Annotated in this window: 43 protein-coding genes, 1 tRNA gene and 1 pseudogene; 27 read left to right on the top strand and 18 right to left on the bottom strand. The window is 64.0% G+C overall.

The window, feature by feature from the left end; genetic code table 11:
• A partial coding sequence (locus NEI07_RS05705) for an SPOR domain-containing protein (RefSeq protein ID WP_256033294.1) occupies positions 1 to 437 on the top strand: 437 nt, incomplete at its 5' end.
• A gap of 9 nt (positions 438 to 446) precedes the next feature.
• Positions 447 to 1,454 (top strand): beta-N-acetylhexosaminidase, encoded by a 1,008-nt coding sequence (nagZ, locus tag NEI07_RS05700; RefSeq protein WP_256033293.1) that lies wholly within the window; start codon positions 447 to 449, stop codon positions 1,452 to 1,454.
• A gap of 15 nt (positions 1,455 to 1,469) precedes the next feature.
• Here nagZ and NEI07_RS05695 read toward each other — a convergent pair whose 3' ends face one another.
• Both NEI07_RS05695 and NEI07_RS05690 read right to left on the bottom strand, forming a co-directional pair.
• A complete protein-coding gene (locus tag NEI07_RS05695; protein ID WP_256033301.1) occupies positions 1,470 to 1,775 on the bottom strand; it encodes a HepT-like ribonuclease domain-containing protein in 306 nt (101 codons plus the stop codon).
• 57 nt (positions 1,776 to 1,832) lie between these two features.
• The gene (locus tag NEI07_RS05690; RefSeq protein ID WP_256033292.1) at positions 1,833 to 2,126 is read right to left on the bottom strand and encodes a nucleotidyltransferase family protein; all 294 of its coding nucleotides are present in this window, start codon (positions 2,124 to 2,126) and stop codon (positions 1,833 to 1,835) included.
• A gap of 173 nt (positions 2,127 to 2,299) precedes the next feature.
• Between NEI07_RS05690 and NEI07_RS05685 the strand changes: the two genes are divergently transcribed.
• The 6 genes from NEI07_RS05685 (at position 2,300) to serS (ending at position 7,534) form a co-directional block, all read left to right on the top strand.
• On the top strand, positions 2,300 to 3,106 hold the full coding sequence (locus NEI07_RS05685; protein WP_256033291.1) for a segregation and condensation protein A: 807 nt from the start codon (positions 2,300 to 2,302) through the stop codon (positions 3,104 to 3,106).
• A 24-nt stretch (positions 3,107 to 3,130) separates the two neighbouring features.
• Entirely contained in the window at positions 3,131 to 3,886 is a 756-nt protein-coding gene (gene scpB / locus NEI07_RS05680; protein ID WP_256033290.1) for an SMC-Scp complex subunit ScpB, read from the top strand.
• 164 nt (positions 3,887 to 4,050) lie between these two features.
• Complete coding sequence (locus NEI07_RS05675; RefSeq protein WP_256033289.1) at positions 4,051 to 4,287, top strand: twin-arginine translocase TatA/TatE family subunit; 237 nt, start codon at positions 4,051 to 4,053, stop codon at positions 4,285 to 4,287.
• A 192-nt stretch (positions 4,288 to 4,479) separates the two neighbouring features.
• Entirely contained in the window at positions 4,480 to 5,013 is a 534-nt protein-coding gene (locus tag NEI07_RS05670; RefSeq protein ID WP_305123628.1) for a Sec-independent protein translocase subunit TatA/TatB, read from the top strand.
• Positions 5,010 to 5,804, top strand: a complete 795-nt coding sequence (tatC, locus tag NEI07_RS05665; protein ID WP_256033287.1) for a twin-arginine translocase subunit TatC — start codon at positions 5,010 to 5,012, stop codon at positions 5,802 to 5,804. The genes NEI07_RS05670 and tatC overlap by 4 nt, the downstream gene beginning before the upstream one ends.
• Before the next feature lie 206 nt (positions 5,805 to 6,010).
• Positions 6,011 to 7,534, top strand: a complete 1,524-nt coding sequence (serS, locus tag NEI07_RS05660) for a serine--tRNA ligase (RefSeq protein WP_256033285.1) — start codon at positions 6,011 to 6,013, stop codon at positions 7,532 to 7,534.
• Here the strand turns inward: serS and NEI07_RS05655 are convergent.
• Positions 7,472 to 7,981, bottom strand: a complete 510-nt coding sequence (locus NEI07_RS05655) for an SH3 domain-containing protein (protein ID WP_256033282.1) — start codon at positions 7,979 to 7,981, stop codon at positions 7,472 to 7,474. The two genes, serS and NEI07_RS05655, sit on opposite strands and share 63 nt — an antisense overlap.
• 123 nt (positions 7,982 to 8,104) lie before the next feature.
• Here NEI07_RS05655 and surE point away from each other — a divergent pair, with 123 nt between their 5' ends.
• From surE to NEI07_RS05635, 4 genes are all read left to right on the top strand, one after another.
• On the top strand, positions 8,105 to 8,878 hold the full coding sequence (gene surE, locus NEI07_RS05650) for a 5'/3'-nucleotidase SurE (protein WP_256033279.1): 774 nt from the start codon (positions 8,105 to 8,107) through the stop codon (positions 8,876 to 8,878).
• Positions 8,875 to 9,561 (top strand): protein-L-isoaspartate O-methyltransferase family protein, encoded by a 687-nt coding sequence (locus NEI07_RS05645; protein WP_256033278.1) that lies wholly within the window; start codon positions 8,875 to 8,877, stop codon positions 9,559 to 9,561. The genes surE and NEI07_RS05645 overlap by 4 nt, the downstream gene beginning before the upstream one ends.
• Positions 9,562 to 9,687: 126 nt before the next feature.
• A complete protein-coding gene (locus NEI07_RS05640) occupies positions 9,688 to 11,079 on the top strand; it encodes a peptidoglycan DD-metalloendopeptidase family protein (protein ID WP_256033277.1) in 1,392 nt (463 codons plus the stop codon).
• A 158-nt stretch (positions 11,080 to 11,237) separates the two neighbouring features.
• The gene (locus NEI07_RS05635) at positions 11,238 to 11,531 is read left to right on the top strand and encodes a hypothetical protein (protein WP_256033276.1); all 294 of its coding nucleotides are present in this window, start codon (positions 11,238 to 11,240) and stop codon (positions 11,529 to 11,531) included.
• On the opposite strand, the gene zapE is transcribed toward NEI07_RS05635, so the two are convergent.
• Together zapE and NEI07_RS05625 are read right to left on the bottom strand one after the other, a co-directional pair.
• Entirely contained in the window at positions 11,506 to 12,657 is a 1,152-nt protein-coding gene (zapE, locus tag NEI07_RS05630) for a cell division protein ZapE (protein WP_256033275.1), read from the bottom strand. The genes NEI07_RS05635 and zapE overlap by 26 nt on opposite strands.
• Positions 12,654 to 13,151 carry a GNAT family N-acetyltransferase gene (locus tag NEI07_RS05625; protein WP_256033274.1) on the bottom strand — a complete coding sequence of 166 codons (498 nt, stop codon included), beginning with the start codon at positions 13,149 to 13,151 and terminating at the stop codon, positions 12,654 to 12,656. Before NEI07_RS05625 ends, zapE begins: the two co-directional genes overlap by 4 nt.
• A 108-nt stretch (positions 13,152 to 13,259) precedes the next feature.
• Between NEI07_RS05625 and NEI07_RS05620 the strand changes: the two genes are divergently transcribed.
• The gene (locus NEI07_RS05620) at positions 13,260 to 13,835 is read left to right on the top strand and encodes a GNAT family N-acetyltransferase (protein ID WP_256033271.1); all 576 of its coding nucleotides are present in this window, start codon (positions 13,260 to 13,262) and stop codon (positions 13,833 to 13,835) included.
• On the opposite strand, the gene NEI07_RS05615 is transcribed toward NEI07_RS05620, so the two are convergent.
• Positions 13,821 to 14,315, bottom strand: coding sequence for an NUDIX domain-containing protein (locus tag NEI07_RS05615; protein ID WP_407659850.1), 495 nt, complete (start codon positions 14,313 to 14,315; stop codon positions 13,821 to 13,823). The two genes, NEI07_RS05620 and NEI07_RS05615, sit on opposite strands and share 15 nt — an antisense overlap.
• Positions 14,316 to 14,429: 114 nt before the next feature.
• Between NEI07_RS05615 and NEI07_RS05610 the strand changes: the two genes are divergently transcribed.
• Together NEI07_RS05610 and NEI07_RS05605 are read left to right on the top strand one after the other, a co-directional pair.
• A complete protein-coding gene (locus tag NEI07_RS05610) occupies positions 14,430 to 15,311 on the top strand; it encodes a metallophosphoesterase family protein (RefSeq protein WP_256033269.1) in 882 nt (293 codons plus the stop codon).
• A gap of 178 nt (positions 15,312 to 15,489) precedes the next feature.
• Positions 15,490 to 16,833, top strand: a complete 1,344-nt coding sequence (locus tag NEI07_RS05605; RefSeq protein WP_256033266.1) for an erythromycin esterase family protein — start codon at positions 15,490 to 15,492, stop codon at positions 16,831 to 16,833.
• A 35-nt stretch (positions 16,834 to 16,868) separates the two neighbouring features.
• Here NEI07_RS05605 and NEI07_RS05600 read toward each other — a convergent pair whose 3' ends face one another.
• Positions 16,869 to 17,603, bottom strand: a complete 735-nt coding sequence (locus NEI07_RS05600; protein ID WP_256033263.1) for a hypothetical protein — start codon at positions 17,601 to 17,603, stop codon at positions 16,869 to 16,871.
• A 216-nt stretch (positions 17,604 to 17,819) separates the two neighbouring features.
• Between NEI07_RS05600 and NEI07_RS05595 the strand changes: the two genes are divergently transcribed.
• Together NEI07_RS05595 and NEI07_RS05590 are read left to right on the top strand one after the other, a co-directional pair.
• Positions 17,820 to 23,291: a GH36-type glycosyl hydrolase domain-containing protein gene (locus NEI07_RS05595; protein ID WP_256033260.1), complete on the top strand. Its 5,472-nt coding sequence runs from the start codon at positions 17,820 to 17,822 to the stop codon at positions 23,289 to 23,291.
• A 23-nt stretch (positions 23,292 to 23,314) separates the two neighbouring features.
• Positions 23,315 to 24,517 (top strand): acetate/propionate family kinase, encoded by a 1,203-nt coding sequence (locus NEI07_RS05590; RefSeq protein WP_256033259.1) that lies wholly within the window; start codon positions 23,315 to 23,317, stop codon positions 24,515 to 24,517.
• A 39-nt stretch (positions 24,518 to 24,556) separates the two neighbouring features.
• On the opposite strand, the gene NEI07_RS05585 is transcribed toward NEI07_RS05590, so the two are convergent.
• Both NEI07_RS05585 and NEI07_RS05580 read right to left on the bottom strand, forming a co-directional pair.
• Complete coding sequence (locus NEI07_RS05585; RefSeq protein ID WP_256033258.1) at positions 24,557 to 24,898, bottom strand: hypothetical protein; 342 nt, start codon at positions 24,896 to 24,898, stop codon at positions 24,557 to 24,559.
• 282 nt (positions 24,899 to 25,180) lie between these two features.
• On the bottom strand, positions 25,181 to 25,444 hold the full coding sequence (locus NEI07_RS05580) for a cation-transporting P-type ATPase (RefSeq protein ID WP_256033257.1): 264 nt from the start codon (positions 25,442 to 25,444) through the stop codon (positions 25,181 to 25,183).
• A 33-nt stretch (positions 25,445 to 25,477) separates the two neighbouring features.
• On the opposite strand from NEI07_RS05580, the gene NEI07_RS05575 reads away from it, so the two are divergent.
• A complete protein-coding gene (locus NEI07_RS05575) occupies positions 25,478 to 26,383 on the top strand; it encodes an outer membrane protein (RefSeq protein WP_256033256.1) in 906 nt (301 codons plus the stop codon).
• Positions 26,384 to 26,477: 94 nt separating this feature from the next.
• Positions 26,478 to 27,263, top strand: a complete 786-nt coding sequence (gene fabG, locus NEI07_RS05570) for a 3-oxoacyl-ACP reductase FabG (protein WP_256033255.1) — start codon at positions 26,478 to 26,480, stop codon at positions 27,261 to 27,263.
• Between the two features lie 884 nt (positions 27,264 to 28,147).
• Here the strand turns inward: fabG and NEI07_RS05565 are convergent.
• The 4 genes from NEI07_RS05565 to carB form a co-directional block, all read right to left on the bottom strand.
• Positions 28,148 to 28,223, bottom strand: a tRNA-Thr gene (locus NEI07_RS05565).
• 95 nt (positions 28,224 to 28,318) lie between these two features.
• A complete protein-coding gene (locus tag NEI07_RS05560) occupies positions 28,319 to 29,392 on the bottom strand; it encodes a mitochondrial fission ELM1 family protein (protein ID WP_305123626.1) in 1,074 nt (357 codons plus the stop codon).
• Positions 29,393 to 29,460: 68 nt separating this feature from the next.
• Positions 29,461 to 29,937 (bottom strand): transcription elongation factor GreA, encoded by a 477-nt coding sequence (greA, locus tag NEI07_RS05555; RefSeq protein ID WP_256033254.1) that lies wholly within the window; start codon positions 29,935 to 29,937, stop codon positions 29,461 to 29,463.
• Positions 29,938 to 30,092: 155 nt separating this feature from the next.
• A complete protein-coding gene (gene carB, locus NEI07_RS05550; protein ID WP_256033253.1) occupies positions 30,093 to 33,431 on the bottom strand; it encodes a carbamoyl-phosphate synthase large subunit in 3,339 nt (1,112 codons plus the stop codon).
• Between the two features lie 451 nt (positions 33,432 to 33,882).
• On the opposite strand from carB, the gene NEI07_RS05545 reads away from it, so the two are divergent.
• Both NEI07_RS05545 and NEI07_RS05540 read left to right on the top strand, forming a co-directional pair.
• On the top strand, positions 33,883 to 34,185 hold the full coding sequence (locus NEI07_RS05545) for a c-type cytochrome (RefSeq protein WP_256033250.1): 303 nt from the start codon (positions 33,883 to 33,885) through the stop codon (positions 34,183 to 34,185).
• 2 nt (positions 34,186 to 34,187) lie between these two features.
• Positions 34,188 to 34,562 (top strand): GtrA family protein, encoded by a 375-nt coding sequence (locus tag NEI07_RS05540; protein ID WP_256033248.1) that lies wholly within the window; start codon positions 34,188 to 34,190, stop codon positions 34,560 to 34,562.
• Between the two features lie 167 nt (positions 34,563 to 34,729).
• Here NEI07_RS05540 and hemF read toward each other — a convergent pair whose 3' ends face one another.
• The 3 genes from hemF to NEI07_RS05525 all read right to left on the bottom strand — a co-directional run bounded on the left by hemF (position 34,730) and on the right by NEI07_RS05525 (position 37,004).
• Positions 34,730 to 35,728 (bottom strand): oxygen-dependent coproporphyrinogen oxidase, encoded by a 999-nt coding sequence (gene hemF / locus NEI07_RS05535; protein ID WP_407659849.1) that lies wholly within the window; start codon positions 35,726 to 35,728, stop codon positions 34,730 to 34,732.
• A gap of 35 nt (positions 35,729 to 35,763) precedes the next feature.
• The gene (locus tag NEI07_RS05530; protein WP_256033246.1) at positions 35,764 to 36,429 is read right to left on the bottom strand and encodes an rRNA methylase; all 666 of its coding nucleotides are present in this window, start codon (positions 36,427 to 36,429) and stop codon (positions 35,764 to 35,766) included.
• A 98-nt stretch (positions 36,430 to 36,527) separates the two neighbouring features.
• A complete protein-coding gene (locus NEI07_RS05525) occupies positions 36,528 to 37,004 on the bottom strand; it encodes a tRNA (cytidine(34)-2'-O)-methyltransferase (protein WP_256033245.1) in 477 nt (158 codons plus the stop codon).
• A 278-nt stretch (positions 37,005 to 37,282) separates the two neighbouring features.
• Between NEI07_RS05525 and petA the strand changes: the two genes are divergently transcribed.
• From petA to NEI07_RS05510, 3 genes are read left to right on the top strand one after another with little or no spacing between them, the layout of a single operon-like run.
• Entirely contained in the window at positions 37,283 to 37,813 is a 531-nt protein-coding gene (gene petA, locus NEI07_RS05520; RefSeq protein WP_256033244.1) for a ubiquinol-cytochrome c reductase iron-sulfur subunit, read from the top strand.
• Positions 37,814 to 37,866: 53 nt separating this feature from the next.
• A complete protein-coding gene (locus NEI07_RS05515; RefSeq protein WP_256033243.1) occupies positions 37,867 to 39,105 on the top strand; it encodes a cytochrome b in 1,239 nt (412 codons plus the stop codon).
• Positions 39,098 to 40,054, top strand: coding sequence for a cytochrome c1 (locus tag NEI07_RS05510; protein WP_256033242.1), 957 nt, complete (start codon positions 39,098 to 39,100; stop codon positions 40,052 to 40,054). Before NEI07_RS05515 ends, NEI07_RS05510 begins: the two co-directional genes overlap by 8 nt.
• A 131-nt stretch (positions 40,055 to 40,185) precedes the next feature.
• Here NEI07_RS05510 and smbP read toward each other — a convergent pair whose 3' ends face one another.
• On the bottom strand, positions 40,186 to 40,536 hold the full coding sequence (gene smbP, locus NEI07_RS05505; protein ID WP_256033241.1) for a small metal-binding protein SmbP: 351 nt from the start codon (positions 40,534 to 40,536) through the stop codon (positions 40,186 to 40,188).
• 193 nt (positions 40,537 to 40,729) lie between these two features.
• Here smbP and NEI07_RS05500 point away from each other — a divergent pair, with 193 nt between their 5' ends.
• Both NEI07_RS05500 and glpX read left to right on the top strand, forming a co-directional pair.
• Positions 40,730 to 42,028: a homoserine dehydrogenase gene (locus NEI07_RS05500; RefSeq protein WP_256033240.1), complete on the top strand. Its 1,299-nt coding sequence runs from the start codon at positions 40,730 to 40,732 to the stop codon at positions 42,026 to 42,028.
• Between the two features lie 6 nt (positions 42,029 to 42,034).
• Complete coding sequence (gene glpX / locus NEI07_RS05495; protein WP_256033239.1) at positions 42,035 to 43,024, top strand: class II fructose-bisphosphatase; 990 nt, start codon at positions 42,035 to 42,037, stop codon at positions 43,022 to 43,024.
• Positions 43,025 to 43,032: 8 nt separating this feature from the next.
• Here glpX and NEI07_RS05490 read toward each other — a convergent pair whose 3' ends face one another.
• On the bottom strand, positions 43,033 to 43,182 hold the full coding sequence (locus NEI07_RS05490) for a hypothetical protein (RefSeq protein ID WP_256033237.1): 150 nt from the start codon (positions 43,180 to 43,182) through the stop codon (positions 43,033 to 43,035).
• Between the two features lie 110 nt (positions 43,183 to 43,292).
• On the opposite strand from NEI07_RS05490, the pseudogene NEI07_RS05485 reads away from it, so the two are divergent.
• Positions 43,293 to 43,560 (top strand): annotated as a pseudogene (locus NEI07_RS05485) (MFS transporter); the annotation flags it as partial.

Below are 43,560 nucleotides of genomic sequence, written 5' to 3'. Positions count from 1 at the left end.
CGGCGGCGCATCCAGCCGTCCCCGGCGCCATCGGCGCGGCGACCGCGACGCCGCCGACGCAGGCGAAGCCAACGACGACGCCCCCGCGAATCGCCAAGCCGAAGCCGGCGGCGCCGAAAGTCGCCGCAGTGGAAGAGTCTCCGAGAGACGCCGCGCCGGACGCGGATTCCGATCAAGCGGCGCCTCCGAGCAAAGGCGGCTTCGCGGTGCAGTTCGGCGCAGCGGACAGCGAGGCCGACGCTCGCGAACTGCTCAAGACCGTCGTCAGCAAATATCGTTCACAGCTTGGCGGCCTGAAGCCGACGTTCAAAATGGCGACCGTGAATGACAAGACCGTCTACCGCGTGCGCGTCGGGGCGGTCAGCAAGGAGTCCGCGAACGCGATCTGCAGCAAGGTGAAGGCGACCGGCGGCTCCTGCTTCGTCGCGGGCAACTGACGGGACGACATGCGCGCCTTCATCTGTGGATTAAAGGGCTTCACGCTCGAGGCCGAGGAGCGCGCGTTCCTGCGCGACGCCGCGCCCTGGGGCGTGATCCTCTTTCGCCGCAATGTCGACGCGTCCGAGCAGATCACGCGGCTGACCGCCGACATTCGGGACGCTCTCGGCCGTCATGCGCCTGTTCTGGTCGATCAGGAGGGCGGCCGCGTGCAGCGTCTGGGTCCGCCGCACTGGCGCGCCTATCCGGCCGCGGCGCGCTTTGAGCTGGCGGCCGCCAACGCCGGGCAAGCCGAGCGACTCGCTTGGCTCGGCGCCCGGCTCATCTCCCATGATCTGCGGTCAGTCGGCGTCGATGTCGACTGCCTGCCGGTGCTCGATGCGCCGGCGGAGGATTCCCACAGCATCATCGGCGATCGCGCCTATAGCCGCGATCCGGCGCGCGTCGCCGCGATCGGCCGCGCGGCCGCCGAAGGCTTGATGGCGGGCGGCGTCGCGCCGGTGATGAAGCACATTCCCGGTCACGGACGCGCCCGCGCCGACAGCCATTTGGAGCTGCCGGTGGTCAAGGCGAGCCGCGAGGACCTGGAGCTTATGGATTTCGCGCCGTTCAAGGCGAACGCCGATCTGCCGATGGCGATGAGCGCGCATGTCGTATACACCGCGATCGATCCAACGGCGCCTGGAACGCTGTCGAAGGCGGTGATCGGCGACATCGTCCGCGGCCATATTGGCTTTGACGGTCTCCTCATGACCGACGATCTTTCGATGAAGGCGCTTTCCGGGAGCTTTCGCCAGCGCGCCGAAAACGCGATCGGCGCCGGATGCGATATCGTTTTGCACTGCAACGGCGACCTTGCGGAAGCGCGGCCGGTCGCCGAAGGCGCGCCGCCCCTTGCAGGCGCGGCGCTCGCGCGCGCCGAAAAGGCGCTCGAACGCGTGCGGCGGCCCGTCGAACCCTTCGATGTCGGGGAGGCGACGCGCGAGCTCGACGCGGCGATGCGAGCCGTGGCGTGAAAATGCCCGATGGCTTCAGTCGCTGAGACCGCTATCACGTAACGCGCGCAATTCATCACGACAGGCTTGTTCCAGCAGGCTAAGATCAATCCGCGCCAATTTCCATATGATCGGGGCGGCGACGCTCTCATAATCGTGACGCAGCACATTGCCGATGCCGGCCACTTTTTTCCAAGGAATTTCGGGATGCCGAGTTTTGATCTCATCAGAGAGGCGACGGCTGGCCTCCGAAATGATCTCAATGCCGCGCTCCACGACCCACTGCCTTTGCCAATCCGTCTCGTAGGCGTCGAGCGATAGGTCCGCCATTACGGTTTGCACGCGGCTCAATCGCTTCGATGATGTCCAACAGATGGAGAGCTGCCGAGCGCGGGACCATCAGAAGACGCGAAGCGCTGTCGCCTCAATCTGCGGCCTTAGGCGCTTATGCAGGCTGTCGCGCGTCATGATGTCAACGCGGCCGCCGAGAATTCGAGCCGCAAATTCCTTCACGTCCATCAATTCGAAGAGGCCGAAACGGCCTCTTTCATAGTCGAAAAACAGATCGACATCGGAACGCTCTCCCGCACGGTCCTGAGCGGTCGAACCAAACATATACAAACTCTTGACGCCAAGCTTCTGCAAATCGGCTTGGCGTTTCCGCAATCGGTCCACCGCGTGGTCACGTTTCATCCGCGGACCATAGCAGATTGCCGTCGCGTCCTCTATGGGAGGCTTTCCCGCTCTCCTGTGGACCGGCGCTCCCAAAGCGCCGGCTGCGCTTGCGATAGCGGGCCATCGGGGCCAATCTCGCGCCGAAACGCTCGGCCACGCCGATTCGTAGAGGAAACAGGCGCAAAGCAAGAATGGCCCAGGAACTGACCTTCGAGCTGGACGAGCCCCGCGGCGACGCCGAAGAGGCCTTCCTCGTCGACGTCGACGGATTCGAAGGGCCGCTCGATTTGCTGCTCGAGCTTGCGCGCCGGCAGAAGGTCGATCTCGCCCGCATATCCATTCTCGCGCTCGCCGAGCAATATCTCGCCTTCATAGAGGCGGCGCGCCGCGTGCGCCTCGAACTCGCGGCCGACTATCTGGTGATGGCGGCCTGGCTCGCCTTCCTGAAGTCGCGGCTGCTGCTGCCGGATCCGCCGAAAGGCGACGAGCCGTCCGCCTCCGATCTCGCCGCCGCGCTGGCCGATCGCCTGCGCAGGCTGGAGCTCATTCGGCGCGCCGCTGACAAGCTTACGGAGCGCGCGCGGCTGGGGCGCGATATGTTTCTGCGCGGCGGCCCTGAAGGCGTTGAGACGATCTCGCATCCCAAATTTCAGGCGAGCCTCTACGATCTTCTCTCGGCTTACGCCCGGCAGCGTCAGAAGACCGCGACGTCGCGGGTGGTGATGCGGCAGCGCGCGGTGTGGTCTTTGGCCGAGGCGCGCGAAGCCCTCGAACGGCTGGTCGGCGTCGCGACGGAATGGACCGTGCTCGACGATTTTTTGCTGCATTACTGTGTCGACATGCAGACGGCGCGGACGGTGCGCGCCTCGGCCTTCACCGCTTCGCTTGAAATGGTGCGGGAGGGGCGATTCGACATACGTCAGGACCGGCACTTCGCGCCGCTTTGGGTGCGGCGGAGGGCGTCTGAGGAAGCGGAAGAGACTACGGGCGCGTCATAGCCCCGGAACTATAGGAGGCGCCCGGTGGCGCAGGCTGCGGAGAAGATCGAACTTTTTGACGTGAACAGCGACGACGAGCTTGCGCGTCACGAGGCTCGGCTGCGCGAAGCGGAGCGCATCATCGAGGCGCTGCTTTTCGCCTCCGCCGAGCCGCTTGATGAAGCGGAAATGACGCGCCGCATCGAGGAGGGCGCCGATCTCGAGCGCGTTCTTGAGCGGCTGCGCGCCCATTATGCGGGCCGCGGCGTCAATCTCACCCGCGTCGGCAAGAAGTGGTTTTTCCGCACCGCCGCCGACCTCAACTGGATTCTCGCACGCGAGCAGGTCGAGGAGAAGAAGCTTTCCCGCGCCGCGCTGGAGACGCTCGCGATCATCGCCTATCACCAGCCGACGACCCGCGCCGAGATTGAAGAGATTCGCGGCGTCGCCATTTCCAAGGGCACGCTCGACGTGCTGCTCGACACCGGCTGGATCAGGCTACGCGGCCGCCGCAAGGCGCCGGGCAGGCCGATCACCTATGGCACGACCGACGCCTTCCTGATGCATTTCGGGCTTGAGCAGATCGGCGATCTGCCGGGGCTCGACGAACTCAAGGGCGCTGGGCTCTTCGACGGCCGGCTGCCGAAGGGCTTCGGCGTGCCGCAACCCTCGGATGACGCCGCCTTGCGCGACGATGAGGAGCCGCTTGAGGACGAGGCGCCGGAGCTGCTCGACATGGAGTTCCCGGACGAGCCCGAGGCGCCGGAGACGCCCGAGGCCGCCGACGACGAGGAGCTTTGACGGCGCCGCCGAGCGGCCCGGTCAAGTGATACGAATTTCCCCGTCCCTCAAGAAGGTTCGCCGCGCGCTTCTGCGCGCCGCGTCCTTGTTTTTATGGCGAGGGGCGCATAGTTTCCGGGCAAACGCCGGTCGTCCCGGTTTTCTCGTTAGGAAGGATGCGCGCCATGGGCGGTCTGTCGATCTGGCACTGGATCATTGTCGGCGCGGTCGTCTTCATTCTCTTCGGCGGCAAGTTCAAGATTTCGGATGTGATGGGCGACGTGGCCAAGGGCATCAAGGCCTTCAAGAAGGGCATGTCCGAAGACGATGTCGCGGCTGACGACGCCAAGAAGTCGCTTGAAGGACAGGCGAGCGAGCGTCGCGCTCTGGAGAGCGACAAGGCGGACAGCAAGAAGGTTTAGCGCGCCCTCCCTGTCCTTCCCCCGCTACGCAAACCGGGTGTTCCCGGTTTGCGCATCGACCCCGAAGTCGGCAACAGGCGACTTCGGACGGGAGAGGGGACCCTTACGAGCAGCGTACCGCGCGGATAAGAAGCGGCTCCTGCTCCCTCTCCCGCAGAGCGGGGGAGGGTGGGGGTGAGAGCAGGTAACGATATGTTCGATCTCGAACCCGGCAAGCTCATCGTCATCGCCATTGTCGCGCTTATTGCGATTCCCTCGAAGGATTTGCCGCGCGTTTTGCGTTCGCTTGGGCAGTTCACCGGAAAAATGCGCCGAATGGCCGCGGAGTTTCAGGGACAATTCATGGAGGCGATGCGCGAGGCCGAACTCGATGATCTGCGCAAAGAGGTCAGCGAGATGAGGGACGCCGTAAAGGAGAGCGTGAAGCTCGACGTCGCCTTCGATCCGATGGCCGAAGCGCGCAAGCAGATTACGAATGCAATCGAGGGCGAGAAGCCGTCGCCTGTGCAACCGCCTCATTCTGAGGAGAAGCCCTCAAGTCGGGTTCACCCGACTTGCGCATCAAATGTTGATCTCGGGCAGGCCCGAGATCAAGGTGGCGTCTCGAAGGATGAGGGATCGCCAATCACATCCTTCGAGACGCGGCCTTCGGCCGCTCCTCAGGATGAGGATTCCGGTCTTCCTGTCGGCGAGCAGGTCGATTCGTCGAAGAAGGCCGCCACATGAACGAGGCCGACGAAGCCGAAATCGAGGCCAGCAAGGCGCCGTTGATCGAACATCTGATGGAATTGCGCGAGCGCCTGATCAAGGCGCTGCTCGCCTTTCTCGCGATGTTCGTGCTCTCCTTCTTCTTCGCCAAGGATATCTACAATCTGCTTCTCATTCCCTACACGCAGGTGGCAGGCCCTGAGGCGCGGCTGATCTACACGGCGCCGCAGGAATATTTCTTCACCCAGATCAAGGTCGCGCTGTTTATGGCGGCGTTTTTGTCCTGTCCGATCGTGCTGTCGCAGATCTATGCATTCGTCGCGCCCGGGCTCTACAAGCATGAGCGCAGGGCGTTCCGGCCCTATCTTTTCGCGACGCCGATCTTCTTCGCCTTCGGCGCGCTTGTCGTCTATTTTCTGGTGATGCCCAATCTGCTGCGTTTCTTCATGGGCATGCAGCAGGCGAATGAGCCGGGCAAGGCGCAGATCGAACTGCTGCCGCGCGTCTCCGAATATCTTTCGCTGATCATGACGCTCGTGCTCGCCTTCGGCATCGTGTTTCAATTGCCGGTGGTTTTGACGCTGCTCGGTCAGGTCGGCATCGTGACGTCGGATTTTCTGAAAGAGAAGCGGCGCTACGCCGTCGTGCTCGTCTTCATCGTCGCGGCGGTTTTGACGCCGCCGGATGTCTTTTCGCAGCTCGCGCTCGCGGTGCCGGGCGTGCTGCTCTACGAAGCGTCGATCTACGCCGTGCGCATGGTCGAGAAGAAGAGGGCCGCCGCCCAAGCGGCGGCGAGCGGCGGATCATAGGCGACATCTCGCCGCTTGACCCCTTCTTCCGCCTGCGGGAGAAGGTGGCGCAATGAGGCTCCCCGCGTCATGCCCGCGCTTGTCGCGGGCATCCACGCGGCGCCGTTGCGCATACTCTGTCATTTGACCGAAGCCGCTCGGCGTGGATGGCCGGGACAAGCCCGGCCATGACGGTCTGTTGTCACTCGATCACTGTCCAGGCGCCCATGTACGACATCAAATGGATTCGCGAGAACGTTGGCTTTTTTGAAGAGCGCCTAGCAAGCCGTCATCTAAAGCCGATCGCAAACAAACTCTTCGAAAAGGATTCGGTTCGCCGCGAAGCCATTCTGAAATTGCAGACCGCGCAGGAACGGCGCAATGCGGCGTCAAAAGAAATCGGCGTGGCGATGAAGGCGGGAGACGCCGCCCGCGCAAACGCGCTCAAGGCCGAAGTCGCGCAAATCAAGGAGAACTGGCCCGAGCTGGAACGGGCTGAGCGAGAGGCAATCAAGGCGCTGGACGAGGAACTCGCAAAACTTCCGAACTGGCCGTTGAAAGAAGTTCCGTACGGGAAAGATGAAAATAGTAATGTCGAAGTCGCGCGCTGGGGCGAGCCGCGCGTATTCGACTTTACGCCGAAAGAGCATTTCGAAATCGGCGAAGGCCTTGGGCTGATGGATTTCGAAACGGCGGCGAAAATTTCCGGCGCGCGTTTCGTCGTCAACAAGGGCGGATTGGCGCGACTGGAGCGGGCGCTCGCGCAATTCATGCTCGATCTGCATACGAATGAGCATGGCTATATGGAAGTCAGCCCGCCGCTGCTGGTGCGCGACGACGCAATGTTCGGCACGGCGCAATTGCCGAAGTTTCGCGAGGATCAGTTCCTGGCGACATCCGAAATATGTGATCCGGATGCCGAAAGAAAACATCAGCAATTCGTGACGAATCTCGACCAGTCGCTTTCTCTGATTCGGAAGGCCGTCGAAGTCTCTGTTGATATCGCCGGTCGACTAAGCACGCGTACCGAAGATTCAACGCTCGCAACTTCTTTGGACGCTAACGCGATGCTGTTGCAGGCGTTAGATCGTATGATTGACGAAAGCTACGGTGAACTGGTCCATTACAAGAAGAAATTCGCCTCTGGCTTCTGGCTCATCCCCACCGCGGAAGTGCCGCTGACCAATCTCGTGCGCGAATCCATCCTCGATGAAGCGCAATTGCCCATGCGCATGACCGCCGGCACCTCTTGCTTCCGCGCCGAAGCGGGCGCCGCGGGCAAGGACACGCGCGGCATGATCCGCCAGCATCAGTTCTACAAGGTCGAACTCGTGTCGATCACGACGCCGGAGCAATCGCTCGAAGAACATGAGCGCATGACGGGCTGCGCCGAGAAGGTGTTGCAGCTTCTCGAATTGCCCTATCGCAAGGTCGTACTCTGCACCGGCGACATGGGCTTCGCGAGCCAAAAAACCTATGACCTCGAAGTCTGGCTGCCGGGGCAGGGGAAGTATCGCGAGATTTCCTCATGCTCGGTCTGCGGCGATTTCCAGGCGCGGCGCATGAACGCCCGCTACCGGCCAAGCGATAGCAAGGGGCCGCGTTTCGTCCATACGCTCAACGGCTCCGGCGTCGCGGTCGGCCGCGCCATGGTCGCGGTGCTGGAGAACTATCAGCAGGCCGACGGCTCAGTCGACGTTCCGCGCGTCCTTCGGCCGTACATGGGCGGGCTCACGCGCATCCCGAGCTGAACGCCGTCGGTGGACGCAGCGCCCGCGCCTCGCGGGCTCTTCGCAGTAGGGCTCGGGCGACGTCCCAAAAAACGGCGTCCAGCCATAGCCGTAATCGACGCGCGGCGCATAGCCGTCGCTGAGCAGGTCCGGCGCCGCGACGGGCAGCACCACGGGGGCCGCCAGAAACCCCAATAGGCCAGAGCCGGGCGCGGTCGGCGGCGCGCCGGGGATGACAAGCGGCGCCGGGACATAGCCCATGGTCCCGCCATATTGCACCTGGCACCAGCGGCCGCAGCCCTGGACATTGAAGGGAATATTCGCCGCCATGGTCGTAACGGGCCTCGCATCCGAGCTCGGGCTCACGCGTAGCGGCATCACCGCCGCCACATAGGCCTCAAAAGCGGCGGCGCCGCCGGGAGCGGCGCTCATCGCCGCCGCGAGCAAAAGCGCAAGTCGTGAGCGCATCAAAATTCCTCCAGAGAATGAGGCGAGCCGATATAGGGTCATTGTGGACGTTCGGCGTCGAATCGTCCAAAGAAACTCGGGCTTCCTCAGGCGCCCGTCCACTCGAGGCGAACCGCTGTAAGCATGCGCATTCTCATCACCAATGACGACGGCGTTCACGCCCGCGGCCTCGCAATCGCGGAGGCGATCGCGCGCGCATTCACCGACGATATTTTCGTCATCGCGCCGGAATTCGAGCAGTCCGGCGTTTCGCATTCGCTGTCGCTCAATGATCCGCTGCGGTTGCGGGAGATCTCGCCGCGTCATTTCGCCGTCAAGGGAACGCCGACCGATTGCGTCATCATGGGCCTGCGCAAGCTGATGCTCGATCATCCGCCCGATCTGCTCATTTCCGGCGTCAACTGCGGCCAGAATATCGCCGAGGACGTCTCCTATTCCGGCACCATCGCCGGGGCGATGGAGGGCACGATTCTGGGCATTCCGTCGATTGCGCTCTCCCAGGTCTATGATTTTTTTGCTGACCGCCGGACGATCCATTGGGAATGCGCGGCGACGCATGGCGCCGAGGTCGTGCGCCGCCTGCTCGCGGCGGGCATTCCCAAGAACGTGTTGATGAATGTGAATTTTCCGCATTGTGCGGCCCAGGACGTCGCGGGCGTCGCGATCACGATGCAGGGGCGGCGCAGCAGCGACATCATGCGGATCGAGGACCGCAAGGACGGCCGCGGCAATCCCTATCACTGGATCTCCTTCCAGCGCGGCGACTTCAAGCCGGGGCAGGGCACTGACCTGTTGGCGCTCGAAGAAAAGAAAATCTCCATCACGCCGCTGCAGCTCGATTTCACCGATCACCCGACGGTGACGCGCCTCGCCGCGGCGTTCGAGGGCAGGGAATGACAGAGGAGGACGGCGCGCGCCAGGCCAGCCAATTCGAGGAGCGCGCGGCGCTGCTGCTGACATTGCGTCAGGCGGGGCTGCGCGATCTGTCGGTCTTGCGCGCGATGGAGGCGACCCCGCGGGAGGCGTTCGCGCCCTACCGCTTTCGCGATCTCGCGAATCGCAATCTCTCCTTGCCGATCGGCTGCGGGCAGACCATGTCGCGTCCGGTCGAACTTGCCAGACGGCTTGAGGCGCTCAAGATCGGCCGCGGCCACCGGGTTCTGGAGGTCGGGGCAGGGTCCGGCTATGGCGCGGCGGCGCTCGCGCAGCTCGCAAACGAGGTCGTAAGCCTCGAACGCTTCGAGACGCTCGCCATCGAGGCCTCGCGCCGGTTGGCCGCCCACGGCGCTGCAAACGCCAAGGCGATTTTCGCCGACGGACTCGATCCGTCTCGCGAGCTCGGGCGCTTCGATAGAATCATCGTCCAGGCCTCCGTCGGCGCGGCGCCTGCTGCGCTCATCCAGATGCTCACGCCGGGCGGCGTGTTGCTCTTCGCCCGAAGGGAGCACGCGCAGGCCGGCGCGCGCGCGAAGGAACGATTGATTAAGCTTGATCGCAATGAGGACGGCGAACTGCGGGAGACCGATCTTGGCCCGTGTCGCCTGGGGCCAGCGATACCCGGACTGGCGCTGGCGCTTTAAAACATTGTGACCGAATGCTGAAAATTTTCTCGGCCGCGCGCGCTTTGCGTTCATCTTAAACGGCTCCTTAACCGCCGCGCTGTTACCCATAAAGCCGTTCAATGTTGCGTTCGGGTGGGTCGCGTCATGGTTACCAAGCATCATATTGCTTATTCCCGCGCCGCAGTGCGGTTCTTGGCGGCCGCTGGCGTCGCCGCCCTTGTCGCCGGCTGCTCCGACGCCTCTCGTTTCGGAGGCGATCCCTTCTCCGACCCCTTCTCAGGCTCGGCCAAAACCACCTCGCTCGGCGTCGACCGCGCGCCTGTTGGCGCGATCGCTGACGCGCCGGCGCAGAGCCAGCCCTCCACGACGGTGGAAACCCGTCCCTTGCCTGCCCCCTCGGCCAGCGCGTCCGCTCAGAGCGGCAGCGCTTCGATGGCGCGGACCACCAATACGCCAGCGGCGCAGCCGTCGCCGACGCGCGTTGCAGCCGCTGGCACCAGCGGCCACTGGAGCGCCGAAGGCGGCACGCCGATCGTTGTCAGCCAGGGCGAGACCGCGGCATTGCTCGCCACCCGCTACGGCGTGCCTACCGACGCCCTGCTGCGGGCCAATGGCTTCAACGTTGCGTCTCAGGTTCAACCTGGATCGCGTCTGGTGATTCCGGTCTATCGGGCCGGCGCCGCTCCCGTTGTGGCGACGCACGCTCCCGCCGGTCCGGCCAAGGCGGCGGCCGCCGTCCCAGCCGCGACCAAGCCGATCGCCGCGAAGCCTGCGCCGCTAGCAAAGTCCGTGGTCGCCGGCAAGCCGGTGGAACAGGCGAAGCCGGTGCGCAAGACCGAAGCCGAACCGACGAAAACCAAGCCCATCGACAAGCCAATCGAGAAGTCGAAGGCGGCAGCCACGACTGCGCCCGAAAAGTCGCTCGTCAAAGCAGAGCCGCGCATCGCCGCCACGACGCCGGCGCGCGCCGTCAAAACCGAGCGGATCGCCCGGGGGCCGTCTTCTCCCGAGGCGCCCGAAGCTGAGTCCAAGATCGCGGACGCGCGCAGCAAGCCCGTTGTCGCCGAAACGCCGAAAGAAACGCCTAGCGCCCACAAGGTCGATACGACCGCGACCGCCTCCATTCCCCCGGCGAATGACGCGAAAGCGGTGGCTTCCGACGAAGGTCGGCCCGAGTTTCGCTGGCCCGCCCGCGGCCGCATCATTCAGGGCTTCACATCGGGCGGCAACGACGGCATCAACATCGCGGTGCCCGAGGGAACGCAGGTCAAGGCGGCCGAAGGCGGGGTCGTCGCCTACGCCGGGAGCGAGCTCAAGGGCTACGGCAATCTCGTGCTCATTCGGCACCCCAACGGCTTCGTTTCGGCCTACGCCCACAATGGCGAACTCGACGTCAAGCGCGGCGATCAGGTCAAGCGCGGTCAGACGATCGCCAAATCCGGCCAATCGGGCAATGTCGGCTCGCCGCAGCTTCACTTCGAACTGCGCAAGGGTTCGACGCCCGTCGATCCCACCCGCTATCTGGCGGGGCTGTAGGCATTGACGCGAGAACGCTCCGGCGTCCGCGAGACAAAAGGCGCTGGAGACTTCGGGGCGGCGGGTCCAAAGAAAGGCCCGCCGCTCTCGTCTTTTGATGCCTAACGGTCGACCAAAATGCTATATGGCGCGGGTCGTAACCGGAGGATCCCGCGCCAGTGAAGCATCGTCTCGCTTTCATTTTCCTGTTCGCCGCCACGCCGGCTTTCGCGGTTGATCCAACGGGCGTCCCGCAGTGCGACGCGCTGCTCAAGCGTTACGAGGCCTGCTCGGGACAACTGCCGCCGTCTCAGGTCCATGCCGCGCAAAAGGAGCTGCTCGATGGCGCGGTCGGCATTCGCTCCGCGGCGACCGATCCAGCCAAACGGCCGGATCTCGAACGCTATTGCGCCGATCGGTTCGAATTGATGAAGCGCGCGAGCGACATCAAGGACTGCATGTCGAAGCCATGAGCGCGGCGCGGGCGTCAATGTAATCTTTGCCGCGCATTTCGATCAGGCGCGACGCCGCGCGTTCGAATTCGCGCGCTTCGGCGCCGTAGCCAGCGCGGTAGAGTTCGCAGGGCTCCGCCGCGGCGGAAACGACCAGTAGGGTGCGCGCCTCGTACAGGACGTCGACCAGCGTGATGAAGCGGCGCGCTTCGTTCCGCTGTTCTGGCGCCAAGGCCGGAACGTCTTCGACGATCACCGCGTCGAATTTCTCAGCGATCGCCATATAATCCGCTGCTGACAGCGGTTGACCGCAGAGCGCCGCGAAGCTCAGACGCGCGACGCGGCCCGCCGTTTGCGGGATTTCGATGCGGCGTCGCTTGACTTCAATTGTCGCAGGCCTCTCCCCCGCGTCGCCGGCGAGCGTCGCATAGAGCGCGTTAATCGCTGATCTCGCGCGAGAGTCGGCGGGCGTGAAATAGACCTGCCCGAGATCTTCGCGCCGTCGCCGATAATCATTCGGCGCTTCGAGACGCAGGATGTCCATGCGCTCCTGCAACATGGCGATAAAGGGCAGGAACAGATCGCGATTGCGACCGCCTTCATAAAGCCGCGAAGGCTCGACGTTGGACGTCGCGACAATGACGATGCCCGACGCCAGCAGTGATGAAAACAGCCGTGCGACGATCGAAGCGTCCGCGACGTCGTGCACGGCGAACTCGTCAAAACAGAGCACACGGGTTTCCTGCGCAATTTCCTGCGCCACGCAGCTCACCGGATCGGCGCGGCCGCTACACGGCTTCTGACGCAGGCGATGCAGGCGATCGTGCACGTCCGCCATGAAGGCGTGAAAATGCACGCGACGCTTCTTTTCGACAGGAAGCGCGCCGAAGAACAGGTTCATCAGGAAGGTTTTGCCGCGCCCGACCGGTCCCCAGAGGTAGAGGCCGCGCGCCGGCCGCGCCCGAGGGCGAAAGGTCGCAAGCAGCGCTTGCGTCACACTGGCGCTTTTCGGCCTGCGGCCCGCGAGCGCGTCGGCGAGCGCTTGAAGCTTCTCGATCGCCGCGCGCTGCGACGCGTCGCGCTCCAGCGCGCCGTGCGCGACGAGCGCGTCATATTTCTCGACGATGCTCTGCGCGCGCGAAATCATACGCACCGCATCCTGCCGCTCGCCTCCGCGAGCGCGCCGGGGCGGAGTTCGCAATAGAGCAGGCGCTCCGGGTCCACGGGACCGGGCATCGTGATTTTGCCCCGCGGCACAGGCGCGAATCCCAGCCGCGCATAATATTCCTCGTCGCCGACGAGCAAGACGAGCCCATGTCCGGCGCCGCGCGCTGCGTCCAGCGAATATTTGACGAGCGTCTCGCCGACGCGCTGCTGGCGAAACGCCGGCTCGACAGTCAACGGACCAAGCAGAAGCGCGGGCGTTGACCCGACGAGAATAGGCGTCATGCGGTTCGCGCCGACAAGCAGCGTCCCGATCCGCGCGACGAAGGACAGCGAACGATCGGGCTCGACGCCTTCGCGCAAGCGATAGGCCGTACGCGCATATCTGCCCGGACCGAACGCGCGTTCGTCGAGCTTTTCGATAGGCGCGTCGTCTGCGGCCGTCAGCGGCGCAAATTTTACGGCGAGATCGATCATGTGTGGCTTGACCCTGGGCGCAGGCCATATCACGCGCCGTCCGCGCGGCAAAACCTCTCGTTGCGCCGCGACATGCCGTCATGCGACGCTATTGGCGGAGAGGGGCCAATGGCGGAGTATCGCTTGCGCCGGGCAAGCATTGAGGACGCCCGAACCATCGCCGAACTCCACGCCAAGGCCTGGCGGGAGACCTACCTTGGGGTGATGCGCGCGGAGGCGCTGGCGTCCATCGATCTCGACGACTGGACGCGGCGCTGGCGGGAGCGGATCGGCTCGGGCCAAGGCGCTCAGGCGGTGTTCATCGCTTGCGAGGGCGAGACTCCGGTGGGGTTCGCCCGTTGCTGTCGCCAGTCCAATCCAAAGCTCGTTCCGCTTGGCTTCGACGGCGAATTTGCGTCGATTTACCTGCTGCTGCGCGCCCAGCGCCGGGAACTAGGCAGGCGCCTAATGGAGCGGCTCGCAGACCATCTGATTTCCGCCGGCTGTGCGAGCGCCGCCGTTTGGGTCTTGCGCGACTCGCCGAAGGCCCGCGGCTTTTATGAAGCGCTCGGCGCGGAGCCTGTCGGCGTCGAGGGCGTGTGGGACATTGAGGGCGTCGTTCTCCCGGACATCGCTTATGGCTGGCGTGATCTGCGCGCCTTGAGCGCCGAAGCCGGCTCCATCACGCGTTCACCAATAAGGTGAAACAGGCGTGTTCTCCAGCGCCTCGGACAGTCGCGCCCGCGTCCCTGCGGTCGTGTCGGCTGGCAGAGCGTCGAGCGCGAAGAAGTCCGCCTCTGCGATCTCGCGATCAGGGGCGCGCGGCTGCGTGAGGCGGAACGTTCGCACGACGTAAAGCGCGACGTGGTCGCGCATGGAGAACCGCCGATTGAAATACATGCCGAACAGTTCAGGCGGCGCATCGAGCAGGACATTCGCCTCCTCGCTCAGCTCGCGCTCGAGCGCCTCGACAAGCGTTTCGCCGCTTTCGACGCCGCCGCCCGGCAGATAAAAGCCGTCCACATAAGTATGCCGGACAAGCAGCACGCGGTTTCTTGCGTCGATGACGAGGCCGCGCACGCCGAGGGTCATGGGACGCTGAAAGCGTGCGCCCAAAGCGATCAGCCGCGACGCAAAACGCGTGCGCGTCGACGGCGCCGCGCGTCCTTCTTCAGGCTTCGTCAAAATCGCCTCCGATCGCCCGAAACTATGGCAAATGACGCCCGAAAGCACTAGTGTCGCTGACCCATCCCGATGAGGAAAGCGCCGCGCGGCCCGCCCGGCCGTCAGAGAGGATTCTTGAACTTCCGGCTCGCCCATCTTTCCGACGCGCATATCGGCCCAATTCCTCGGCCCAATCTCGCCGAGCTGCTTGGCAAGCGCGTCACGGGCTATGTGAACTGGCTTTATAAACGCGGCGATCAGCACGATATGAGCGTGCTCGGCAAGATCGTCGCGGACATCAAAGCCCAGGCGCCCGACCATGTCGTCATGACCGGGGATATCGTCAACATCGGACTTCCCGGCGAAATCGCGCTCGCCAAAGACTGGCTCGCCTCCCTGGGCGCGCCAAGCGACGTGAGCTTCACGCCCGGAAATCACGACGCTTATGTGGCGAGCGTGACGGATCTCGTTCACGAGGTTTTCGCGCCTTGGACGAGCAGCGAGAGCGAAGGCGGGGGCTTTCCCTATTTACGCCGGCGCGGCGGCGTCGCGCTGATCGGTCTCGACACCGGCGTGCCGACGGCGCCTTTCGTTGCTTCCGGGCGGCTCGGGGCGACTCAGCTGGCGGCGCTCGCGGATCTGCTGGAGCGCGCGAAAGCGCAAGGACTTGCGCGCGTCGTCTGCCTACACCACCCGCCGCATGTCGGCGGCGCGAGGCGGCTGCGCGGGCTCGAAGACGCGGCGGAATTCGAAAGCGTCATCGCCCGTCATGGCGCTGAGCTCATTTTGCATGGGCACAATCACAAGCCCAGTCTGCATCGTCTGCCAGGGCCCGGCGCCACGACGCCGGTCGTGGGCGTCGCGTCGGCTTCGGCCCGGCCCGGCGGGCACTATCCAGGCGCCGCCTATAATCTTTACCAGATCGAGGGCATGGGGGACGGCGTCAGGATTTCGCTGCGCAGGCGTGGATTGAACGAGGCTGGCGAGGTCGTTGAACTCGAATCCGTTGATCTGTGAAATCTTGGACGTCTTCGCTCTTGCTCAGCGGCCGATTCCTATTGAGGGTTCGGGCGAACGTCGCGTCTGAGCTTGCATTGAACCGAAAGATCGGTTGGCCATGCGGCGCGCCGACGTGGCCGCAGGCGATTCTTGAAACATATAAGCAGAGCGGAAGATTCGCAGAAGGACATGGCGAATGTTCGCTACGAAGTCCTCGACGCTTAACAGGGAAAGCGTTCGTTCCGCGATAACGCGCGCGCTCGCGAGCGAGAGCGAATCTCTTCCAGCTCCCGAGCGGGAGCAAGAGTTCGGCCGGTTCTTTTCCCGCTTCGGCGAGTCGCGGATCGTTCTGCTTGGCGAAGCCACCCACGGAACGTCCGAGTTCTATCAGGCGCGCGCGGCGATAACGCGCGAGCTGATCGAAAAGCATGGTTTCACTATTGTATTGGTTGAAGCGGACTGGCCGGACGCGGCGCGGATTGACCGTTACGTTCGGCATCGCGCGCCCCACCCATTTCGAGAAGAAGCGTTTACTCGATTTCCAATCTGGATGTGGCGCAACAGGGAGGTCATGAATTTCGTCGATTGGTTGAGGCGCTTCAACGAGGGAAGGACGCCGGAGCGCCGCGTCTCATTTCATGGCCTCGACGTGTATAGCCTCGGCGCCTCGATTGACGTCGTCGTCAACTATTTGGATCGCATCGATACCGACGAAGCCGCAGCTGCGCGTCGGCGCTACGCCTGCCTCACGCCCTGGCAAGCGGAGCCCGTGGATTATGGCCGAGCCGTTCTCCGAGGCCGGCAGAAATCATGCGAAGATGAAGTGACCACGCAGCTCGTCGCACTGCTCTCGAAGCGGCTCTCATACATTGAAGAAGACGGAGAGGCGTTTTTTGATGCGGCGCAAAACGCGCGGATTGTACGCGCGGCGGAACAATATTATCGGACGATGTATCGCGGCGCGCGCGAATCCTGGAACTTGCGTGATCGCCACATGTTTTCCACGCTTCAGTCGGTTCTGGCGCATCGCGGTCGCGAGGCGAAAGCGGTCGTATGGGCGCATAATTCGCACATTGGCAACGCAGCCGCCACGGCGATGGGCTGGGCGGGAGAGTTCAACATCGGAGAACTCTGCCGCACCGCCTACGACAACGCCTCCGTGCTCATTGGCTTCGGGACCGATCGCGGTACGGTTGCGGCGGCAAGCGATTGGGGCCAGCCGATGGAGATCAAGACCGTGCGCGCCGCGCGCGAGGACAGTTATGAATATGCATTCCGCAAGACAGGGCTCGCACGCTCGTTGACGAACTGGCGCGCCTCTTCCAAGCACGCGCTCGTCGATGCGTTAAGCGAGCCGATGCTGGAGCGTGCGATCGGCGTGGTCTACCGGCCTGAAAGCGAACTAACGAGCCACTATTTCGAAGCCGTGCTCGCGGAACAGTTCGACGCCTATGTTTGGTTTGAGGAAACTCATGCCGTAACGCCGCTCGCTGTTGGCGGTAAAACGGGCGCGCCAGAAACATATCCGCTTGGGCTTTAACAGCGCCGCTGCGGCGCGAGCGGTTACGGATCTGGCTAGCCTGCGAGATAGGCGCGATAGATCCATGCCGCCAAGACCGCCAAGAATGCGAAGAAAGCGGTGGCGCCAAAAAACTCGGCGATGAACGCGGCTGCGCGAGTCGTTTTTTCGGAGAAGGATTTGTCGTTATCGCCTGCGTTCGCCCTCTCGCGCGCGGCGGCGACCTTCACGCCAAGCGCTTGCGCCGCGCCGCCGCTCGCATAATCGACCGCGAGCGCCTTTTCGCGCTCGATCAGGCGATGCGCGATGTAGGCGGTGATGGCTTCGACGAGGTCGTCGATGCTGTCGCTTTCGCGAAGCGTCACCCGGCCGTGACGCGTATCCTGGAGAAAGCGATAGGTCCGCCTCTCGCGATCCATCTCGACGAAGCCGATGTGGTCGATGAACAGGCGGGGTCGCTCCGCGGGCGCAACGCCAACGTCGAAAATGTCGCAATCGCGCGGCACCTGCGCCAAAACCGGCGACAGAGCCTCGCCCAGCATCTCCAGCCGGGCGATTTCCGCGGCGCGCAAATCGGAAATGGCGGCGGAGCGCTCCGCATTCTCGAGTCGCGCACGGCGCAGCGCGCCGGAAAGACTGGCCATACGCTCGTCAAGCGAACCCGCCGGTCCCTTGCGGGCGACTCGCTCGCGCTCGACAAGAAGCGATAGACGCTCGGCGGGCGTTGTGGACGCGTGGGGCGGGTCGGCGTCGCGCGTGTCGGCTGGCGGCGCGGGCAGGGGCTCTTCCATGTCGTCCACTCGCTGTGGCCCTCGCTGCGCGGCCGGGGCATTAAACCATTGTGGACTATAGCGGCTCTCGGCGGCGCTGCGAAGCGCAAGCGCGACGAAGGGAGGCGGGAGTCGACTTTTTCTCCCGCCTCCGGCAAGGGATTCCATACGATAGCCGCTGATTCCGGGCATTAACGTTAAAAAACGCCGGATTCGACACAGGCGCGGAGGAAATCCATGGCCGTCAAACACGGCGAATCGGACGTCAACAGCGCATTGTTCGAGCGCATCATGATCGGCATCGGCTTTGCGGTCTTTGCGGCGCTGGAGGCGGCTGGCGGCGGCGAACACGCGATCGTGGCCGGGTTTTTCGCCGGGGCGACGATTTTCGTGCTCCGCCGCTCCTCGGAAAGCGCCCGCCAAGCGGCCGATTTCGCCGTGGATTTCCTGGCTGTCGCGACTTTTACCCTGCTGTGCGACCGCGCAGGCCTGTTGTGGCGATCGCCGGAAACCTTCGCCGAACTCTTCCGGCTCTCGCCAGTCGGCGCGGCGACCGCCACAATTCTCTACCTTGCCGGGGTCGTCACGCTGAGAGCGCGTTCGCGCATGGCGGTGCGCGCGGCGCTTTTCGTTTTGCCGCTGCAGTTCAGCCTATTGATCGCTCTCGGCTCGCCGCCCGTCACCCAGATCGGCGGCGCGCTGCTCCTTGGCCTCGACGTTCCGGAGGCCTTCAAAAAGATCGTCGGGCATACGCTGGTCCTGTTTCTGCTCAACGAATCTATCGTCGTCGGCATCCCCCTCGCGCTCGGTCGCTTTCTGCCCCGGCAGTGGCGTCCGCATAGCATTCTGCTCGCCTCGGCCTTCGTCGCCTCGTTGACGCCTTATATCGCGACCTCGGTCTCGTATTTCGTCGCGCCTTATTTGCCCTATCCGGTGACGGCGCTGATCGCGACGGGGGCGGCGGCGCTCGCGCAAGCAGGATTATGGGGCCAAACATATCTCGTGACCCAGGCGATGGCAGGCCTTTTGCGCCAGACGCCGTCCCTGCAGGTCGTGGTGTTCCATGATTGGCGGACCGGCGCCGAAAAGGGCGCCGTCTATGGCTTCGTATTCATGGCGCTGCTGCTCTCGGTCGGACTGGTCGTGTCTTTTGCGCCCGCCGTCGCCGTCATTTCGGCCTCCGGCCCGATCGGCGGCGCGCTGATCGGCGCCGCGCTTTTTCCTCTCGCGCGCGCAATCGTGGAGAGCACCGATTCGACTCCGCCCTTCTTTGCGCGCGTCGAAGAGCTCTATCTGCATCCTTCCAACTATTTTCGCGGCGCGGTCGCCGGCGCGGCCATCGGATTAGCCCTGATGATTGGGCTTCCTGAGGCGAGCGGAAGCGGGCGGTTTCTCTTCGGCGCGGTCGCGGGAGCGCTCGCCTATGCCGGCGTCGATGCGGCGTTTGATTTCGCGGCGCTGACGCAAGGGCGCCGGCAGCATCTGCGCAGTTGGCGCGTCTATTCGCTGGGCGCGCTTCTCGGCGCGCTCGTCGCTGGCGCCGTCGCTTGGTATCTCGACGCGGGACAGGTCGAGAACATTACGGCGAAATTCTTCGCCTACACGTCGCTCGACTACGGCGCGGACGGACGTCCCATCAACGAATATGTCATTCGTCCGCTCTTCTCGAAGTGGGGTGCGACGAATCTCGGCAGGGTCGATGGCGGGGTGAGGCTGCTGTTCGACGAGTCGCTCTCGGGCGTCATCCAATGGGTGTTCGCCGCGCCGCTCTTTTCGATCAATCTTTTCTTCCTTACGGCGCTCGTTCAGCGCGGCCTGCAGCCGCTTCGCCAACTGGCGAGCTGGCAAGGCCTCGACATGCTCATCGAAAACGCCGTGCGCGTTTTGCGCTGGGGCCTGTGGATGGCGCCGGTGATCTATTCCTTCCTGAAAGCTTCGCCCGACCCCGCCTGGTACAATCAGGACGGACTCATCCGCACCGGCGTCGCGAGCTGGATGAGCTACATCCTGCCAGACTCGGATTTTCGCGCCTGGAGCCTCGATATCTTCACCGCGCTGCTCGCCTATGACGCGCTGCGGGTGCTGATCTGGTTCGACCACATGGGCCTGCGCGTCGCGACGCTCGTCAATCTGTCCTTCGTCGGCGGCGACGTCGCCGATGAGAAAGCCGCGCGCTTTCTTGGAAAGGCGCAAACAAGCCGTGCAATCCCCGAAGGCATCCGTCGCTTTGGCACCTGGGCGCCGCTGCTGTTGCCCTTCTATATCCCGCGCGGCGTCGAATGGGACAAGGCGTGGAGCGCCGCCGAGCAGATGTCGCAAACGCGGCCGCCATCCTATGCCTATCTGGTCAGCGGATATCTGATCTACGCCGGCCTTGTCGCCTTCGGCCTTGTCATTTTCCTTTTGGGACGGCTTGCGCGCGCGCAGAAAGTGACGATTGAAGGCATTACCGGGGCTGGCGGCGTGCCGGGCTCGCGGCCGTTGAAACTGTCCAACGGGCTGATGGTCAGCGAGTGGTTTCAGGACGGGCAGGGGGCCATGCGCATTGAAGGCGTGGCGCGCGGCGGCCCGCCGATCGACTTGACGCGACGCCCGGACGATCACGCCCACCCGCGCGGACGTTTCCTTTTTCTGCGTGAAGACGGCGGCGAGCTGTGGTCGATCGGCGAGGCGCCGACGCGCTGCAGAGCCACTCAGGCGTCGCTCACCGACGCTGGAGAGAACTGCCTGTTCTTCATGGCGGAGCGCAACGGATTCGCGATCGAAGCGCGCGTCTCGCTCGCCGCCGACGAAGCGGTCGAGATCACCCAGCTCAAGATTATCAATCTCGAGCAGCGCCATCGTAAATTGATGCTCGCGACGCTGCGTGAATGGGTGCTGAACGAAACCGGCGTCGAGCTTCGCGACGCCGCGTACAACGCGATTCACATCGGCACTTGGTACGTTCGATCGCTGAACGCGATTTGCGCCCAGAACCGTCTGCTCAAGGGCGGGGCGCGGCGCCAATCCGATCGCCGACTGTCCCCGGAGATCGGCTTTCACGCCATCGGCGCCGGCGCTGGCGCGAAGATCTCCGTTGTCGGCTATGAGGATGTGAAGTCGCATTTCTACGGAATGGGATCGACCGATGCGCCGGACAGCCTGCTTGGACTGGCGGCGCCCCGTGATCCAAAAGACGAAGGTCTGCTCTATGGCTTCGAGCCCTGCGCCAGTCTGCGCGTTGAGGTCGAACTTGCGGCCGCCGGCGCGACGGAACTGATCATCGTCGACGGATGGGCGCGCGACATGGGACGCGCGACGGATTCCATTGCACGGCATCTGGGGATCGCGCCCGTTGCGCCTGAGACGCTGAACAGGGCGTTGTCGCGCCGCCGCGGGCTCATCCTGCCGCCCCCGCCCAAGAAGCCGCGCTACGCCTTTTCTCAAGACGGCCAAAGCGTCACGCTGGCGCCCGGCACGCCGCGTCCTTTCGGCCACGTCATCGCCAACGCCTTCGGACAAGGCGCGGTGCTCACGAATGACGGCGAGATTTTTTCCTTTCACGGCAATTCGCGACTGAACAGCTTCACCCCTTTTCGCATGGGCGAGGGCCGCATGGCGCCGGCCGGGCAAAGGATCTACGTCTATGATCTCGCCCGAACCGACGCGCACAGTCCGACGTTCGTTCCGCTGCGCCGTCGCGACGCGGAATATCAGGTGACGTTTTCGCCGGGCGTCGCCGTCTATCGTTCCGAGCGTGATCATCTTCAGCTCGAAATGACCGTTTTCGTCAGCCCCACGCAGCCGATCGAGTTCAAGATCCTAAAGATCCGCAACAAGACCGACCATGAGCGTCTGCTGCAGATAACGCCGTCAATGGAAATTGTACTGGCGGAAACGCCGAACGAAAGTCTCGGCGTGCTGGAATCGATCATCGACGAAAATGTGCATTCGATTTACTTCCGCAATCCTCGCAACAATTTCGTGCAGGGCTGGGCCTTTGTGACGACATCGATACCGGCGGAATTCGCCGAGACGTCGCGTCGCCGCTTCTTGGGGCATGAGAGCCGCGACCCGTACCTGCCTTACATGGTCGAGCACGGCCATCCGGACGCGGGCGCGCCCGCGCATGAACGGAAAGTCGCCGCGTTCAGCGGCGCGATCGACGTGCCGGCGGGAGAAGAAGCGGTCGTCGTCGTGGCGCTCGGACAGACGACGACGATCGAAGAAGCGAAACGGCTCGCCGATTATGCGCGCGATCCTCACCATGCCTACGCCGAACTCACGGCGAATGCGCGCGCTTGGGACGATCAATTGTCCGTATTGCGCATCAAGACCAATCGTCCCGAGTTCGATCGCCTCGTCAACGACTGGCTGCCGTATCAATTGCTCGCCGCGCGACTGTGGGGACGCACGGGTCCTTCACAGCGTTCCGGCGCCACCGGCTATCGCGACCAGCTGCAGGACGTCATACCCCTCATCCATCTCGCGCCGGAGCGCGCCCGGGCTCAAATTCTGCTGCACGCCGCGCATCAATACATCGAGGGCGACGCCTGCAAATGGTGGCATCGCGCGCCCAACGGCGGCACAGGCCTCGCGGACCGCACGCATGCGTCGGATCCGCACTTGTGGTTGCCGTATGTGACGATTCGCTATGTCCGCGGGAGTGGAGACTACGCCATCCTCGACGAGGTCGAGACCTTCCTCGAGGCAAATCCTGTCCCGAAAGATCAGGAGGGCGAAGCCACCGTGCCGCTGACGTCGCGCGACAAGGATACGCTGCTCGGACACTGCGCGCGCGGCATCGACTGGACGCTCGATCGTTTCGGCGCGCATGGCCTGCCGCTGATGGGCTCGGGCGACTGGGACGACGGGATGAATCTCATCGGCGAGGAAGGCCGCGGCGAGAGCGTTTGGCTTGGCTTCTTCCTGCACGGCATCCTCCTCGACATCGCGCCGCTGTTCGAGGCGAAGGGCGACGCCGACCGCGCCGAGCGCTATCGCGAACGCGCCACGAAGCTTCGGAGCGCGCTTGAGAATTGTTGGCGCGGCGACCGCTACATCCGCGCCTATGCCGATGATGGCGAGGAAGTCGCGCCGATGAGCGCGATGACGTCCTCATGGCCGACTCTGGCGCGGGCCGTCGACGCCGCGCGCGGCCGCGAGGCGATCGAGAACGCCTTGGCCGTTCTCGGTCTCGGCGATCGCGTATTGCTCGTCCATCCGCCTTTTGACGAACACTCGCAGCCCTATCCCGGGCGCAGCGCCGAATATCCGCCGGGCGTGCGGGAAAACGGCGGCCAATATTCGCATGGCGTTTCCTGGTTCATCGACGCGCTGGCGAAGCTCGCTGCGCAGGCGCAACAGGACGGCGACTCGCGCGCCGCCGACGAACTGTTTCGCAGGGCCTTCGAGACGTGGATCGCGATCTCGCCGATCTCCAAGCTCGCGACGCCGGCCGCCGCCGACATCTACGGCCTGCCGCCGCATCAGCAGCCGGCCGACGTCTATAACGGCGAGGGCTATGAAGGGCGAGGCGGGTGGAGCTGGTACACCGGCGCGGCGGCGCGCATGTTGTCGGCCGCATATGCGCTGCTTGGCCTTGAATTCGAGAACGGCGAGTTGCAGCCGCGCCCGGACGCTTTCCTTCCCAAGGGCGACCTGCGGCTGGAGCGCGTGGTCTACCTTGGAAAGACGTTCGAAGCAGAGAAGCGTCGCCGCGTTTGGTAGCTTGCCGGGAGGCGTGAGGGGACATGGCCGATCGCGTCGTCACGCTTAACGCCGGGTCTTCCTCGGTGAAATTCGCGCTGTTTGCGGCGGACGCCGACTGGCCGCGGCTGATCGTTTCCGGCGCGGTCGAGGGGCTCGGCGCGAAGCCGCGCTTTCGCGCGGCCATTGTCGATGGAGACGCAAGCGACAGGCCGCTCGCCGCCAAGCTCACGCACAAGCAGGCGCTTGCAGCGATCTTCGAATGGATCGAAGACGCCTACCCGGCGGCGGCGGTAAGCGCGATCGGGCACCGAGTCGTGCATGGCGGTCTGCGCTTCGCCGCGCCGATCATTGTCGATGCGGAAGCCATCGCGGACTTACGCAAACTGATCCCGCTGGCGCCGCTGCATCAGCCGCATAACCTTGCCGGAATCGAAGGGGCCAGGGACGCCTTTCCGCATGTGCCGCAGGTCGCGTGTTTCGATACGGCTTTCCACCGCGGACACGCCTTCGTCGACGACGCCTATGCGCTTCCCTATTCCTATTATGAGCGCGGGTTGCGCCGTTTCGGCTTCCACGGATTGTCATACGAGTATATCGCCCGACGCCTCCGCATGATTGATCCGATCCACGCCGAGGGCGGCGTCATCGTCGCGCATCTGGGCAATGGCGCGTCGCTGTGCGCGATGAAAGGCGGGCGTTCGATCGCCACCAGCATGGGCTTCTCGGCGCTGGAAGGCCTGCCCATGGGCACCCGCTGCGGACAGATCGATCCTGGATTGCTGCTTTATTTGCTCCAGAGCGACGCGATGACTCCCCAGGAGCTGTCGCATCTTCTTTATGAACGCTCGGGTCTTCTTGGCCTCTCCGAAGTCTCGCATGACATGCGCACGCTCGAGGCGTCCCAAGAGCCCCGCGCCAAAGCCGCGATCGCCTATTTCATTCATCGCATCAAAATGGAGATCGCGGCGCTCGCGGCGGCGATCGGCGGATTCGACGCGCTGGTGTTTACGGCCGGAATTGGAGAGCATTCGCCGCGCGTGCGGGCCGGCGTGGTCGAGGGCCTCGGCTGGTTGGGCTTAGCGCTCGACGCGGCGGCCAATGCGCGCAATGGTCCGCTGATTTCCGCGCCGCAATCCCGCATTCCCGTGTTTGTGACGCCCACCGACGAGGAAGCGATGATCGCGCGTCACACGATCGAGACAGCTGGATTGCCGGTCATGGCCGGGTCGCGCAGCCAGACGTGAAGGCGATTGACGGCGGGCCGCCAACCCGCCGACGGTAGGCTAATTTTTCACTCGCGCCCGCTGAGCCGCCCGCACGGCGTTGAGTAAAACAGCGCGGGAAGGCAGTTTGGACTGCGCCTGGGCGACGCAATTCTGAGCGCCGCTGTCATTGTCCTGGCAACAGAATATGTCGCCGCCAGCGCATGCCACATAGTGCGGATGGCGGGCGCCGGCGCGACTCTCCTCTTCGCCTTGGATGAAGCACGCCATCGCGCCTTGATTGTTCACCCAATTGGAGTTGCAGTTCGAGCCGCTCGCGATTTTCGGCTTTGCGTTTGCGGGCAGCATCATCGCGGTGACGGCGACGGCGATTAGAAAGGCTCTTATGGCGAAATGACTCATAGCGCTCTCCATCAAAAAATTTCGTCTAGCCCAAGGAACAGGCCGATCTCCAAACGATGCAAGGATAAACAAAAAACGCAGCGTTGCGCACCCGAAATATTCGATCAGACATCACCAGTTCATCGCTGCTTATTGCTCCTTCCGCACTGGCGTGCATGCGCGAGCCGATGTCGCGCCATGCCGCGCCTGCTCATCGCGCGGGCGCCTGCAGGCTCGATATTCCTGAACGAACCCAAGCAGCGAACTGCCGAGAACGATCGCCAGAATGATCGTGGCGTCGACCTACTCGCGCAATATGAGCGAGACCGCCGCGGCAAAAACCAGAATCAGGACAAGCGGGCTTTCTAACTGCCGCAGCAACAGACGGAGCGCGTTGAGGGGCGCAGCGTCTTCGACGGCGTTTGCGCCGTCTCGTCGCAGCAATGCGGCCAGAAAAAGCGCAATCGCTGTTGCAGAAAAGGCACATCCGTCACGAAACGGCGTAAACGCGCGGTCGAAGCGAAAGGTTGGAATTGCGAAACGCCTCTCGCCTTGCTCATTTGCCATCGAGCCCTTCTGAAGTTCGTAACGGCGAGGACAATGATGGCCCGTAAATTCTTGACAGGCGCTGTTATGGCGCTGGCGTTCGCAACGGGATCGGCGATCGCCGCGGATTTGCCCTCCCTCAAGGCGCCGCCGGCCTATCTTCCGCCGCCGCCGCCGGTGTGGACCGGTTTCCATGCGGGTTTGAATGCGGGCGGCGCATGGAACGCAAGCACGGGGACCAATTTCGCTTCGGCGCCCTTTCTCATCAATGGCGCCGGCAATGTCCCGTGGGCGGCGGCTGCAGCCATCGCAGGGACCGGCAGCGTCTCGACGAATGGCGCCGGTTTCATTGGCGGCGGCCAACTCGGCTATGATGTGCAATTCAACGGCGCGTTTCTCGCTGGACTAGAAACGGACATCCAGGGCGTCGCCAGCTCGAACGGCGCCGCCGCCGTCGTGACGCTCGCGCCCACGCCGGCGCCGGGCCTCAACCTGCTGACGAGCGTTGCGAGCGGCAAGTCGCTTGATTTTCTTGGCACGGTGCGCGGTCGGCTCGGTTATCTCGTAACGCCGACATTGCTTGCTTATGCGACGGGCGGACTCGCTTACGGCCAGGCGACGTCCACCACGAGTTTTTTCCAACATGTGCCGAATGATTTCTCCGGCTTTTTGTTGCTCGGCGCCAGTCAGGGGAGATTTTCGCAGACGCGGGTCGGCTGGACGGCCGGCGGCGGACTGGAATGGATGTTTTGGCCGCAATGGAGCGCCAAGATCGAATATCTCTTTTACGATCTCGGCGCCGCCGCCTATCCCGTCGCGATCACCACTGATTGGCAGCTGACGAACCTGTTGTTCGCCAACGCTACTCAGGTGCGCACGCGCTTCGACGGTCATGTCGTCCGTGTTGGCCTGAACTACCACTTCAACTGGGGCGCCGCGCCCGTCGTCGCGAAATACTGATTTCTTTCAGTGGAGGCGCGGCGCCTCCCGCGGCGATTGGCCGGGCGGAGCTCCGCGCAGCATCTAACCTCGCAAGCCGAGAGGGGCTCGTCATATGCTCACCTCCATCGCCGGTCGGTCGGTCGTCGTCACCGGAGGCAGCCGGGGCATCGGCCGTGGCGTCGCGCGTGTTTTTGCAGCCAAGGGCGCACAGGTGCTGGTGGTTGGCCGTGACCTCGCGCAGGCCGAGGCGACGGCGGCGGCGATTCGCGCGGAAGGGGGACGCGCCAGCGGTTTTGCCGCCGACGTCGGCAATCCGGGCGATGTCGAGCGGATGGCGGCCGCGGCGCTCGAGCGGCACGGCGGCATCGACATTCTCTGCGCCAACGCCGGCGTTTTTCCGGCCGCACGGCTCATGGAGATGACGCTGGAGCAATGGAACGAGGTGTTGTCCACCAATCTTGCCGGCGCCTTTTTGAGCGTGCGGGGCTGCGTCCCTGCGCTGGCGCGTAGCGGTCGGGGGCGGATCGTGCTCACCTCCTCCATCACTGGCCCGATCACCGGCTATCCCGGCTGGACGCATTACGCGGCGAGCAAGGCGGGACAGCTCGGCTTCATGCGCACGGCGGCGCTGGAACTGACGCCGCTCGGGATCACCATCAACGCCGTTCTGCCGGGCAATGTGCGCACCGAAGGACTCGACGCGCTCGGTGAAGAATATTTGGCGCAGATGACGGCCTCGATCCCACAAGGCCGGTTAGGGCGCGTCGAGGACATCGCCTACGCCGCGCTGTTTTTCGCCAGCGACGAAGCCGGCTACATCACCGGCCAAACGCTGGTGATCGATGGCGGGCAGGTGTTGCCTGAGTCGCTGACGGCGCTGCAGGAGATGGGGCCGTGAGCGGCTTTGGCCGCAACGGGTCGCGGACTTGGTTTCGTTGATAAGTATGCTGACAGCGCGGACGAGCGGCCCGGCTCGTCGCAAAATAAGGCCCTGACCGTCGATGCATCGCGGGGCGGCTCTGCGCGTTCCTTTATGCGCCTTCGCCGCAGAGGCTCCCGCAACGATCAATGGCCTCCAGCGCAAGCGCCTGTCCAATGGCGGATGCCGCGCGCGGCTTCGACTGCGCTATTGGTCTGGAAGCAGTTGCCGACATGGTGCATGGCGGCGCCTGCATCTGTCTCGGAGGGCGCCAGGGCGTAATAGTCAGTATAGCGGGCTTGCGCTCGCGCCGCCCGGCTTGTGGCCGCGGCCGGCGCTATCGAGGCGCTGAGAACGGCGACGATTGCAGCGGCCAGGGTTGCTGGCCGGAGGATACGTTTGTCCATTTCATTCCCCTGCATCAATGGAAGCTGCCGCTTCCGTGATCAATATGAGCCTACAGAATCATCATGCTGCACAATAATTATTCACGAGCTTCTGCTGAGCTAAAGGGCCACGCGGGGGAAAAATGGTGGAGCCAGTGCTGGCGGGATAGGTCATCCGAAGAGCTGCAATGGCGGAAGACGTCGCCCGGACAGAAACTTAGCGAGTCCAGGCGCGTTCGACTTCTTGGACGACTCTAGACTTCCGGCGTCATCGCCCTCGCGACGGCGGCGGCGATCCTCTTGCCGATTCCCTTGGCGATCCCCTTTTGGCGACAGCCTTTGCGACCAACGCGCGCTATTGGCGCGAAGGTCGGGAGTGTCCGAAACACTCCATGGGGAGCGGCGAGTTGGTGGCGGCGTGTCATCGAATAGGATGATGCGCCACTCGAAGTCTTTACGACAGGATGTTGATTTTATTGGTGCCGCTTGAGGGATTCGAACCCCCGACCCCCTCATTACGAATGAGGTGCTCTACCAGCTGAGCTAAAGCGGCGATTGGCGGACGCCCAAAGGCGCGCGGCGGGTCACTCTTATCGGCGCGCGGCGGGTTTTTCAAGCAGCCTCGCTGCCCTATCAGCGCGGGGTCGCTCAGAATAGCGCAGGTCGCTCAGAATTAACGACTCGGCCCGCAAAGGCCAAATAGGCCTGCGCGACGGCGCGTGCGATGTCGGGCGTCGCATTGACCGGCGCGCGGCGCCAGTCCCCGAGCGCGCCGCTCCAGATGCTGATCGCGCCGGCGTCGCGCAAAGCGCCGAGATAGGCGTCGATCTTGCCCCGGCGGCCGGTCGTCGGAACGACATAGACCGGCGCGGCGGTCGCGATCGCCTCTCCCACCATATTGACGCTGTCGCCGGTGACGATGATCGCGTCGGCGTTCGCCAGCATCGAGAGATAGGGGTTCTCTCCCTCTCCATCCCAGAAGAAGCCGCTCGGGGCGGCGAGAACGCGCCGAAGCCTCTCGCGCAGGGCAGTGGGCGTGCGTCGCGACGCTGTGGCCATCACGCCGCGCCCGCTCGCGAGCAGCGAAGCGGCGATGTGCGCCAGTTCGGCGATATGCGCCGCGCCATAGGCGCCATGCCGGCTGTCGCCGCCGACGATGAGCGCCATGCGCGGGCGGCGCAGGGCGGCGATTCGGAAATCGGGCGCAGCGCGCGCGGCGGCGAGCCGCTCCGGCGTGATCCGGTTCGCCGGCGTGAGCGGCGAGCAGACATTGGCGGCGCGCAGGCAATCATGGCGCGGCGCGACGATGAGATCGGCGGCGCCGGGCCCGTTCGCGGGCTTGTTGAGATAGACCGTGAATGTTCGCCCGCCGGAGTCGCGCTTCAGTCGCCTGAGCGCCGGAATCGTCCGGCGTCCCGCGGCGATCGCAATATCGGGGTAGGGCGGCGCGTGTGCGAAGCCGTCCCGCGGATCGGCTGGCGCAAAAGGCGCGAGCGCTGCGTAAATCGCGCGCGGCGCGACGCAGCGAATGTCGGGCGCAGCGCCCAGCGCTTCGGCGACGCCGAGCGTCTGCGCCTCATGCCCGGCGCGGCCGTCGGAGAGAATGCGGAGCGTCGTTTGCGGCGGAAGGTTCGGGATGCTCGAAGGGCCCCCTCCCTGTCCCTCCCCCGCTAAAGCGGGAGAGGGGACCCCAATCACGAAAGTTGTGCGGGTATATCGCATCGTCCCGAATCTGACTCCCTCTCCCGCGAAGCGGGGGAGGGTTGGGGAGGGGGCGGCGCGCTCGCGCCTCACCCAAAGGCGACCTTCAGGATCTCGTAGCTCTTGCCGCCGCCAGGCGTCGTGACTTCGACAGTGTCGCCGACGGTCTTGCCGATCAGGGCGCGCGCGATGGGGCTCGTGATCGAGACCCGGCCGCTCTTCACATCGGCCTCGGTCTCGCCGACGATCTGATAGGCCTTCTCCTCTTCGGTGTCCTCATCGACGATCGTGACCGTCGCGCCGAATTTAATCGTCGAGCCGTTGAGCTTCGAGACGTCGATGACTTCGGCGCGCGACAGCTTGTCCTCGAGTTCGGCGATGCGGCCTTCATTCAGCGACTGCGCCTCTTTCGCCGCGTGATATTCGGCGTTTTCCGAAAGATCGCCATGCGCGCGCGCTTCAGCGATCTGCTGAATGATGCGCGGACGGTTCTCCTGCTGTCTGCGACGCAATTCTTCGGTGAGCGCGGCGTAGCCGCCGGCGGTCATGGGCACCTTGTCCACCATTGCTTTCGCTTTCCGGCCTTTTTTGAGTTTCGCCAATCATGCGGCGCATCGGCGGCGGCTGCGCCCGCCGATCCGTGGCCATGCGCCAAAGCTTAGGCCATCGAGTGGCGGTCAGTTACACCGCACCGCCGCTTGCGTCGCAGAACTCCCAAATGTCACTTGGTCGCGTTCGGCGGAAAATAGTCCTGCAGCGCCCGGACCCGGAGGTCTCCGGACACGTAGGCGCGTATTCCCTGGGCCGCCGCGACCGCCCCCGCCAGGGTCGTATAATAGGGAACCTTATGCAGAAGCGCCGCGCGGCGCAAGGAGCGCGAGTCCGCGAGCGCCTGCGCCCCTTCGGTCGTGTTGAAGACGAGCGCGATCGAGCCGTTCTTGATCGCGTCGACGATATGCGGCCGTCCCTCCGACACCTTGTTCAATTTCTGGGCGGGAATTCCCCGCTCGACGAGGTAGCGCGCCGTGCCGCCCGTGGCGACGATGGAGAAGCCGACCTCCTTCAACAGGCGCACCGCCGGAATGATTCGGCCTTTGTCCGCATCCCTGACCGAGACGAAAACGACGCCCTCGCGCGGAGCCTTGGTGCCGCCGCCGAGCTGGCTCTTGACGAAGGCGGCGTCAAATGAGGTGTCGAGACCCATGACTTCGCCCGTTGAGCGCATTTCGGGGCCAAGGACGGTGTCAACGCCTGGAAACCGCGCGAAGGGGAAGACGGCCTCCTTCACGCCGACATGCGCCGGCTTCGTGTTGAGCGGATCGAAGTCGACGAGCTTCGCGCCGGCCATCACCCGAGCCGCGATCTTGGCGATGGGGCTGCCGATCACCTTGGCGACGAAAGGCACGGTGCGAGAGGCGCGCGGGTTCACTTCGAGCACGTAGATCTCGCCGTCCTTGAGCGCGAATTGCACATTCATCAAGCCGACGACCCCAAGCGCCATGGCGAGGCTTTTCGTCTGCGCCTCGAGCGCGGCGATCGTCTCCGGCGCGAGCGAACGCGGCGGCAGCGAGCAGGCCGAATCGCCTGAATGAATGCCCGCCTCCTCGATATGTTCCATCACGCCGGCGATGACGGCCTCGTCGCCGTCGGCGAGACAATCCACGTCGATTTCGATGGCGTCGGTCAGATAGCGATCGAAGAGCAGCGGATTCTTGCCGAGCACCGTGTTGATCTGCCCGGTCTTGTCATTCGGATAGCGCGCCTTGATTTCGGAGGGCACGAGGCTCGGCAATGTGCCGAGAAGATAGTCGTCGAGATCGCTTTGATCGCGGATGATCGCCATGGCGCGGCCGCCCAGCACATAGCTTGGGCGCACGACGAGCGGCAGCCCAAGCTCCTGCACGACGATGCGCGACTGCTCCACGGAATAGGCGATGCCGTTTTTGGGTTGTTTGAGCCCGAGCTTGTCAAGCAGCCGCTTGAAGCGATCGCGGTCCTCGGCGAGGTCGATCGAATCGACCGGCGTGCCCAGAATAGGCGCGCCCGCCTGCTCGAGGCCGTGCGCAAGCTTCAGCGGCGTTTGCCCGCCATATTGCACGATGACGCCCACAAGCACGCCGTTGGACTTCTCGACATCGAGAATTTCGGCGACGTCTTCATTCGTCAGCGGTTCGAAATACAGCCGGTCGGAAGTGTCGTAATCCGTCGAAACCGTCTCCGGATTGCAATTGATCATGATCGTCTCGAAACCAGCCTCGGCGAGCGCGAAGCAGGCGTGACAGCAGCAATAGTCGAATTCGATGCCTTGCCCGATACGGTTCGGGCCGCCGCCCAGAATGACGATCTTGTTCCTTGCCGAGGGTTGCGCCTCGTTCGCGGGACTCCCTATGAACGGCGTCTCATAGGTCGAATACATATAGGCCGTGGGCGAGGCGAATTCGGCCGCGCATGTATCGATGCGCTTATAAACGGGTCGCACGTCGAGACGGTGGCGCATGTCGCGCACGTCTTCTTCTTCCAGGCCCGCAAGAGTGGCGAGGCGCGAATCGGAGAAGCCCGCGAATTTGAGCTTGCGAAGATTCTCGGCGTCCTCGGGCAGGCCGTATGTCTTCACCTTGTTTTCGAGCGCGACGATTTCCGCGATGCGCTCGATGAACCAGATGTCGATCTTGCTTGCTTCGTGAATGGCTTCGGCGGTCATGCCGAGCCGCAGCGCTTGGCCGACGACGAGCAGCCGGTCGGGCGTCGGCGTGCCGAGCGCGCCGCGCAGCACATTCATGTCGTCGCCTTTTCCAAAGCCTTCGATCTCGATGTCATCGAGGCCGCAAAGGCCGGTCTCCAGCGAGCGCAACGCCTTTTGCAGCGACTCGGCGAAATTGCGTCCAATCGCCATCGCTTCGCCGACCGACTTCATGGCCGTGGTCAATATCGGTTCGGAGCCCGGAAATTTTTCGAAGGCGAAGCGCGGAATTTTGGTGACGATGTAGTCGATCGTCGGCTCGAAGGACGCAGGCGTCGCCCCGCCAGTAATGTCGTTGGCGATCTCGTCCAGCGTGTAGCCGACCGCCAGCCGCGCCGCGACCTTGGCGATCGGAAAGCCGGTGGCTTTCGACGCCAGCGCCGACGAACGCGACACGCGCGGGTTCATCTCGATGACGATCATCCGGCCGTTTGAGGGATCGACCGCGAATTGCACGTTCGAGCCGCCGGTTTCGACGCCGATCTCGCGCAACACCGCGATCGAGGCGTCCCGCATGATCTGGTATTCTTTGTCGGTCAGCGTCAACGCCGGCGCGACGGTGATGCTGTCACCCGTGTGCACGCCCATCGGATCGATGTTCTCGATGGAGCAGATGATGATGCAATTGTCCGCTTTGTCGCGGACGACCTCCATCTCATATTCTTTCCAGCCGAGAACGCTTTCTTCGACCAGCACTTCATTGGTCGGCGAGGCGTCGATGCCGCGCTCGACGATCTCGATGAACTCCACCTTGTTGTAGGCGATGCCGCCGCCGGTGCCGCCGAGCGTAAAGGATGGACGGATGATCGCCGGCAGGCCGATATCGTCGAGCGCCTCGAGCGCGGCCGCCAATGTCTTGACGTGATGCGAGCGCGGCGTGTCGAGGCCGATTTTTGTCATCGCCTCGCGAAACAGTTCGCGATCCTCGGCCTTGTCGATCGCATGGGCGGTCGCGCCGATCATCTCGACGTCAAAATTTTTCAGCACGCCCATTTTTTCGAGGCTGAGCGCGCAATTGAGCGCCGTCTGTCCGCCCATCGTCGGCAGCAGCGCGAAACCGCCGGGCGCCGCGTAGCGCTCCTTCTCGATGATCTTGGCGACGATTTCGGGGGTGATGGGCTCGATATAGGTGCGATCGGCCATGTCCGGGTCGGTCATGATCGTCGCCGGATTGGAATTGACGAGAACGATCCGATAGCCTTCCGCCTTGAGCGCCTTGCAGGCCTGCGTGCCAGAATAATCGAATTCGCACGCCTGGCCGATGACGATGGGGCCGGCGCCGATGATCATGATCGTGGAAATGTCGGTTCTTTTCGGCATGCCGCCTCAGTTGTCATCCGCTCGTCAGCGCTCTTTCGCCCCCATGCTGAGGAGCGCCGTAGGGCGCGTCTCGGAGCAGGAGGGCGAGATTTGTCCAGCGGTTCCCTCGCCCTTCGAGACGGCGGCTGCGCCGCCTCCTCAGGATGAGGAAACCTTTCATTTTTGCCCGGCGCACGCCGCGCGGGAGGCGAGCGCGCATAAAAAAGGGCCGCGTTTCCGGCCCCTGGACCGGAACGCGTCCCGAACTTGCCCGTCATTCTGTCGGCGAACCGGCGATGCGGACCGCGAGCGGGGCGCGCCCGGCTCGAAAGTCGCCGACTGTCTAGACGAGATTGACGGTTATGTGAAGGGGCGGCGAGCGCAGGATAGGAGCCTCGGATCGGCGGGATCGCGCCGCAGGCCGGCGAATTGCGCTATCATGCCCGTTCCTCGTCGCTTCGAAATGGCGCCCATGCGGATCACGACCTCGTTGCTTTTTCCGATGTTGCTTTTCATCGCCGTCGCGGGGCGCGTCCAGGCCGGCGACCTCTCCGACGTTCTGGCGCAATGCGCGGCGTGTCATGGCGCGGGCGGGATCGCCAAAAGCGCCGACGTCCCGCATCTTGCCGGCCAGAACGAACTCTATCTCCTCAACCAGATCAAAGCGTTCAAGACAGGCAGGCGGGCGCATAAGGAGATGCGCTACATGAGCCGCCAAATGTCGGAAGCCGAGATGCGGGACATCGCGCGCCACTACGCCGCGATGCCGCGTTGAGCATGTCAACGACGCGCCAGCTTGCGATCTACGCTTCGGTCGGCGTCGGAGCGACGCTCGCGCACTACGCTATTCTCATCGCATTGGTCGAAGGCGCGGGCTGGCGCGCGGTGCCGGCGACCCTGTGCGGCTATGTGGTCGGCGGCGTTGTGGCCTATCTCCTGAACCGGCGCCACACCTTTGCAAGCGATCGGCCGCATTCTGAGGCGACATGGCGCTTCGCGCTTGTCGCTTTCGCGGGCTTTTGCGTCACCTATGCGTTGATGAGCCTCTTCGTCGATCGCTGGGCCGCGCCTTATCTCCCGGCGCAGATGGTCACCACCGTGCTGGCGATGTTCGTCACCTTCGCGCTCAACAGGCGATGGACGTTCGGGTGAAGCGTTCCTTCGTGCATCATGGCGACTTTTTCCGCGCGTCATGCCCGCGCTTGTCGCGGGCATCCACGCCGAGACATCGCGTGATTATTGTCGAATTGCGAGCGCTGGATCGCGTGGATGGCCGGGCCAAGCCCGGCCATGACGTTGCTGTTATTCGCTATGTGCGCCTACGGCCACTTCACCAGCGGCGGCATCGACGAGAGGATCGAGTCGACGTTGCCGCCGGTCTTCAATCCGAAGATCGTGCCACGGTCATAGAGCAGATTATATTCGACATAGCGGCCGCGCCGCACGAGCTGCTCGTCGCGCTGCGCTTCGCTCCACGGCTTGGCGAAGTTGCGCCGCACGAGTTCGGGGTAGATGTCGATAAAGCTTTCGCCGACGTCGCGGGTGAAGGCGAAGTCCTCATCCCAGGCGGAATTTTGCGCGTCTCCGGCGCTGTTGAAATAGTCGTAGAAAATTCCGCCGATTCCGCGCGGCTCCTTGCGGTGGGCAAGAAAGAAATACTCATCGCACCATTGCTTGAACCGCGCATAGTCGGCGACCTTATGGCGCTCGCAGGCGTCGCGCATGGCGGCGTGAAAGGCGATCGTGTCGGGATCGTCCTGCGTGCGGCGCGCATCAAGCACCGGCGTCAAGTCGGCGCCGCCGCCGAACCACGCCTTCGTCGTCACGACGAAGCGCGTGTTCATATGCACGGCGGGAACATTTGGGTTCCAGGGATGCGCGATCAGCGAGATGCCGGTCGCGAAAAACCGCGGGTCTTCCGCCGCGCCCGGGATCTGCTTGGCGAATTCAGGCGCGAAGGTTCCGAACACCGTGGAGCAATGCACGCCGGCCTTTTCGAACACGCGGCCCCGGATCATCCCCATGCGGCCGCCGCCCCCCGGCGCGCCGCCGCTTCCTAAAGTCGCGCCACCGATGTTTCGAGCGGCGCTTCCTAAAGTCGCGCCGCCGTGGTCCGTTCGGCTCCAAGGCGTGAGAACGAAGCGCCCCGGCGCCTCGGCGTCGGGCGCGAATGGACCCGTCGCGTCGTCCTCCAGCGCTTCGAAGGCGGTGATGATGCGCAACTGGAGCGACTCGAACCATGCGCGCGCGGCGTCTTTGCGGGCTTCGAGCTGATCGGGCGCGGCGTTCATCGAGGTCTCCTCATGTCGCCGCTTCATCCCGCCGGCGCCATGCCTTGTCAATTCGGCAGGACCTACTGCGCCATCTCCGCGACTTTCATCTTGGGATCGCGCCGCTCCGCTGGCGCCGTCGCCGCCGCGAAGCCGGCGCGCAGAAACTGCGCGAGCGCCGTCTTGACGTTTCTGCCGCGCTCGGTGAGCTCGGTGACATAGCAGGAGCGGGGCTCGCCATTTGGCCACCCACGGTTCCGCGCTTTCGCCTGGCGCATGTCTTCAAGCACCTGCGCCTTAACTTCGCGCGAGTCCTTCATCGTAATCAGTCCGTCAGCCGACAGATGCCGGTCGGCATTATGGTCTTCGACCATTTTCTGATTCGGCGATTCGAACTCGCACAGCTTGCCCTGGTCGCCGACATAAAGAAGTCGCTCCACCCAGGCGGGGCGAAGCGATCGAATGTCGTCGGGCAGCATGTCCTTCATTTCCGCCGGCAGCGCCTGATAGATCGGCGTCGCTTCCGCGATTTGATCCACCCGGAACGCAGCCTTCACATTGAACCCCTCGAAGCTCTCAATCTGCGTGAACTTTACGAACAGCTTGCCGATCGCGCCGCGCGCCTCCGAGAAATTGGTCACAAGCGCGTAAAGGACGACGCAGAGAAGAGCGGTCAGCAGAGCCGCATTGAGAGACTTCAACAGCCGCTCCCAAAGCATCAGCGAGATGCGAATAGTCTGGTGGGTCATAGCGCCCTCCCGAAATCAATGAATATTGGCTTAATATGCTGCGACGACCGCAGACTAAAAGGTCGTTTCGCCATTGCGCTGTGCGGCGGCGCATCTGTCTAAAGCGCGCGCAACTGCCGGAGCGCCTCGCCCATGACCATCGCCGCGGCGACGGCGACGTTGAGGGAGCGCATGCGAGGCCGCATGGGGATGCGGAGCGCCAGATCGGCGGCGGCGTGCACCTCTTCCGGCGCCCCGGCAGATTCGCGGCCGACGAGCAGAATGTCCCCCGCGCGGTAGTCGCAGTCGAGATAGGACGCCGTCGCCCGCGTCGATAGCAGCAGCAGCCTACGGCTCTCGCCCGCCTGGCCGGAGGCAGCCCGCCACGCTTGAAAGGCCGCGAAGGACCCATGTCGGTCAATCGTCACGTGATCGAGATAGTCCATGCCGGCGCGGCGAAAGTCGCGATCGCTTGTGGGAAATCCGGCCGGACCGATGATCGCCGCAGAGACGCCGAGGCATGCGCATGTGCGCAGCATGGCTCCGGCGTTTTGAGGAATGTCCGGCTGATACAGGGCTAGCGTAAGAGAGGCCATTGGTCCGTTCGAGTGGCAGGAGATAGCGAATTTGCGGCATATCGCCGCGAATATCGGCAGCGGTCTTGTGCGGCAAGGCGTATTGCCAAATTTCCCTGTGTCGGCTTGTGGACAGCGGCGGGGATTCGCGTCACATATCACCTCCGCCCCGCCGCAGCCTTGGCATTGCCTTGGTGCGGCGCAGCGATTGGCCGAAGGCGGCGAAAGGTGGAACGATCGCCTCGGGCGCAGCCGCTGCCTCGGCCGCGAAGACTGAGAGCGTTGGGAGAGGTTCGAGCGTGACAAGCAAAGACACCGCCGTAAAACCGGCGGAGCCAAGCCGGCGGGACATTCTCTACATCGCGACGGGCGCCGCCGCAGCAGCCGCCGGGGCCGCCATGGTCTGGCCGCTGATCGCCCAGATGAACCCGGACGCGTCAACCCTCGCCCTGGCCTCGACGGAAGTCGATCTTTCTGCGGTTCCTGTAGGCCAGATTGTTACAGTGAAATGGCGCGGCAAGCCGGTTTTCGTGCGCCATCGGACGGCGGCCGAAATCAAGGCGGCTGAGGACGTGCCCTTGTCGGCGCTGCCCGACCCGGAGCCCGACGCCAAGCGCGTTCAAAAACCTGAGTGGCTCGTCGTCATCGGAGTTTGCACGCATCTCGGCTGCATTCCGACCGGCAAGGAAGGCGAATACGACGGCTGGTTCTGTCCGTGCCACGGCTCGGTCTACGACGTCTCGGGGAGGATTCGCAGCGGCCCGGCGCCGACGAATCTGGAGGTGCCGCCCTACGCCTTCATCGCCGAAAACAAAATTAAGATCGGCTAGCCAAGGCCAAGCGCCTTCAATTTTCCGCGCGAGATTCCGAGAGCACCAAGCCCATGGAAGGACATTCCCAATACACGCCCAAGAGCGGCTTCGCTCGCTGGTTGGAGCGCCGTCTCCCGATTTTGAGCTTCATGCATGATTCCTTCGTCTCGTATCCGACGCCAAAAAACCTGAACTACATGTGGGTGTTTGGCGCGATCTTAAGTTTCATGCTCGTCGCGCAGATCGTAACCGGCGTTGTCCTTGCGATGCATTACACCCCGGAAACGACGCTCGCTTTCGATTCCGTCGAAAAGATCATGCGAGATGTGAATTGGGGCACCGTGCTGCGCTACGCGCACGCCAATGGCGCGTCGATGTTCTTCCTCGCCGTCTACCTCCACATCTTCCGCGGCATGTATTACGGCTCCTACAAGGACCCGCGCGAGGTCCTGTGGATTCTCGGCGTCGTGATCTTCATGCTGATGATGGCCACGGGATTCCTGGGCTATGTCTTGCCTTGGGGACAGATGTCCTTCTGGGCGGCGACCGTCATCACCAATCTTTTCTCCGCCATTCCCGTCGTCGGCACCGCGATCACCACCTGGCTGCTTGGTGGCTATTCCGTCGACAATCCGACGCTCAATCGCTTCTACGCTTTGCATTATCTGTTGCCGTTCATCATCGTCGCCATCGTCGCGCTGCACGTTTGGGCGCTGCATGTGACAGGCCAGAACAACCCGGCCGGCGTCGAGGTGAAGGACGTCAAGAGGGACACGGTTCCCTTCACGCCGCACGCGACCATGAAGGACGCCGTCGGCATCGCGGCTTTTCTCGTCGTTTACGCCTGGCTGACGTTTTTCGTGCCGAATTATCTCGGCCATCCCGACAATTACATCGAAGCCAATCCGCTGGTGACGCCGCCGCATATCGTGCCGGAGTGGTACTTCCTGCCGTTCTATGCGATCCTTCGCGCAATCCCGAACAAGCTGCTCGGCGTCACTGCGCTCTTCGCATCGATTTTGATCACCGCGGCGCTGCCGTGGCTCGACACGTCGAAGGTGAAATCGGCCGTGTATCGGCCGTTGTTTCGCAAGGAATTCTGGATTTTCGTCGCGGTGTGCATCGGGCTCGGCTATCTCGGGGCGCAGCCCGCCGAAGGCGCATATCTTTGGTTCGCCCGGGTGCTCTCGGCCTATTATTTCCTCCATTTTTTGGTGATTTTGCCGGTCATCGGCAGGATCGAGAAGCCGGAGCCGGTGCCTGAATCCATCGACGCTTCGATCGTGCGGGGGGAAACCTCCCATGTCTGAGACGCTGGCACGGTCTCCCAAGCGACAGTCCTCGCTGAAGCGCTTCGCGCTCTTTCCCCTCACGGTTGCTGCGGCGATGACGCTGGCTGCTCCCGCTTGGACCCAGCAGGAAGCGCCGCCGTCCGCGACCGATCAGGTGGCGGCGCCCGAGGCCAAGGAGAAGGAAGCACGGCACGAGAGCGAGCGCCATGAGCAGAAGCCCAAGCGCTTCGATTGGAGCTTCGCCGGCGCCTTCGGTCGCTACGACAAGGCGCAGTTGCGCAGAGGTTTCAAGGTCTACAAGGAGGTCTGCTCCTCCTGCCATTCGATCAAAATGCTCGCCTTCCGCAATCTTTCGCAGCCCGGCGGACCGGAGTTTCCCGAAAAAGAGGTCGAAGCGCTGGCCGCGAGCTACAAGATCAAGGACGGCCCGAATCAGGCGGGCGAATATTTCGATCGGCCGGGTCGTCCAAGCGATCGCTTCCCCCCGCCTTTCGCCAATGAACAGGCGGCGCGCGCCGCGCTGGCCGGCAATTATCCGCCGGATATGTCGGTCTTGGCCAAGGCGCGAGGCTACTCGCGCGGCTTTCCGCTCTTCCTGTTCGATGCCTTGCCGGGCTTTTCCTACCAGGAGCACGGCGTCGACTATATTGCCTCGCTGATGGAGGGCTACGAAGACCCGCCGCCAGACGTGAAAATGCCGGACGGACAATTCTACGATCCCTATATGCCGGGCCGTCGCATCGGCATGCCGCCGCCGCTTTCCGAGGGCGTGGTGACCTATGAGGACGGCGCGCCGCAAACGATCGACCAATACGCCAAGGACGTCGCCGCTTTCATGATGTGGGTCGCCGAACCGCATCTTGAGTCGCGCAAGCGAATTGGGCTCGGCGTTGTGGCCTTCCTGCTCGTCTTCGTCGGGCTGCTCTATTTCACCAAGCGCAAGATCTGGTCGAACGTGCCGCATTAGGCGAGGCGCGCGCCCGGTCGAGCGCGAATTGCGCCGCGAAAGAGCCGCGAGCAGAATGCCGAGCTATTTGGCGGCGACCATGTCGCCGCCATGAGTCCTTGCCCGCGTCCTCGCCGCGTCGCGCGACGCCGTCACTTGATCTTCTTCAGTTCGGCGAGCGCGCTCGTCGCGTGCTTGACGGCGCGCGCCGAGTCGCCAAACCGGGCGCGCATTTCGGCGAGGCGCAGATGCCTGATCGCGCGATGCAGCAGCTTGTTGGCGGCGCGGTCCCCTTCGACGGCCTTTTCGTGCAGCGCCTCGCGCGCATGGCCGAGCGCGCTCATCACATGCGTAACGACCTCCTTGGAGTCGCCCTTCGCGCCGTCGTCTATCGCCTCCTGAGCATGCTCAATCGCCGCAGGCACATGCACGCCGATGCCGGCCAGCGCATAGGAGCCGGAAAACGCCAGCGCCAAAGCGGTCAGAATTACGAATACGCTCATTCGACGCGTCATTGTCGTCTCCTCATCGCCGCCAGCGGGTTTGGCTTCAGCTTGCCCAAGAGTTAGGGCGTCAGCGCAACGTCTCAATCCATTCCTGGCGTCGGCGGTTTCTTGATTGAAGGCGCCAAATCGGGCACAAGGCGCTAGCGTCTGTGGGCTTCGTCGCCCGCCAATTTTTCCCGGAAAGGTTGCAATGTCGGAGATTATGCGCGTCGGCATCGCGGGGCTCGGCACCGTCGGCGCGGCGGTGGCGCGCCTGCTTCGCCGCCAGGCCGAGGCGCTAACGGCCCGCACCGGACGGCGCATCGTCCTGGCGGGCGTTTCGGCTCGCGACGCAGCGAAGGATCGGCGCGCCGACCTGTCCAGCGCGGAATTTTTCCAAGATCCGGTCAAGCTCGCGGCCTCGCCGTCGATCGACCTCTTCGTCGAATTGATCGGCGGCTCGGAGGGGCCAGCGAGAGCCTGCGTCGAAACCGCGCTTGCGCATGGCAAGCCGGTCGTCACCGCCAATAAGGCCCTGCTCGCCGCGCATGGCTTGCATCTCGCAGCGCTCGCCGAGGAGAACCATGCCGCGCTCGCCTTCGAGGCGTCGGTCGCGGGCGGCATTCCGATCGTCAAGACGCTGCGCGAGGGGCTCGCCGGCAATTCGGTCGAGCGCGTCTATGGCATTCTCAACGGCACCTGCAATTACATCCTCTCGCGGATGGAGCAGGAGCAGCTTTCCTTCGACGAATGTTTGAAGGAGGCGCAGAGGCTCGGCTACGCCGAGGCCGATCCGACCTTCGACATCGGCGGTTTCGACACTGCCCACAAGCTTGCGATCCTCACCTCGCTGGCCTTCGGCACGCGCATCGCCGCCAGCGCCATCGATATCGAGGGCATTGAACGCGTGACGCTCGCCGACATCGACGCGGCGGCGGAGCTTGGCTACCGCATCAAGTTGCTCGGCGTCGCGCAGCGCACCGCTGAGGGGGTCGAGCAGCGCGTTCATCCGACGATGGTCAGCAAAAATTCCGCTATCGCCCAGGTGATGGGCGTCCTGAACGCCGTCACCATCGACGCCGACGCGGTGCATGAGCTGACGCTTGTTGGGCCAGGCGCCGGCGGCGACGCCACGGCCTCGGCCGTCGTCGCCGACATCGCCGACATCGCCAAGGGCGTGCGTTCGGCGCCGTTCGGTCTGCCGACCGCGAAGCTCGCGGAGCTCAAGCGTATGCCGATGCAGCGTCACGAAGGCGGCTATTACATCCGCATGTCGGTGCGCGACGTCGCCGGCGCCTTCGCCAAGATCGCGACGCGCATGGCGGAGCGCCGCATATCGCTTGAAAGCATCGTGCAGCGCGGCGCGCGGGGCGCGCCGGGCGATTGCGTCGATGTCATCCTCATCACCCATGCGACGAGCGAACATCTCGTGCGCGAGGCGCTCGACCTGATCTATCAGGACGGCGTCATCGTTTCGCGCGCGCAGGTCATCCGCATCGAGCGCGAGTAGCGCGACATGACGCAGCAGCCCGAAACCGACGCGTCGAAGATCGATCGCTACCTGACGTTGGAGCTGGCGCGCGCGTCAGAGCGCGCCGCGGTCGCCGCCGCCAGATTCCGGGGACGCGGCGACGAGATGGCCGCCGACCTCGCGGCGGCGGAGGCGATGCGCGAGGAGCTGTCGCAGCTTCCCGTGCGCGGGCGCATCGTGATCGGAGAGGGCGATGCGGACGCCGCGCCGACGCTCTACATCGGCGAAGAGATCGGCGCAGGCGTCGGTCCCCGCGTCGATCTGGGCGTCGCGGCGCTCGAAGGCTCGACGCTTTGCGCCAAGGACATGCCGGGCTCGATCGCCGTCGTCGCCATGGCGCCGGCGGGATCGCTGCTTCACGCGCCCAATGTTTACATGGACAAGATCGCCATCGGTCCGGGATACCCTGAGGGCACGGTCGATCTCGATCGTGAACCCGGCGACAACATCAGAGCGCTTGCGATCGCCAAGGGCGTGCGGGCGAGCGAAATCACGGTGAGCATTCTCGACCGGCCGCGCCATGCCGAAATCATTCGCAATTGCCGCAACGCCGGCGCTTGCGTGCGGCTCATCACCGACGGCGACGTGGCGGCGATCATTCTCACCACCCATCCTTCGGAAACCGGCGTCGACATGTATCTTGGCCGCGGCGGCGCTTCGGAAGGCGTGCTCGCCGCCTGCGTCCTGCGTTGCGCCGGCGGCCAGATGCAGGGACGGCTGGCGCTCGAAACGCGTGATCAGATCGCGCAGGCGCAGCGTTTGGGCCTGATTGATCCGCGCCGCAAATATTCGGTCGGCGACATGGCGGCCGGCGACGTCGTCGTTTGCGTGACCGGAGTCACCGCCGGGCCGCTCGTCGGCGGCGTGTCGCTCGGCAAGACGACGATCGACACCGAGACGATCGTCTATCGCTCGGCGACAGGCACGATCCGCCGCATCCATGCGACGCATCGCGCCGCCGGCAAATTCGATTGACGTTGACCCTAATACGTCCGGCCGGTCTCGAGCTGAGTCTTGGCGTCGAGCTTGCGCCTCGGCGGCGGCGGATAATCCGGCGGCGGCGGGGGCTGTGTCGCGCAGGCGGCGAGCGACAAAGCGATAAGCGAAGCAAGGATCAGATGAAGGTGCCGCATCAGTTTCGTCCGCATTTTTCAAGGTGGCGCGCAGCTTCGCGCCTGTTGCGTAAGAGCGTGGCTTTGGCGACGAAACTATGTCCGTCGTGCGCCGGCGGGACGGCGCGCCGATGACTCCCGCCGCCCATATCTCCGCCGCGATCGAGGTGCTGGACGATGTTGGAAAGCGCCGCCGACCCGCCGCCGAGGCTTTAAAGGACTGGGGCATCGCGCATCGCTTCGCCGGATCGAAGGATCGCGCCGCCATCGCCAGCCTCGTCTTTGATGCGCTAAGAAAGCGCGCTTCGGCCATCTATGTGATGGGCGCGGACGATCCGCGCGCGATCATGCTGGGCGCGCTGCGCGAGGCGCGCGGCCAGGGCCCCGAGGCGATCGCGG

The organism is Methylocystis suflitae, from assembly GCF_024448135.1.
GTDB lineage: Bacteria > Pseudomonadota > Alphaproteobacteria > Rhizobiales > Beijerinckiaceae > Methylocystis > Methylocystis suflitae.
Note: the sequence above shows the minus strand (reverse complement) of the source record. Positions and strands in the feature narration are given on the sequence as shown.

Excerpts from the sequence above, each read along its gene's own strand:
- greA (WP_256033254.1), bottom strand. The coding sequence starts at position 29,937 with ATGGTGGACAAGGTGCCCATGACCGCCGGCGGCTACGCCGCGCTCACC.
- NEI07_RS05525 (WP_256033245.1), bottom strand. The coding sequence starts at position 37,004 with ATGGCCTCTCTTACGCTAGCCCTGTATCAGCCGGACATTCCTCAAAAC.
- NEI07_RS05585 (WP_256033258.1), bottom strand. The coding sequence starts at position 24,898 with ATGAGTCATTTCGCCATAAGAGCCTTTCTAATCGCCGTCGCCGTCACC.
- NEI07_RS05545 (WP_256033250.1), top strand. The coding sequence starts at position 33,883 with ATGCGGATCACGACCTCGTTGCTTTTTCCGATGTTGCTTTTCATCGCC.
- NEI07_RS05640 (WP_256033277.1), top strand. The coding sequence starts at position 9,688 with ATGGTTACCAAGCATCATATTGCTTATTCCCGCGCCGCAGTGCGGTTC.
- NEI07_RS05515 (WP_256033243.1), top strand. The coding sequence starts at position 37,867 with ATGGAAGGACATTCCCAATACACGCCCAAGAGCGGCTTCGCTCGCTGG.
- NEI07_RS05620 (WP_256033271.1), top strand. The coding sequence starts at position 13,260 with ATGGCGGAGTATCGCTTGCGCCGGGCAAGCATTGAGGACGCCCGAACC.
- NEI07_RS05600 (WP_256033263.1), bottom strand. The coding sequence starts at position 17,603 with ATGGAAGAGCCCCTGCCCGCGCCGCCAGCCGACACGCGCGACGCCGAC.
- NEI07_RS05590 (WP_256033259.1), top strand. The coding sequence starts at position 23,315 with ATGGCCGATCGCGTCGTCACGCTTAACGCCGGGTCTTCCTCGGTGAAA.
- carB (WP_256033253.1), bottom strand. The coding sequence starts at position 33,431 with ATGCCGAAAAGAACCGACATTTCCACGATCATGATCATCGGCGCCGGC.
- surE (WP_256033279.1), top strand. The coding sequence starts at position 8,105 with ATGCGCATTCTCATCACCAATGACGACGGCGTTCACGCCCGCGGCCTC.
- NEI07_RS05675 (WP_256033289.1), top strand. The coding sequence starts at position 4,051 with ATGGGCGGTCTGTCGATCTGGCACTGGATCATTGTCGGCGCGGTCGTC.
- NEI07_RS05670 (WP_305123628.1), top strand. The coding sequence starts at position 4,480 with ATGTTCGATCTCGAACCCGGCAAGCTCATCGTCATCGCCATTGTCGCG.
- NEI07_RS05605 (WP_256033266.1), top strand. The coding sequence starts at position 15,490 with ATGTTCGCTACGAAGTCCTCGACGCTTAACAGGGAAAGCGTTCGTTCC.
- NEI07_RS05510 (WP_256033242.1), top strand. The coding sequence starts at position 39,098 with ATGTCTGAGACGCTGGCACGGTCTCCCAAGCGACAGTCCTCGCTGAAG.
- hemF (WP_407659849.1), bottom strand. The coding sequence starts at position 35,728 with ATGAAGCGGCGACATGAGGAGACCTCGATGAACGCCGCGCCCGATCAG.
- NEI07_RS05530 (WP_256033246.1), bottom strand. The coding sequence starts at position 36,429 with ATGACCCACCAGACTATTCGCATCTCGCTGATGCTTTGGGAGCGGCTG.
- smbP (WP_256033241.1), bottom strand. The coding sequence starts at position 40,536 with ATGAGCGTATTCGTAATTCTGACCGCTTTGGCGCTGGCGTTTTCCGGC.
- NEI07_RS05560 (WP_305123626.1), bottom strand. The coding sequence starts at position 29,392 with ATGCGATATACCCGCACAACTTTCGTGATTGGGGTCCCCTCTCCCGCT.
- zapE (WP_256033275.1), bottom strand. The coding sequence starts at position 12,657 with ATGATTTCGCGCGCGCAGAGCATCGTCGAGAAATATGACGCGCTCGTC.
- NEI07_RS05595 (WP_256033260.1), top strand. The coding sequence starts at position 17,820 with ATGGCCGTCAAACACGGCGAATCGGACGTCAACAGCGCATTGTTCGAG.
- NEI07_RS05580 (WP_256033257.1), bottom strand. The coding sequence starts at position 25,444 with ATGGCAAATGAGCAAGGCGAGAGGCGTTTCGCAATTCCAACCTTTCGC.
- NEI07_RS05655 (WP_256033282.1), bottom strand. The coding sequence starts at position 7,981 with ATGCGCTCACGACTTGCGCTTTTGCTCGCGGCGGCGATGAGCGCCGCT.
- NEI07_RS05540 (WP_256033248.1), top strand. The coding sequence starts at position 34,188 with ATGTCAACGACGCGCCAGCTTGCGATCTACGCTTCGGTCGGCGTCGGA.
- glpX (WP_256033239.1), top strand. The coding sequence starts at position 42,035 with ATGACGCAGCAGCCCGAAACCGACGCGTCGAAGATCGATCGCTACCTG.
- NEI07_RS05490 (WP_256033237.1), bottom strand. The coding sequence starts at position 43,182 with ATGCGGCACCTTCATCTGATCCTTGCTTCGCTTATCGCTTTGTCGCTC.
- nagZ (WP_256033293.1), top strand. The coding sequence starts at position 447 with ATGCGCGCCTTCATCTGTGGATTAAAGGGCTTCACGCTCGAGGCCGAG.
- NEI07_RS05500 (WP_256033240.1), top strand. The coding sequence starts at position 40,730 with ATGTCGGAGATTATGCGCGTCGGCATCGCGGGGCTCGGCACCGTCGGC.
- serS (WP_256033285.1), top strand. The coding sequence starts at position 6,011 with ATGTACGACATCAAATGGATTCGCGAGAACGTTGGCTTTTTTGAAGAG.
- NEI07_RS05685 (WP_256033291.1), top strand. The coding sequence starts at position 2,300 with ATGGCCCAGGAACTGACCTTCGAGCTGGACGAGCCCCGCGGCGACGCC.
- fabG (WP_256033255.1), top strand. The coding sequence starts at position 26,478 with ATGCTCACCTCCATCGCCGGTCGGTCGGTCGTCGTCACCGGAGGCAGC.
- NEI07_RS05625 (WP_256033274.1), bottom strand. The coding sequence starts at position 13,151 with ATGATCGATCTCGCCGTAAAATTTGCGCCGCTGACGGCCGCAGACGAC.
- NEI07_RS05690 (WP_256033292.1), bottom strand. The coding sequence starts at position 2,126 with ATGAAACGTGACCACGCGGTGGACCGATTGCGGAAACGCCAAGCCGAT.
- NEI07_RS05645 (WP_256033278.1), top strand. The coding sequence starts at position 8,875 with ATGACAGAGGAGGACGGCGCGCGCCAGGCCAGCCAATTCGAGGAGCGC.
- NEI07_RS05575 (WP_256033256.1), top strand. The coding sequence starts at position 25,478 with ATGATGGCCCGTAAATTCTTGACAGGCGCTGTTATGGCGCTGGCGTTC.
- tatC (WP_256033287.1), top strand. The coding sequence starts at position 5,010 with ATGAACGAGGCCGACGAAGCCGAAATCGAGGCCAGCAAGGCGCCGTTG.